Origin of the sequence: Streptomyces sp. NPDC005775 (genome assembly GCF_042871565.1) — a bacterium.
Taxonomy (GTDB): domain Bacteria; phylum Actinomycetota; class Actinomycetes; order Streptomycetales; family Streptomycetaceae; genus Streptomyces.
On sequence record NZ_JBIAIU010000007.1, the window covers coordinates 113,785 to 171,455 of the forward strand.

45 protein-coding genes and 1 pseudogene (2 of these 46 only partly in view) are annotated in these 57,671 nt (G+C 72.2%); 21 read left to right on the forward strand and 25 right to left on the reverse strand.

The annotated features are described in order from the left end of the window. From asnB to ACFYPA_RS18210, 9 genes are all read right to left on the reverse strand, one after another. Positions 1–76, reverse strand: partial view of an asparagine synthase (glutamine-hydrolyzing) gene (gene asnB / locus ACFYPA_RS18170; RefSeq protein WP_359316587.1) — the 5' end (the start) only. Its footprint begins 1,838 nt before the window's first position; 76 of the gene's 1,914 nt are visible here — the first part of the coding sequence; the start codon lies at positions 74–76; its stop codon lies beyond the left edge, outside the window. A gap of 2 nt (positions 77–78) precedes the next feature. Next, positions 79–1,623, reverse strand: coding sequence for a Wzz/FepE/Etk N-terminal domain-containing protein (locus ACFYPA_RS18175; protein WP_389132790.1), 1,545 nt, complete (start codon positions 1,621–1,623; stop codon positions 79–81). Then, the gene (locus ACFYPA_RS18180) at positions 1,620–2,987 is read right to left on the reverse strand and encodes a Wzz/FepE/Etk N-terminal domain-containing protein (protein ID WP_389132792.1); all 1,368 of its coding nucleotides are present in this window, start codon (positions 2,985–2,987) and stop codon (positions 1,620–1,622) included. The genes ACFYPA_RS18175 and ACFYPA_RS18180 overlap by 4 nt, the downstream gene beginning before the upstream one ends. After that, complete coding sequence (locus ACFYPA_RS18185; protein ID WP_389132795.1) at positions 2,984–4,282, reverse strand: glycosyltransferase family 4 protein; 1,299 nt, start codon at positions 4,280–4,282, stop codon at positions 2,984–2,986. The genes ACFYPA_RS18180 and ACFYPA_RS18185 overlap by 4 nt, the downstream gene beginning before the upstream one ends. Then, positions 4,239–5,555 carry a nucleotide sugar dehydrogenase gene (locus ACFYPA_RS18190; RefSeq protein WP_359079155.1) on the reverse strand — a complete coding sequence of 439 codons (1,317 nt, stop codon included), beginning with the start codon at positions 5,553–5,555 and terminating at the stop codon, positions 4,239–4,241. Before ACFYPA_RS18190 ends, ACFYPA_RS18185 begins: the two co-directional genes overlap by 44 nt. Before the next feature lie 73 nt (positions 5,556–5,628). After that, on the reverse strand, positions 5,629–7,107 hold the full coding sequence (locus ACFYPA_RS18195; RefSeq protein ID WP_389132798.1) for a sugar transferase: 1,479 nt from the start codon (positions 7,105–7,107) through the stop codon (positions 5,629–5,631). A gap of 602 nt (positions 7,108–7,709) precedes the next feature. Beyond that, on the reverse strand, positions 7,710–8,327 hold the full coding sequence (locus ACFYPA_RS18200; RefSeq protein WP_359079159.1) for a class F sortase: 618 nt from the start codon (positions 8,325–8,327) through the stop codon (positions 7,710–7,712). 55 nt (positions 8,328–8,382) lie between these two features. After that, complete coding sequence (locus ACFYPA_RS18205; protein ID WP_389132801.1) at positions 8,383–9,111, reverse strand: hypothetical protein; 729 nt, start codon at positions 9,109–9,111, stop codon at positions 8,383–8,385. Positions 9,112–9,457: 346 nt separating this feature from the next. Beyond that, entirely contained in the window at positions 9,458–9,649 is a 192-nt protein-coding gene (locus ACFYPA_RS18210) for a hypothetical protein (protein WP_389132804.1), read from the reverse strand. A gap of 101 nt (positions 9,650–9,750) precedes the next feature. Between ACFYPA_RS18210 and ACFYPA_RS18215 the strand changes: the two genes are divergently transcribed. Next, complete coding sequence (locus ACFYPA_RS18215) at positions 9,751–10,803, forward strand: LuxR C-terminal-related transcriptional regulator (RefSeq protein ID WP_359079164.1); 1,053 nt, start codon at positions 9,751–9,753, stop codon at positions 10,801–10,803. A 209-nt stretch (positions 10,804–11,012) separates the two neighbouring features. Here the strand turns inward: ACFYPA_RS18215 and ACFYPA_RS18220 are convergent, their stop codons facing one another. After that, entirely contained in the window at positions 11,013–12,890 is a 1,878-nt protein-coding gene (locus ACFYPA_RS18220; protein ID WP_389132807.1) for a BTAD domain-containing putative transcriptional regulator, read from the reverse strand. 406 nt (positions 12,891–13,296) lie between these two features. Here ACFYPA_RS18220 and ACFYPA_RS18225 point away from each other — a divergent pair, with 406 nt between their 5' ends. The 6 genes from ACFYPA_RS18225 to ACFYPA_RS18250 all read left to right on the forward strand — a co-directional run bounded on the left by ACFYPA_RS18225 (position 13,297) and on the right by ACFYPA_RS18250 (position 19,854). Next, positions 13,297–14,346 (forward strand): radical SAM protein, encoded by a 1,050-nt coding sequence (locus tag ACFYPA_RS18225; protein ID WP_389132809.1) that lies wholly within the window; start codon positions 13,297–13,299, stop codon positions 14,344–14,346. After that, positions 14,343–15,035: an iron-containing redox enzyme family protein gene (locus ACFYPA_RS18230; protein ID WP_389132812.1), complete on the forward strand. Its 693-nt coding sequence runs from the start codon at positions 14,343–14,345 to the stop codon at positions 15,033–15,035. Before ACFYPA_RS18225 ends, ACFYPA_RS18230 begins: the two co-directional genes overlap by 4 nt. Then, positions 15,028–15,237, forward strand: a complete 210-nt coding sequence (locus ACFYPA_RS18235) for an aroma-sacti cluster domain-containing protein (RefSeq protein ID WP_359079172.1) — start codon at positions 15,028–15,030, stop codon at positions 15,235–15,237. The genes ACFYPA_RS18230 and ACFYPA_RS18235 overlap by 8 nt, the downstream gene beginning before the upstream one ends. An 83-nt stretch (positions 15,238–15,320) precedes the next feature. Beyond that, complete coding sequence (locus ACFYPA_RS18240; protein ID WP_389132815.1) at positions 15,321–18,389, forward strand: AAA family ATPase; 3,069 nt, start codon at positions 15,321–15,323, stop codon at positions 18,387–18,389. After that, complete coding sequence (locus ACFYPA_RS18245) at positions 18,386–19,246, forward strand: S8 family serine peptidase (RefSeq protein WP_359316613.1); 861 nt, start codon at positions 18,386–18,388, stop codon at positions 19,244–19,246. The genes ACFYPA_RS18240 and ACFYPA_RS18245 overlap by 4 nt, the downstream gene beginning before the upstream one ends. Further along, the gene (locus ACFYPA_RS18250) at positions 19,243–19,854 is read left to right on the forward strand and encodes a GAF domain-containing protein (RefSeq protein ID WP_359079178.1); all 612 of its coding nucleotides are present in this window, start codon (positions 19,243–19,245) and stop codon (positions 19,852–19,854) included. The genes ACFYPA_RS18245 and ACFYPA_RS18250 overlap by 4 nt, the downstream gene beginning before the upstream one ends. Before the next feature lie 75 nt (positions 19,855–19,929). On the opposite strand, the pseudogene ACFYPA_RS18255 reads toward ACFYPA_RS18250, so the two are convergent. From ACFYPA_RS18255 to ACFYPA_RS18305, 11 genes and pseudogenes are all read right to left on the reverse strand, one after another. Next, positions 19,930–19,995 (reverse strand): annotated as a pseudogene (locus ACFYPA_RS18255) (MerR family transcriptional regulator); the annotation flags it as partial. A 24-nt stretch (positions 19,996–20,019) separates the two neighbouring features. After that, complete coding sequence (locus ACFYPA_RS18260; protein ID WP_359316615.1) at positions 20,020–21,399, reverse strand: MFS transporter; 1,380 nt, start codon at positions 21,397–21,399, stop codon at positions 20,020–20,022. Beyond that, the gene (locus tag ACFYPA_RS18265) at positions 21,396–22,310 is read right to left on the reverse strand and encodes a DUF6895 family protein (RefSeq protein ID WP_359316618.1); all 915 of its coding nucleotides are present in this window, start codon (positions 22,308–22,310) and stop codon (positions 21,396–21,398) included. The genes ACFYPA_RS18260 and ACFYPA_RS18265 overlap by 4 nt, the downstream gene beginning before the upstream one ends. Positions 22,311–22,312: 2 nt before the next feature. Next, positions 22,313–23,500, reverse strand: a complete 1,188-nt coding sequence (locus ACFYPA_RS18270; protein WP_359352412.1) for a radical SAM protein — start codon at positions 23,498–23,500, stop codon at positions 22,313–22,315. Further along, on the reverse strand, positions 23,497–24,477 hold the full coding sequence (locus ACFYPA_RS18275) for a DUF6895 family protein (RefSeq protein ID WP_389132821.1): 981 nt from the start codon (positions 24,475–24,477) through the stop codon (positions 23,497–23,499). The genes ACFYPA_RS18270 and ACFYPA_RS18275 overlap by 4 nt, the downstream gene beginning before the upstream one ends. Continuing rightward, positions 24,452–25,648: a glycosyltransferase gene (locus tag ACFYPA_RS18280; protein ID WP_359079188.1), complete on the reverse strand. Its 1,197-nt coding sequence runs from the start codon at positions 25,646–25,648 to the stop codon at positions 24,452–24,454. Before ACFYPA_RS18280 ends, ACFYPA_RS18275 begins: the two co-directional genes overlap by 26 nt. A 296-nt stretch (positions 25,649–25,944) precedes the next feature. Then, positions 25,945–26,073: a hypothetical protein gene (locus tag ACFYPA_RS18285; RefSeq protein ID WP_350993337.1), complete on the reverse strand. Its 129-nt coding sequence runs from the start codon at positions 26,071–26,073 to the stop codon at positions 25,945–25,947. Positions 26,074–26,358: 285 nt separating this feature from the next. Further along, entirely contained in the window at positions 26,359–27,747 is a 1,389-nt protein-coding gene (locus ACFYPA_RS18290) for an MFS transporter (RefSeq protein WP_389133136.1), read from the reverse strand. Between the two features lie 324 nt (positions 27,748–28,071). Then, the gene (locus tag ACFYPA_RS18295; RefSeq protein WP_359079190.1) at positions 28,072–28,842 is read right to left on the reverse strand and encodes a uracil-DNA glycosylase; all 771 of its coding nucleotides are present in this window, start codon (positions 28,840–28,842) and stop codon (positions 28,072–28,074) included. A gap of 2 nt (positions 28,843–28,844) precedes the next feature. After that, positions 28,845–29,018, reverse strand: coding sequence for a hypothetical protein (locus ACFYPA_RS18300; protein WP_389132826.1), 174 nt, complete (start codon positions 29,016–29,018; stop codon positions 28,845–28,847). Positions 29,019–29,090: 72 nt separating this feature from the next. After that, positions 29,091–29,873, reverse strand: coding sequence for a VOC family protein (locus tag ACFYPA_RS18305; RefSeq protein WP_389132829.1), 783 nt, complete (start codon positions 29,871–29,873; stop codon positions 29,091–29,093). A 429-nt stretch (positions 29,874–30,302) separates the two neighbouring features. Here ACFYPA_RS18305 and ACFYPA_RS18310 point away from each other — a divergent pair, with 429 nt between their 5' ends. Both ACFYPA_RS18310 and ACFYPA_RS18315 read left to right on the forward strand, forming a co-directional pair. Beyond that, the gene (locus tag ACFYPA_RS18310; RefSeq protein ID WP_359079194.1) at positions 30,303–30,833 is read left to right on the forward strand and encodes a DUF5133 domain-containing protein; all 531 of its coding nucleotides are present in this window, start codon (positions 30,303–30,305) and stop codon (positions 30,831–30,833) included. A 158-nt stretch (positions 30,834–30,991) separates the two neighbouring features. After that, complete coding sequence (locus ACFYPA_RS18315; protein WP_389132832.1) at positions 30,992–31,831, forward strand: class II glutamine amidotransferase; 840 nt, start codon at positions 30,992–30,994, stop codon at positions 31,829–31,831. Positions 31,832–31,873: 42 nt separating this feature from the next. Here ACFYPA_RS18315 and ACFYPA_RS18320 read toward each other — a convergent pair whose 3' ends face one another. After that, positions 31,874–32,452 (reverse strand): type 1 glutamine amidotransferase domain-containing protein, encoded by a 579-nt coding sequence (locus tag ACFYPA_RS18320; RefSeq protein ID WP_389132835.1) that lies wholly within the window; start codon positions 32,450–32,452, stop codon positions 31,874–31,876. Between the two features lie 444 nt (positions 32,453–32,896). Here ACFYPA_RS18320 and ACFYPA_RS18325 point away from each other — a divergent pair, with 444 nt between their 5' ends. The 3 genes from ACFYPA_RS18325 (at position 32,897) to ACFYPA_RS18335 (ending at position 35,772) form a co-directional block, all read left to right on the forward strand. Then, on the forward strand, positions 32,897–33,877 hold the full coding sequence (locus tag ACFYPA_RS18325) for an iron-containing redox enzyme family protein (protein ID WP_359079199.1): 981 nt from the start codon (positions 32,897–32,899) through the stop codon (positions 33,875–33,877). A gap of 200 nt (positions 33,878–34,077) precedes the next feature. Continuing rightward, positions 34,078–35,169: a glutamate--cysteine ligase gene (locus tag ACFYPA_RS18330; RefSeq protein ID WP_389132838.1), complete on the forward strand. Its 1,092-nt coding sequence runs from the start codon at positions 34,078–34,080 to the stop codon at positions 35,167–35,169. Positions 35,170–35,235: 66 nt separating this feature from the next. Further along, positions 35,236–35,772 (forward strand): cysteine hydrolase family protein, encoded by a 537-nt coding sequence (locus tag ACFYPA_RS18335; protein ID WP_389132841.1) that lies wholly within the window; start codon positions 35,236–35,238, stop codon positions 35,770–35,772. 44 nt (positions 35,773–35,816) lie between these two features. On the opposite strand, the gene ACFYPA_RS18340 is transcribed toward ACFYPA_RS18335, so the two are convergent. Next, entirely contained in the window at positions 35,817–36,188 is a 372-nt protein-coding gene (locus tag ACFYPA_RS18340; protein WP_389132843.1) for a VOC family protein, read from the reverse strand. A 75-nt stretch (positions 36,189–36,263) separates the two neighbouring features. Next, entirely contained in the window at positions 36,264–36,590 is a 327-nt protein-coding gene (locus ACFYPA_RS18345) for a plasmid stabilization protein (protein WP_359079205.1), read from the reverse strand. 296 nt (positions 36,591–36,886) lie between these two features. On the opposite strand from ACFYPA_RS18345, the gene ACFYPA_RS18350 reads away from it, so the two are divergent. Both ACFYPA_RS18350 and ACFYPA_RS18355 read left to right on the forward strand, forming a co-directional pair. Further along, the gene (locus tag ACFYPA_RS18350; protein WP_389132846.1) at positions 36,887–37,498 is read left to right on the forward strand and encodes an endonuclease; all 612 of its coding nucleotides are present in this window, start codon (positions 36,887–36,889) and stop codon (positions 37,496–37,498) included. Between the two features lie 39 nt (positions 37,499–37,537). Further along, positions 37,538–38,467, forward strand: a complete 930-nt coding sequence (locus ACFYPA_RS18355; RefSeq protein WP_389132849.1) for an aminoglycoside phosphotransferase family protein — start codon at positions 37,538–37,540, stop codon at positions 38,465–38,467. 73 nt (positions 38,468–38,540) lie between these two features. On the opposite strand, the gene ACFYPA_RS18360 is transcribed toward ACFYPA_RS18355, so the two are convergent. Then, on the reverse strand, positions 38,541–39,488 hold the full coding sequence (locus ACFYPA_RS18360) for a methionyl-tRNA formyltransferase (RefSeq protein ID WP_359316633.1): 948 nt from the start codon (positions 39,486–39,488) through the stop codon (positions 38,541–38,543). A gap of 246 nt (positions 39,489–39,734) precedes the next feature. On the opposite strand from ACFYPA_RS18360, the gene ACFYPA_RS18365 reads away from it, so the two are divergent. The 7 genes from ACFYPA_RS18365 to ACFYPA_RS18395 form a co-directional block, all read left to right on the forward strand. Then, positions 39,735–41,069, forward strand: coding sequence for a lysine N(6)-hydroxylase/L-ornithine N(5)-oxygenase family protein (locus ACFYPA_RS18365; RefSeq protein ID WP_359079211.1), 1,335 nt, complete (start codon positions 39,735–39,737; stop codon positions 41,067–41,069). Between the two features lie 65 nt (positions 41,070–41,134). Next, complete coding sequence (locus ACFYPA_RS18370) at positions 41,135–42,193, forward strand: iron ABC transporter permease (protein ID WP_359079213.1); 1,059 nt, start codon at positions 41,135–41,137, stop codon at positions 42,191–42,193. After that, positions 42,190–43,251, forward strand: a complete 1,062-nt coding sequence (locus tag ACFYPA_RS18375; protein ID WP_389132854.1) for a FecCD family ABC transporter permease — start codon at positions 42,190–42,192, stop codon at positions 43,249–43,251. The genes ACFYPA_RS18370 and ACFYPA_RS18375 overlap by 4 nt, the downstream gene beginning before the upstream one ends. Then, positions 43,252–44,133, forward strand: a complete 882-nt coding sequence (locus ACFYPA_RS18380) for an ABC transporter ATP-binding protein (protein ID WP_389132857.1) — start codon at positions 43,252–43,254, stop codon at positions 44,131–44,133. Between the two features lie 114 nt (positions 44,134–44,247). Next, complete coding sequence (locus ACFYPA_RS18385; RefSeq protein ID WP_389132860.1) at positions 44,248–45,309, forward strand: iron-siderophore ABC transporter substrate-binding protein; 1,062 nt, start codon at positions 44,248–44,250, stop codon at positions 45,307–45,309. 40 nt (positions 45,310–45,349) lie between these two features. Beyond that, positions 45,350–47,140 carry an ABC transporter ATP-binding protein gene (locus tag ACFYPA_RS18390; protein ID WP_389132863.1) on the forward strand — a complete coding sequence of 597 codons (1,791 nt, stop codon included), beginning with the start codon at positions 45,350–45,352 and terminating at the stop codon, positions 47,138–47,140. 58 nt (positions 47,141–47,198) lie between these two features. Continuing rightward, positions 47,199–57,671, forward strand: partial view of an amino acid adenylation domain-containing protein gene (locus ACFYPA_RS18395; RefSeq protein ID WP_389132866.1) — the 5' portion only. It continues 411 nt past the right edge of the window; the window shows 10,473 of its 10,884 coding nt (coding positions 1–10,473); it begins with the start codon at positions 47,199–47,201; the stop codon falls past the right edge of the window.

The window sequence follows — 57,671 nt, forward strand, 5'->3', positions numbered from 1 at the left end:
GGACGAGGGCGTCGGTGAGCCGGTCGGTCACGACCTTCCCGTCCGGCCATCGGTAAGTGCCTGCGATGCCACACATGTCTACCGCGCCTCCTGGTCGCTGTCCGGGATCCGTGCGGCCCACGTCGGCAGCCGCTCCGTTCCCGCCTGGGCGGCGTGGGAGGTACCCCCACCGTTCTGCAGGGCCGGCCGCTCGTTGGGGCCGCGCGGCGTGGTGTGCGGCCTGTCCCACAGCGTGCCGTCGGTCCGGTCACGCGGATCGGGGTCGACCAACACGACGCCGAGCACCGGAATGCGCTGGTCCGCGAGCTGCCGCGCCACGGTGTGCAGCCATGCGGCGCTGCCGCGCCCGGCGCGCACGACGAGCACGGTCCGGGTGCCGAGGTACTGGAGGTCGGTCCACGCCGTGCCGGGCGCCACCGAGCCGACGCCGAGCCGGCGCTCCTGATGCGGCAGGTCGCCGGCACGCTCGACACCGACGACCGTGGGATCTCCCGGCTTCCGGCGGCGATCGGCGAGCCGCAGGCCGGGCAGATGATCGACGATCACCACCGGCCCGTCCTCCGCCAGTGCGCCGGCGAGGTCCAGGGCGATGACGCCTGTCCCGCGCGAACAGCCCAGTTCCAGCAGCGACACCGGTTCCGCCGAGCCGCGGACGATGCGGGCCAGGGTCGCGGTGAGCCTGGCCCGTGCCGCCCGGGTCCGTCGGCGCTGCCACGGTCCGGCCGACCGGCGGGGCGTGCGGCGCAGTTCCGCGATGACCGAGGCGCCCAGGTTCGCCGCGATCTCCCGGCGCAGCACCGGGCGGTCCGCCACCACCGCGCCGATCGCGGCCAGCGCGAGTCCTAGGGCGAGTCCGAGGGCGAGACCGATCGCGGCGTCGGTGGCCGTGGCCCTGGGCAGGGAGTGCCGCACGGTGCGCGGGCCGTCCACGATCTGCGTGCCGGCGACGAGCGGGGGAGTGCCGGTACGCGCATCCGCGGCGCGCTGATCGAAGTCGGCTATCCGCGAGGTGAGTTCGGCCCGTCGGGCGAAGAGCGACTCGAGGTTCGCCGAGGCTTCCGGGCCGCTCCCCGTCGCGCCCTCTCCGATCGTCTTGTTGACCCGGGCCAGTTCGTCGCGCATCCGGTCGCGCTGATCGAGGAGAGCCTTGGCCTCGGCGTTCGCGCCTTCCTGTATCCGCTTCACATGGTCCGCGACGAACGCGTCGGCCAGCGCCCCGGCCCGGGCCACGGCTTCCGCGTCGCTGTCACCCGTCACATCGATCTGCAGCAGGTTGTTGGTCAGGCCGAGACCCCCGTACTCCCGCATGAAGTCCTCCGGCCTCTCCGAAGACCCGAGGGACCGCAGGGCATTACTGGCGATCCGCGTGGTCCGCAGCAGCGCGACGTCGGTACGGATGAGCGTTCCGGGATCGTTCGGCTGGTCCGCCTGATGCGCGACCAGCACCTTGGTCACCGCGGTCGGCGGCGGCGGCATGAGGACCGCCACCGCCGCGCCGACCAGCAGCCCCAGCAGCGCCATGGAAGACCACAGACGGCGGCGCCGGCGCACAGCGACCACCAGCGCCTGCAGGTCGAGGAGCGGAGCGGCGGCCGACGGCTCCGAAGCCGTGCTCGTCGTCACGCCGAACCTCCCCGTGCGTCGACGCCGACCGTGACCGCGGGCATGACGGCCTGCGGAGGATGGCCGGCAGCCCGCGTCGGACGAGCCCGGACCGCGTCGGCGACGACAACGCCGACGATCTCGTGCGTGGCGTCCGCACACGCCTCGGCGATGCCGGCGAGCTCCACGGCGGTCCAGTTGCCCGCACCGAGTACGACCAGTGCGCCGGACTCGTCGTCGCGTTCCGGCACCGTCGGCCGGGACACCGAGACCCCTACCACCCGCAGCACCGGATCGCCCCCGGCCTCGGCGACGAGCTGCCCGGCGGCCCTGCGGGCGATCTCGTCGCCGTCCGGGACGACGACCAGCAGCCGCCGGGGGGCCGGCAGCCGGTCCCGGACGCGGGCGCACACCCGCCGGTAGCGGATCCGGCTGCCGGTCTCGTCGCCGGACGTCCGCGGGGTCGGTATGTCCCACCGGACGTCGACGCCCAGCAGCCGACGGATCCGGGCCCGCGCGCCGCGGCCTTCCGGCCGGTGCGCCGGCCTCTCGCCAGGTACGTCGACGGTGCCCAGCAGCGTCGAGCCCAGCGCCGCGGCGATCTCCGGTTCCGTACGCAGCCGGCGACTTGCCCGTGCGGCGGTGAGATGGCCGATGACCGCGAGCAGGACGAACAGCAGCGCCCCGCCGACGACGAGCTGGGTCCGCGTCGGCGGTGCCTCGCCGGACGGCCGGGCCGCCGGGCCCATGACGACCGTGTGGGCCTTGCCGGCAGCCGGGCCGGCCTCGTCAAGCTTGTTGACGGCCTCCTGCAGCGCGGACCGCAGTTTCGCGAGTTCGGTGCGGGTCTGCACGCTCTCCACGCTCTGCCCCTGCCCGGCCGCGGTGGCCAGGTCGGTGATGCGCAGGCTGGTCCGCTCCACCATCTTCCGCAGCGCCTCGGGCCCCGCCGCCGCTTCGGGGTCGGTGTTGTCCCCTGAGATCCGCGCGGCGAACGTCACGTACTGCTGGGCCACCTGGTCGGCGAGCCGCTGTGCACGCTCCGGTGTTCCGGCCGTCCCCGAGATCTTGATGATGTTCCCGTCGGCGGCCTCGGCGCTCACCCGGTCCCGCAGCTCGCTGCCGCTGACCCCGGCCCAGCCGAGCGTGGCGGCCGTGCGGTCGATCACCACCGAACTGGTCGCGATCTGCGCCTGGGTCAGCAGCTCACGCTCCTCCCACGCTCCCGGCAGCAGCACCGATGCCGAGGCCGCGTAGCGAGGCGGAAACAGCAGCGAGGTCCCGAAGCCGACGAGTGCACCCACCAGGGCGAGGACGGTGAGGAGCCGCCGGCGCCGACGGACGATCCGGCCGATGGTGACCAGGCGTATCGTGTCATCGCTCAACGGTGCGGCCTCTTCCGTGCCCGGTCCTGGTCGCCCGTCGACACCGGAGTGCGGTGACGGCAGGCCGCGGCGTAGGCATCGAGCAGCGATCGCTGGGAATGCCGCCAGGCGAGCGGCCCGCTGATCCGTTCCTGGCCGATCCTGCCCATCCGGGCGCGCTCCTGCGGATCGTCCAGCAGCAGTGCGATGAGCCCGGCGAACCCGGCCTCGTCGTTGGCGGGCGCGTAGACGGCGGCGTCTCCGGCGGAGACGCGCGCCTCCCGCAGGTCGAACGAGACAATCGGCCGGCCCATCACCATGTACTCCAGGACCTTGTTCATGGTCGACACGTCGTTGAGCGGATTACGCGGGTCGGGGGAGAGGCACACGTCCGCGGTGGACAGGTAGCGCACCAGGTCGGCGTCGGGGATGCGTCCGGTGAACTGCACCTGCTCCGAGAGCCCGAGCCGCCGGGACAGTTCCACCATCGCGTCGAAGGCGTCGCCGGAGCCCACGAACACCGCGTGCCAGTCGGTCCGCCCGAGCTCGTCGCGCAGCTTCGCGAGGGCGCGCAGGGCGTAGTCGACGCCGTCCTGGGGGCCCATGACGCCGAGGTAGCACAGCAGATGAGGTTTGCCGCGTTTCAGCTCCGGCTCGGGCGGCACCGGATGGAATCGGCTGGTGTCGGGCGCACTGCGCACCACGAAGACGTCCGCTGGAGCTCGGCCCCCACGGCGCAGTGCGACGTCCCGGTAGCTCTCGTTCGTGGCAAGGACGACGTCCGCGGCCCGGTAGGTCCGCCGCTCCAGCGCGCACACGGCGCGGTAGAGCAGATCTTCGCCGCGGCCGAACCGCGAGAGGTACAGCTCGGGCACCAGGTCGTGCTGATCGAAGACGAACCGCGCGCCCCGCCGCTTCAGCCACAGGGCCGGCAGGAACAGGAGGTCGGGCGGATTGCAGGCGTGGACCACGTCGACCGGGCCGACCTTGCGGGCCAGCCGGACCGTGTGCCACAACGCCGACCCGTACTCCCGCAGGTAGCCGGCCGGCCCTCCGGTGGCCGCACGCAACGGGTAGCGGTGGATCCGCACTCCGTCGATCTCCGCCTCCGGCTCCGTGTCCCGCTTCTCCCCCCGGGGACAGATGACGTGTACGTCCCAGCCCGCGTCGCGCAGCGTCGTGCACTCCTGCCACACCCGCCGGTCGAACGGCACCGACAGGTTCTCCACCAGAATCAGCGCACGCCGGCTCCGCCGGTCGCCGCCGGTCGCGTCACCAGGCAAGGCCCACGTACCCCGGTTCGGCCCGGCGCGCATCGGCGTCGGGAAGGTGGATGAGGTCGACGATCATCGGGCCGTCACCATGCGGCAGCGCCGACAGGACGGCCGGGTCCCCGGTCCCGACCAGGCACACCTCGGCGTGTTCGAGTACCTCGGTGACGGACTCCGCGAGCAGTTGCGCGAGGTGCGGCAGCCGGGTCTCGATGTACTCGCGGTTGGCGCCGAGCAGCCGGGACAGGTTCACGTTGGGGTCGTAGATCCGCAGGTCGTAACCCTTGCCGAAGAGTCTCTCCGCCAGCTCGACGAGCGGGCTCTCGCGGAGGTCGTCGGTGCCGGGTTTGAAGGACAGTCCGAACAGGCCCACCCGACGCTTGCCGGTGCGCTCCACCAACTCCACCGCGCGCTGCAGATGTGCGGAGTTGGAGGGCAGCACGTGGGCGAGGATGGGCACCGCGACGTCGGCCCGCCGCGCCGCGTGGACCAGGCTGCGCAGGTCCTTGGGCAGGCACGAGCCACCGAAGGCGAAGCCGGGCCTCAGGTAGGCGGGGCTGATGTTGAGTTTGCGGTCGGCCAGGAACACGTCCATCACCTGGTGCGAGTCCACCCCGAGTGCCTGGCACACCGCGCCCAGTTCGTTCGCGAAGCCGATCTTGAGGCCGTGGAACGCGTTGTCCGCGTACTTGATCGCCTCGGCCGTCGGGACGGGGACCCGGAACACCTCGCCGGGCACTCCGTCGTACAGCGCCATCACCGCGTCGCCACTTGCCGGGTCGAGCTCGCCGATGACGGTCTTGGGCGGGTCGAAGAAGTCCCGCACGCTCGTTCCCTCGCGCAGGAACTCCGGGTTGACCGCGACCCCGACGTCCACCCCGACCGTGCCGCCGACGTACTTCTCCAGGATCGGAACCAGAACGTTCAGACAGGTGCCCGGCAGCATGGTGCTGCGGAACACGACGCTGTGCCGTCCACCCCGCGCGGCCAGCGCGGCGCCGATCTGTTCGGTGACCCTCTCCAAGTACGTGGTGCAGAGGCTGCCGTTGGGCTCCGACGGCGTGCCCACGCAGACCAGCGACACCTCACTGCCCATGATCGCCTCGTGGACGTCGCCGGTGGCGCGTAACGCTCCGGTCCGCACGACCTCGGCGATGAGCTCGCCGATCCGTTCCTCGACCAGCGGTGCCTTGCCGTCGTTGACCAGGTCGACCTTCACCTGGTTCACGTCGACCCCGATGACCTCGTGCCCCATGCTGGCCAGGCACGCGGCCGACACACAGCCCACGTAGCCGAGCCCGAAAACGCTGACCCTCATGACGTGTTCCTCCCCCCAGGCAGGCCCTCTCGGCCTGCGGTCCGCACAACGGCCGGACGGATGCTCCCGCGCATCAGTAGGCCCCCTGCCCGTGAAGCACCGCCCGCAGGGTCTTCCACAAGATCACTGTGTCCAGGGCGAGCGACCAGTCCTCCACGTACCGCAAGTCCAGCCGGACGGCCTCCTCCCACGACAGGTCGCTGCGTCCGCTGATCTGCCACAGGCCGGTGAGTCCGGGCTTGACCAGCAGCCGCCGCCGGATGTCCGGGCCGTATGCGGCGGACTCCTTCGGCAGCGGTGGCCGCGGGCCGACGAGCGACATCGATCCTGCGAGGACGTTGAGGAGCTGTGGGAGCTCGTCGATCGAGTACCGGCGCAGTACCGCCCCCACCCGGGTCACCCGCGGATCCCGGCGGAGCTTGAACAGCAGGCCCGCCCCCTCGTTCCGGTCGGCCAGGCCGGCAAGTGCCGCGTCCGCCCCGGCGACCATGGTGCGGAACTTGAGAATGGTGAACTCGCGGCCGTCCTTGCCGACCCTGCGTTGGCGGTAGAACGCCCCACCCCGGCTGTCCACCAGTACGAGCAGCCCGACGCACACCATCAGCGGCGCGAACAGCATCAGCAGGATCGCCGCGCCCGTCCGGTCGACGACCCCTTTGACCGACCGGCGGGCCCCGGTGAAGGTCGGCATACTGACCCGCAGCAGCGGGATCCCGAGCACCGCGTCGATGTGCAGCCGCGGGCCGGCCACCTCCATCAGTACGGGGGCCACGACCATCTCGGTATCGCTGCCTTCGAGGTTCCAGGCCAGCCGCTGCAGCCGGTCCGGTGACCAGTGCGGGTCCGGTGTCACCGCGACGACCCGGTAGCCGTCGCAGTGGACGTGGGTGGCGACGTCCGTCAGCCGGCCGACGACCGGCACTCCGTCCAGCAGGTCACCACCGAAGCCGAGGCCGTCCGGCGTGCACACCGCCTCCACGCGCCAGCCGAGATGCGGGAGCTTGCGGGTCCGGGTGATCAGGTCGCGCACGGTGGCCGGGCTCCCGGCGGCGAGCACCGGGCGCAGACACTGTCCTTCCTTCCGCTGTTTGTGCAGCCACAGGCGCAGCAGATACCGCTCGGTCATGGTGATGAGAGCGATCGCGGGGACAGCGACGAAGATCCAGAGCTTGATGTTGCGCGAGGTGAGGGCGATTCCGCCGAACGCCAGCACGACGGTCGCCATGAACAGTGAGCGTCCGAGCCTGCGGAATTCCTCGGCGCCCTGGCCGAGCACGGCCGGAGCCCACGACCGGCTCGCCGCAAGTGAGCCCAGCACCAGCAGTTCGGTGCCGCATGCGAGAATTCCCCATTTCTCGTGCCAGTTGGCCGCGTCCCGGGCTCCGAAGAAGTTGCCGATGGCCGTCACCACGAAGGCGGTGGCCAACGTGTCGCTCGTGATCACGGTGCGGTGGTAGCGCTGTTCCCAGTCGATCACGGGCCGGCTGACCGACCCGTCCGCCAGACGCTCGCGCGCCGACGGAAAAGGGCTGACTAATCCCCCTTGCCGCACAGAACCCCCCAGGTTCCAGTGGTTCGACGTGTTCGCCTCGCACTGTTTCTCCCACGGGAGGCCCCCGCCCCCCGCCTGCTTCTCCCCCCGGGGGCCCCCGCCCCCCGTGTCGCGTGCACGGCATCCCGTACTTCGGAGTCACTCGACCGGCTCACTGCCGTGGCGCATGGCCTGCCGGACTGTCGAGGTGTGTGGGAACCCGTCGAAGTCCCGGGTGCTCTTCTCGCACCCGAGGTCCCCTCCCGGGCTCCAAGGTCTGGTCATCCCCCGGGTCCGGCGTCGGGACGCGACTGCTGGCATTCCGTAGCGCCGGACCTATAGATCATTACTGGTCGCCTCGTACCCGAACAGCCGAAGCACGGTCAATCTAGACCATCAGGGCCGGTATGTAGAGGGGGTGTGTGTGATTTGTGTTCAAGCTTTGCGGCTGAACTCGCGGCCACCTGGGCTTGGTTGGCGATGCTGATGATCGAAGTGGCTTCCGGACGGGTTCCTGTCCGCAGGACACTCCTGGCCGCCGCTTCGTCCGGGCGGGGCGAAAACGCGGGCGGCCGGTACCTCGCCCCCGAGGTACCGGCCGGTTCCTGTATCGCTGACAGCCCTCAGACCGTCTGTGTCTTCAGTGACGTCAGGTGGGCGAAGACGACGACGTTGGCCGAGTAGCCGTTCTTCTTGTTGAAGCGTCCGCCGCACGTCATGAGTCTGAGCTCCGGACGGCCGGTGTCCCCGTACACCTTGTCATCCGGGAACTTGTCCTTCGTGTAGGTCTTGACCTCGTCGACGGTGAAGACGGCGGTACGCCGGTCGGCCCGGGTGACCTTCACCGTGTCGCCCCGGTGCAGGGCGTTGAGGTTCAGGAAGATCGCCGGCCCTGTCTCGGTGTCGCGGTGACCGACGATCAGAGCCGTTCCCGCGTCACCGGGTGACGGGCCGTTCCGGTACCAGCCCACCTCTTTCGGCTTGCTCATCGGCGGAGCGCCCAGGCGCCCCTTCTTGTCGAGCTCGAGACCGGTGACCGGGGCCTGGATGAAGATGGCCGGCACCGTGATCTTCACCGGTCGCGAGCGTGACAGGGGCGCGAGGGAGACGCGCTGGGCCGGCAGATCGCCGCCGCCCGCGGCATCACCGCCGTGGGCGGCGGTGACCGACGGACCGTCCGGCGAGTCGGAGCTCGCCCGGACGATGCCGGTCACCACCACGGAGAGCACGCACAGTGTCATCGTGAGACGGCACGCGCGACTCGGCCCACGTCGTCGTCGCCGTCGGGTGCGGGCGTTATGCCTCGTTGCGGGCACGACGGCGTGCGGCTCGGCGGACCATGATCAGCCCTGCGGCTCCGGCCGCGCCGGCGGCCAGCGCGGCGGTGGTCCCGACGTTCCAGTCGCTCTCGGAGCTGAGGTTCTCCACGTCCGGGACGCCACCGCCGCCGGCGGGCACACCACCCGACGGCTTCTCGTAGCCCGTCTCGGCACCCGACGACTTCTCGGAGCCCGACTCGGCACCCGACGACTTCTCGTAGCCCGACTCGGCACCCGACGCGGACGAGTTCTGGTTGTTGCCCTCCGCGCGGCCGCCCTTGTCGGCGGGCTTGGAGCAGTCGACCCGGAAGCTCTTCTGCTTCGGGCCCGCCGGGACGATCCACACCAGCTGGTACGTGCCCTGCGGGAGCAGGTACTCCTGGCTGCGCGCCGAGCCGTTCACGAGCGGCAGCGTGCTCTGCAGGGTGTCGCCGGCGGGACCGCTCGGGGGCTGCGCGGTGATCGTCCAGGGAACGGCAGGCAGGGACTCGAAGTTGCTGGCGGAGAGGACGAACTTGCAGACCTCGACCCCGTCGCCGCCGTGGGAGTTCCAGCCGCCCGAGCGAATGTCGATGTCGCCGCTGTCGCCAGGGAGGGCGTAGGCGGTGGATGCCCCGGCGAGCGTGACTCCGGCCATGGCGACCGCGGCGGCTGCAGCGGCACCGGCACGGACACTGCGCGAACGGACGGAAGCGGAAATGCGCATGCTGAACTCCTTCGAACCGGGATGATTGTCGTACTGATCAAGCGATCGCCTAAGGAATGGCATGGATTGCCGAGAAAACGTGGCGTAACGCTTCGAAACGCCGACAAGTACCCTGAGTAGCCGATAGCGGGCCGCGGCGGGGGGCCGGACGGGTGCGTCCGGGATCGGCCGGGGCGGCTGCCGGTCTCACTGAATGCTCTGTCTCACCGCCGACGCCGGTGAGCGGGGTGTCGGTCCGCTCCTATGCACAGCGCGTACGGAGCGTTACCGGTCGTCGGTGGGAGTGGCTGTGTACGGCGTGTCGCCGGCCGTCGGTGGGCCGCGGATGCGCAGGGCCTGTCGCCGGTCACCAGTGGGGCGTGCGTACGTTCGGCGTGTCGCCGTCGTCGCCCCGGACCGGCCGCGGAGGTTGGTTCAGCACCTCGCGGGCCGGGCCCCCGTCGCCACCGGCAGGGTGCTGCCGGGCGCCGGCCCGGCCGCCGAGGAGGAGCGCGGCGAGTTCGAGGAGCAGGGTGAGTGCTCCTTTGATCCGTTCCACGGTGATTCCTTCCAGGGGGTCTGGTGAATATCCACCGCGCGTCTGAACAATAGACATCAGTACGGGCCGGAGCCGGGTCTTCCGGCTGATGAGGGGGTTGGGTGGGCGGCATCGGTGAGGACGGCCAGTTACCGGATCTTCGCAAGGCGGCTGACGGGACGGCGCCCTACACGCAGTTGTCCGAGGACGCCGTCCGGGTGTTCCGGTGGGTGAGCGACCAGGGATCATGCGACGGGAGGACGCTGGGCGCGGCGCTGGGGATGCCGGAGAGCTGCGCGGCCTCGGCCGTGGCGACCCTGACCGAACTGCTGCTGCTGCGGCACCTGCCCGAGGACCCCGACCGGCTGGTGCCGGTCGCGCCGGACGCGGCCATTGCCGCGCTGGTCGCGCCGAAGGAGGCGGGGCTGCGCCGGCAGCTCGCCGAGATCGACCAACTGCGCGGCGAGATGGCCCTTTTGACGCCGCTCTACGCGGAGGGGCGGCGCCGGTGGCAGGGGCGGACGCCGCTGACGGAGGTCACGGACCTGAAGACGGTCGTCGGCATGATCACCGAGGCGACCATGCGGTGCCGGCAGGAGGTGCGCACCTGTCACCCCGGCGGAGGCCGCTCCCCGACGCTGCTGGAGCAGGCGTTCATCCAGGACCGGGACATGCTGCGCCGGGGCGTGCGGATGCGCACGCTCTACCAGCACACCGCCCGCTACCACCTGCCCACGCAGGAGTACGCCCGGCGGATGACCGGCGAGGGCGCCGAGATCAGGACGCTGAGCGAACTGTTCGGCCGCATGGTCGCCTTCGACGGCGACACGGTGTTCATCCCGCACCAGGACGACCTGGACGCGGCCATCGTCATCCACGAGCCGTCGACGGTGGCCTACTTGTGCGCGACCTTCGACCACGCCTGGTCGCTGGCAGAGCCCTATCACCCTGCCTGGACGGAGAGTTCGGCGCGGGACGAGGTGAAGCAGGCCATCGTGCGGCTGCTGGCGGAAGGCATGAAGGACGAGATGGTGGCCAGGCGGCTGGGCATGTCCCTGCGCACCTGCCGAAAGCACATCGCGGAGATCATGGAGCAGCTGGGCGCGGCCAGCCGCTTCCAGGCCGGTTACCTGGCCCGGGTGCAGTCCTCCGCCCCGGCCCCGGGCAGCGCCTGAACGCCTCACGGGGACCGCCGTCCGCGTCCGGTCGGACGCGGACGGTCCGGGCCCCCTTCGGTACGGGGCCGGAGGCGGCCGGGAGGCGTTTTCGGGCGGGGCCTTCCCGGCCCGGGAATGCTCCCCGGGTGCGCTCACGGGAGGGCCCGCACGGCTCGGCTGACGCGGCCCCGGGCGTCGCCGGACAGGCGGGACCTCCGAAATACGCCCTAGCACCGTGTGCCCGCGCCGGCCGCCTGTTCCCGCGCGAACAACAGGGTCAGCCACGGCAGTTCATAGCGCACGCGCTCCGCGTCCGCCGCTCTGTGCGCGGTCACCTCCGGACAGGACGGCGGCGCCAGGACGCCGACGTCGATCAGACCCTCCAGGGCGCGCTGCGCACCCTGTCCGTCCATGCCCAGGACCCGGGCGGCGGTGCGGAGGGAGAAGGCGGGGCCCGGCAGCGCGGCCAGGGAGTTGAGGGTGACGCGGGCGGGACCGGGGAGCCGGGCCCAGGCGCCGGCGAGACGGGCGCGGACGCCGAGGCCGCCGGACGAGAGTTCGTCCAGGGCCTCCAGCGGGTGTTCGAGGCGGTCCGCGTACTGTCCGAGCGGCATGTGGCGCAGTACGGAAAGACGGTTCCCGCCGGCCCGCAGCGCGAGCGGGAGGAGCCCGGTGGCGGTGGCGATGCGTTCGGCGGCGGCGTACTCGGCCTGCAGCCGGGTCCGGCCGATGATGCCGCCGAGCAGGTGCAGGGCCTCCTCGGCGGACAGCGGCGGAAGTTCGGTCCGGTGCGCGGATTCGAGGCAAGGAAGGCGGCTCCGGGAAGTGACCAGTGCGGCGCTGGGGCCCGACGGCGGCAGCAGCGGGCCGAGGGCGGTGGCGTCGGGCGCGTCGTCCAGGAGCAGCAGGACGCGCCGCACGGACAGCCAGGACCGCCAGGTGGTGGCGGCCTCCTCCCGGTCGGTGGGCAGCCGTTCGGTGCAGCCCAGGGCCCGGGCCAGCTCCGACAGCACCGACCTCCACGGGCGGGCGGAGCCGTCCTCGGAGCACAGCCGGGTCGCGACCACGCCGTCGGGGTAACGCGCGGCGAGGCGGTGCGCGACATGCACGGCAAGCGTCGTCTTGCCGACGCCGGCCGGTCCGGTGAGGAGCACCGGAGGCCCGCCCTCGCGCTCCAACTGCGCGGTGACGGCCCACCGTTCCCGCCTGCGCCCGGTGAAGTCGGCGAGTTCCGGCGGGAGCAGCCGTGACCCGGCGGCGCCCCCGCGCGCCCGGGGCCGGGGCACATCGTCCAGCAGCGAACGGTAGGCGGACTGCAGCGCCGCACCGGGTTCCAGACCCAGTTCCCGGGAGAGCTGCTGGCGGCAGTCGTCGTAGGCGGCCAGCGCCTCCGTTCGGCGGCCGACCCGGTGCAGCGCGGTGAGCTGGGCGGCGCGCAGCCGTTCCCGCAGGGGATGGCGGCTCACCATCTCGTCCACGGTGTCGGCGACCGGCGCCGGCTCGCCGGTCTCCAACTGCGCCTCCGCCCACGCCTCGTACACCGCCAGCCGGCGGACGCGGTGCCGCTCCACGGCGGCGCGCAGCACATCGGCACGGGCCGCGAGGTCGCTGAAGGGGTCATGGCGCCACAGGTCCAGTGCCCGCCGGTACAGCGGGGCCGCGCGGTCCGGGGCGCCCGCGCGGACCTCGGCGTCGCCGCGCCGGGCGAGTTCGTCGAAGCGCAGGCTGTCGCACTCGGCCGCGGTGAGCTGCAGGACGTAGCCGCCGGGGCCGTGGTGCAGCCGGCCGAGGTCATCGGGGTCCAGGACGCGGCGCAGCGTCGAGACGTACACCTGGAGGTTCTTGCGGGCTGTGCGGGGCGGATCGTCCGGCCAGACGGCGTCGGTCAGCTCTTCCAGCGACACCGGTGCGTTCGGGCGGGTGAGGAGGACCGCCAGGACGAGGCGCTGTTTCAGCGGACCGAGCGGCAGGGGGTGACCGTCGCGGGAGGCGCGCAGCGGACCGAGGAGGGCGATACGCAGCGGGGCGCCGGTGTCGCCGGCGCGCTCCCAGGGAATGCCGGTATCCGCCTCCCTGCTGCGGCTCCCGGTGAAAGTGTCGGTCATTTCCCTCAACCCCTTCCCCAGCCGGTGTCGTCGGAATTCCGGGAGAAGAGAACAATTCCTTGCACGAAAGCCTCCGGGGAGCGGTCGGGGGGGTGAGCGAATCCGCGAGGAGCCGTGAATGCGTCGGGAATTCGATGGAATTCCCGTCCGTTCTTCACAGCATGGTCACAAGTCGGAGGCGGGGCCATGGGGCCGAGGATGGCTCAAGGTGCATGCAGCAACGCACCCGCCGGGACGAAGCGGCAACGGGCGTACAGAACATGGCGAAACGGCCACCCGCGTCCGGTCACCCGCACACCCCGCCGGCCCTGCGCCGCGTACCGGCCCCGAACCCGGCACCAACCGCGACCGAACCGGTGGCACGCACGCTGGGGTCCCAGGTCCGCTGACCGACGGAGGTGACGCGATGCGACTGGCGGAGATCATCGAACTGCGTCCGGTTCCGGCCGCGGGGCTGCTCGCCACCCTCACCAGACGTTGCCCGCTGAGCTGTGCCCACTGCTCCACTTCGTCGGGGCCGCGCGGAGAGGACACTCCGGCCGACGCGCTGCGCCGCTTCGTCGGCGGCTTCACCGCCGAGGACCGTCCGGCTGTCCTCATGCTGACGGGCGGTGAGCCCCTGCTGCGGCCCGCGCTCGTGGACGAACTCGCGGCCCTCGCCGCGTCGGCCGGGACGCGGACGGCGGTGCTCAGTGGCATGTTCTTCGCGGCCGACGGGCGCACACCCGCCCGCATCCTGCGAGCCCTGAGGCATGTCGACCATTTCTCGGCGAGCATCGACGTATTCCACGAACGCGAAGTACCGCGTGCCGCGGCTTTCCGTGCGGTGCACCACATCATGGAAAGCGGAATCGACGTGAGTTTTCATGTGGTGGGTCATTCGGCGGACGATCCGTATCTCGCGGACATCACCGCTTCGATACGCACCGAGTTCCACGACCGGGCGGCGGTACTGGTCAACCACGTCCGGCCGGCCGGCCGGGCGGCGGGCTGGACGGCCGCGCGACCGGTCCCGGCCGGAGACGGCGCGGGGCCGCCGGCCCCCTGTGCGATGGCGGCCTGGCCGGTGGTGGCCTTCGACGGGACGGTGACGGCCTGCTGCAACCAGCGCGTGGTGGACGCCCGCCCCGTGCCGGCACACCTGCGCCTGGGAGACATCGCCATGGACGACTGGCCGCACATACGGCGCCGCTGCCAGGAGTCACCCGTCCTGCGGAGCCTGCGTACCGCGGGCGTCGCGTCCTGTACCGACTGCCGCGGTCTGACGCGGCGGCCCGCCGCGCTGGCCGCCGCCGAGCGGGCGGGGTCCAGTCCGGCGGCCGGCGCGATGGACATGCTCGGTGCCCGGCTCCAGCGCGACGCGGGGGCCGAGGTGCTGGTGCGGCGGTACGGAAGCGAGCGGTACGCGCCGCTCGTGCTGCTCGGCGGCCCGGCGGACGAGGAGGCTCCCGCATGAGCCTGTCCGCGGCCGGGAGCCTGCGACTCGAACTCTCCCTCGTGAACCCGGTACTGCGCGCCGCCGCCGCCCGCGTGTGGCGCTCCGACGCGGGGCTCCCCGGCCGCTACCGGCACTACCTGCGCGCCATGCACCAGGTGATCCGCGCCTCCGTTCCTCTGATGGAGCGGGCCGCCACGCGGTGCGAGACGCTCGGGCCCGACCCGCTGGCACCGCCTCTGGCGCGGTACCTGCGGACGCACACCGAACAGGAGAGGGGCCACGACGACTGGCTCCTCACCGACGCCGCGGCATCCGGGACGCCGCCGGGCGAGTTGACCGCCGCCGTCCCGCCGGCCCATGTCGCCGCCCTGGTGGGAGCGCAGTACTACTGGATCGAGCACGGCCACCCGGTGGCCCTGCTCGGCTACATCGCGGTACTGGAGGGCAACGCCCCGGCGCCGGGCCTGGCCGGCAGGCTGGCTCGTGCGACCGGACTGCCGCAGACCGCCTTCGAGACCGTACGCCTCCACGCCGACCTCGACGACGGGCACAGCGCGGACCTGGACCGGCTGCTGGACACGCTGCCGCTGAAGCCCGCGCAGCGCTCCCTGGTCGCCGTCAGCGCACTGCACACGGTCACCGCCCTCGCCGAGCTGTTCGACCGCATCGCCACGGCACCTCACGTATCGGAGAGCGCCCATGTCTGATCACGCGCACGATCGCGACCGCCTCCGCGCGCTGGAGGACGCCGGGTTCCCGCTCCACAGCCTCTCGGCCGAGCAGCGGGAGGTGCTCCATGAACTCAGCACGGAGGAACTGACCCTGCTGCTGGCCCTGAAGGAGCGGCTGGACGCCGCCGAGCCCGAGGTGCAGGCGCACAGCGAGATCGCCGGCGGGGCGCTGTTCTGATGACCGTTCGGCTGAAATGTCCCCACTGCCCCGAACCGCCGCCGGACGGCGCGGCCTTCTGTCCCCGGTGCGGAGCCGCCTGCGTGGCCGCGACCGGTTCCGGCGCCGCCGAGGAGCGCCGGGTGGTGACCGTGATCTTCTGCGACCTCGTCGGCTCCACCGCCCTGTCCGGACGGCTCGACCCGGAGACGCTGCGCACGGTGACCCTCCGGTACTTCGCGCTGATGCGGGCCAGGATCGAGGAACACGGCGGCACGGTGGAGAAGTTCATCGGCGATGCCGTGATGGCGGTCTTCGGTGTCCCCGCGCGCCACGAGGACGACGCCCGCCGGGCGCTGGCCGCCGCCCGCGGGATGGTCACCGGCCTCGACGGACTCAACACCGAGCTGGAGCGCGAGCACGGCGTCCGGCTCGCCGTCCGCATCGGCGTGAACACCGGCGAGGTCGTCGTGAGCGTCGACCCCGCCGCACGGCAGGCCCTCGTCTCCGGCGAGGTGGTCAACATCGGCGCCAGGCTCGAACAGCACGCCGGTCCGGGCGAGATCCTGATCGGCCCGGCCACGCTGCGCGCCGCCGGGCCCTCGGCGGTCACCGAGTCCGCCGGATCGCTCTCCCTCAAGGGCGTCGACGCCCCCGTCCCGGCACGCCGCCTGGTCGCACTGCACGAGGACGACCCGGAACGGGTCCGCCGTTTCGACACCCCGTTCATCGGCCGTGAGCAGGAACTGGCCGAACTCCGCCTGCTGCTCCGCAAACTGGCGACGGACCCCCGTTCGCACCTGGTGACCGTCTACGGCGAGGCGGGCCTCGGCAAGACGCGTCTGCTGCGCGAATGGCTCAGGGACTGCCCGGCGTACGGCGAGGGCCGGTGCCGTCCGTACGGCGAGACCGGCACGCTCTCGCCGCTCGCCGAAGCCGTACGCCAGGTGCTCGCCGCCGTAGGAGAGGACGCCGGGCTCGCCCGGCTGCCGGTGCACGAACGCAGGGAGGCCGAGCAGGCGCTGCGCCTGCTGCGGGCCGGTCTGCTGGCCGACGGCACGCCCAGCCCCTCGTCCGACGACACCCTCATGGCCCTGGCCTGCCTGCTGGACGGGCTGTCCCGTGAACGGCCCGTGGTGCTGGTGCTGGACGACTGCCACTGGGCCTCCGCACCGCTGCTCGACATGGCGGACCGGCTGCTGGACGAACTCGACCGCTCGGCCGTCGCCCTGGTGTGCGCCGCGCGTCCCGAGCTGCTGGAGACCCACCCCGGGTGGGGCAGCGGCCGGATGCGCTCCGGGTCGCTGATGCTCACGCCGCTCACGCCCGAGGAGGCGGCCGCGCTCGCCGGTGAACTGGTCGAGGTGGCGGCCCACCGGCAGGGCGTACTGGAAGGTGCCCTCGACCGCGCCGAGGGCAATCCGCTGTACCTGGAGCACCTGACCGCCATGGCGGCCGAATGCGACGACCTGCCGCTCACCGTGCACGCCCTGCTCGGGGCCCGCATCGACGCGCTGCCTCCCGACGAACGGACCCTGCTGCAGCTGGCCGCCGTCCTGGGACGCGAGTTCCGCCGGGGCGAGCTGACCGAACTGGCCACCGCCGAGCACTCCGCACCCGCGGAATCGGCCATCGGTCTGCTGCGCGGCCTCATGCGGCGCAGGCTCATCGAACCGGGCGGCCGCACGACGGCCGCGAGCCCGGTGCTCCGGTTCGGCAGCGGCCTGGTGCAGGAGACCGCCTACCGCGGGATGGCCAAGAAGGTACGGGCCCGGCGCCACGAGCACGCCGCCCGCGTCCTCGTCGAGCACGAGGCGGGGGACGCGGCCGTCGGCAGCCATCTGGCCCGCGCCCACCGGCTGCTCACCGAACTGGGGATACGCGACGACGGCACCGACGCGCTCGGGGCGCGCGCCGCCGGCCTGCTCACCCGCGCCGGAACGGCCGCCCTGGCCCGCTCCGACCTGCCGTGGGCCGACGACCTCCTCACCCAGGCCCTGGACCTTGCCGCCGCAGGCGGGCCCGCCGCCGAGACCGCCCGCCGGCTCGGCGAGACGAAGGTCGCCCGCGGTGAACCGGTGCGCGGCCGGGAACTGCTGGCAGGCGCCCTCGACACGGCGGAACACACGGGTGACCGACTGGGCGCCGCCCACGCCCGGCTCGCGCTGACCGCCCTCGACCCCCGGCACGGGTCCGCCGCCCACGTGGCCGAGGCCGCGCTCGAACTGTTCACGGCGGCGGGCGACGACCAGGGCATCGCCCGCGCCTGCGTCCGCATCGCCCAGGACTGCCAGCGGCGCGGCCGGCACGCCGAGGCCGAGGCATTGCTGAGCCGGGCCCTGGAGCACGCCGGCCGCGCGGACGCCGAACCCGAACGGGCCCTGGCCCTCGGCGCGGTCGGCATCTCCCTGTGGCGGGGCCCCACCCCGGTCGCCCGCGCCGTCGCACGCTGCGAGGAACTGCTGACGGTCCACGGCGCCGGCAGACCGACCGTCCGGGCCACCCTGGCCTGCCCGCTGGCCGTGCTCCTGGCCCTGCAGGGACGCCCCGACGAGGGACGCGAGCTGCTGGCCGAGGCGGCACGGCTCGCCGACGGCCTCGGCTACGCCGAAAGCGCGCTGTTCGTCCCCCTGTTCGCCGCCGAGGTCGAAGCCCTGACGGGGACGCCCGAGCGCAGGCTCGCCCTGCTGGACGAGGCGGCCCGCGCCGGCGCCGAGCTCGGCGCGACGGGGGCGCTGCCCGGCATCGACCGCGAGCGGGCCCGGATCCTCCTGGACCGGGGTGACCCGGCACAGGCGCTGGGCCTGCCGGACCCCCAGGAGGCGGGCCTGCCCCCGGCGGAGTCCGCCGACGCGGACGGGCTGCGGGCCCGCGCCCTCGCCCTCACCGGGGAGCCGGGCGCCGCACGCGCCTGCGCGGACCGGGCGACCGCCGCGGCCTGCGACACGGACTCCCCGGTCGTCCGCGGCACCGCCGCCCTCGACAGCGCGCACACGCTGCGCACGCTGGCCCGGCACGGCGAGGCGGCACGGCAGGCGCGCACGGCCCAACGGCACTTCGCCGCCAAGGGACACCGGCTCGGCGCGGACCGCGCGGCCGCGTTCGCCGACGACAGCGCGGCCGCGGCCCGGAGCACGGACCGCCCGGCCGGGCGCGAAGGGGAGACCGTATGACCACCGGGACGGCAGGAGGGCTCACCTGGAGCCTGCGCGACCGTAGCCCCGAGGACCTCACGATGCGCGCCGACACGGTGCCGGCGCTGTCCGCCGACCCGTCGGCGTGGTCCGACGGGGCAGGGGTGCGCGTCTGCGTGGTCGACACCGGCGTGGAGTGCGGCCATCCCTCGGTCGGCGCCGTCCAGGGCTCCTACGAGGTGGCCCCCGCACCCGACGGGAGCCTGCGCGTCGTCGACAGCGGTCCGCTGCCCGACGGCACCGGCGACGGCTGCGGACACGGAACGGCGTGCGCCGGAATCATCCGGCGGGTGGCACCGGGCTGCTCGCTGTACAGCGTCCGGGTGCTGGGTGAGGGTTTCACGGGAAGCGGCGACGCCCTGCTCACCGGTCTGCGCTGGGCCGTCGACCAGGGCTTCGACGTGGTAAACCTGAGCCTGTCCACGACCCGGCCGAAGTTCCTCGAGACCCTGCGGGCCCTGGCCGACCAGGCGTTCTTCTCCGGGACCACGCTGGTGGCATCGGCCCACAACACCCCGGTGGAGAGCTTCCCCTGGCGGTTCTCCTCGGTCATCTCGGTCGGTACGCACCGCGAGGACGACGCCGGACTCTTCCTCTACAACCCCGCGCCCCCGGTGGAGTTCTTCGCCCCCGGCCAGAACGTGCAGGTGGCCTGGACGGGCGGCAGGACCATCCGCACCACGGGAAACAGCTTCGCCACCCCGTTCATCAGCGGGATGTGCGCACGGCTGCTCGGCAGCCGGCCGAAGCTGACGCCGTTCCAGATCAAGCACGCGCTCTACCTCTCCGCCGCGAACGTACGCATCGGCGAACCAGGAACCCGAGGTGAATCATGAGTCAGTCCCACGGCCTCGTCCCCGCCACCGGCGTGGGCCCCGCGACACGGGCCGGCAGCGCCGAGCGCGATCTGTTGCAGTCCGTTGTCGACACCGCGCGGGCCATCTTCGGCGCCGCGGCCAGCTCCGTCCTGCTGCACGACGAGGAGGCCGACGAGTTGGTCTTCCAGGCGGTGGCGGGGGAGGGCGAGGAATCGCTCGTGGGTTCCCGCTTCCCGGCCGGCCGCGGGCTGGCGGGCTGGGTGCTCGTCTCGGGCGAGCCGATGGTCGCGGACGACCTGAGAAAGCAGGGCATGTTCGCCCGGGACGTCGCGCAGTCGACGGGGTATGTGCCGGACGCGCTGATGGCGGCGCCGCTCGCGCACGGCGACCGGGTGCTCGGGGTACTCGAAGTGCTCGATCCCGCCGAGCAGTCACGGTCCAGCCTCTCCGAACTCGACCTGCTCGCCCTCTTCGCCCGCCAGGCCGCGGCGGCGCTCGCGGTCGTCGCCGAACGGCGGCGCGACGAGACGGCGTCGGCGGTCCGCGCGCGGAGCCTGGAGCTCGTGGACGCGCTGCGGGACGTACTGCTCGACGGGCTGCCGCCGCAGGCCCCGCACGGCGGTTGAGCCGTCGGCGGTCAGCGTGCCGCCGATGCTACGGCGTCGGCGGTACGCGACCCGGCACGCCAGAGCCGGAGAGCCACCACCCTGCGAGCGGGCGGAAGGAACGACGAGCCCCGTCTCCTCGTCAGGACGGATGGTGCGCAGGCCGGTGCGGTCCGCGCCTCCCGGTCACTGGGCGCTCCCTCTAGGTGCGGCGGGCAGCGACTCGCCCGGTGCGGAGGCCGGCTCGGGGCCGGTCTCCCCGGGGGTTTCCCCGCGCGGGAGAGCGGTCCAGGCGTAGACGCCGGACAGGACGACGAGCGCGCCGGACATCGCGAAGACCGTGTCGACGGGGCCGAAGCGGATACCGGCGACAGAGCCCCCGACGTCCCGCAACGCGGAGCTGGCGAGCCAGCCGGACAGCACGGCGGAGAGCATCGACGCCAGCCGCGTCACCGGGTAGAACACGGAAACCACGCGGCCCCGGTATTCGGCAGGCGCGGCGTCGAGCAGGAGCGGTGCCATCGCCGTGTTCAGCATGGTGAGAGGAACGGTGAAGAGGAAGAGCAGGACGACGCCTCCGACGAAGCCGGTCTGCCGGGAGTAGACGAACAGCAGGAGGCCGCTCACGAGAAGGCCCGCCCAGGTGGTGCGGCTCGCCCCGATCCACTGCACCACACGCCCGGCGCACAGCGCGCCGACGATGCCGCCCAGCCCCATGGCCGTACCGATGTAGCCGTAGAGGTGGACGGGCATATGGAGGTTGTCGGTCGCGAAGAAGATGTTGAGGGTGCTCAGGGCGCCGGTCCCGAACTGGCCGATGACGGCGAGCACGGTCAGCGCGACCAGGAACCTGCTGCGCCGGAAGAAGCGGATACCTGCCGCGAACTCCCGTAGCAGGCTGCCGGGTTGAGCGGTGGACGCGCTGGCGGGCTTCTCGGTTCCGGCCGCTCTGCGGTCCGCCCCGACCGAGCGGATCACGACGTAGGACGCCGCGTACGACAGCGCGTTCAGGAGCAGCGCCCACTGGAGGCCGGCGGTGAAAAGCAGCGGCGCGGCGAGGGGCGGCCCGATGATCCACGCGGTCTGGCCGGTGGCCTGCGCGATGCCGGCCGCCCGGGCGCGGTCGGCCTCCCCGGTCACCAGATCACCGATGACCGAGAAGCGTGCCGGGGTGAAGAACTGGCTCGCCGCGTTGAGCGTCAGGACGGTCGCGTAGACGATCGCCAGCCAGACCCCGACCGGAAGGGCGTCGAGCGGCAGTAAGGACAGGGCGGTCAGCACGGCCACCAGCCCGCCGCGGACCACCTCGGTGCGGAGCATCGTGCGGCGCTTGTCCCAGCGGTCGACGAACACGCCCGCGAGCGGGCCGATGACCAGGACGGAGATGCCCGTCGCCAGCAGGACGCCGCTGACCGCCATCGGTGCCCAGCTCTGGTCCTTCGCCAGCACGGTGGCCACCCACAGCACCAGGGTGGTGCTGAAGACGGCGTCCCCGACGGACGAGACCGCCTGCCCGAACCAGAGCCGGGTGTAGTCCTGGTTGATGAGTATCAGACGTGGTCTCATGACGCCCTCTCCGACGAGACGATCAGGGCCATCAGGGCAGTTACCAGGGTCGTGTGGTAAGCCTTGTCGAAGAATTCCCCCGCCGTGTCCGCCCCCGTCGCCCTGAGCGCGGCCGACCGGCCGGGTATCGAGCCGTCGGGCGATTGGGCCCGCGCCAGGCACTCCACGGCCGCGGCCCCCGAGGGTGTACGCAGCGGATCGCCGCCCAGGATGAACTCCGTGAGGAGGAGTTCCGCGGCCAGGTCCCACCGGTCGTGCGCGACGCAGTGGTTCAGCAGGCGGCGGACCAGGTCCCGCGCGTGCGCCGTGACGTCGCCGGGCAGCCCGGGGTCGGTCCGGCCGAAGTCACCGAGATAGAAGGCGGTGTGCGTCAGGGCGTACGCCTGCGGGGCCGCGAGCGGCTCCGTGCCCCCGGGTTGCGCGGTCTCCGGCTCCGCGGCCGGGCTCGCGACGAGCGGGCTGAGCGGGACGAGGTCGGCGTACGGCTCGATCCCGTGGCGGACACCGGCCTTGTCCGCGTAGTAGCGGATCTCGATGCGCTGGTACGCGGACTTCCCGTGCGGCGAGAGGAAGCCGGGGCTCAGCCGCATCGGCGTGCCGTCGATCCCGGCGGGGGCGAGTGCCGTGTAGATCAGCCAGTACGAGGACGCGTGCCCGGGGTGGACGTCGAAGAGGTCCGGGAAGTCCGGGCGCCGCCAGAGTGCCCGGACCAGGTCGGCAGCCCCCGTCAGCGAGCCGGGGGCGTTGTCCAGGCGCGCGGCGCAGTGGCAGAGCAGCGCCAGTTCCAGTGCCGCCTTCGCCTTCGTGTGCGTGGCCGACGGGGCGCTCGACGAGTACGGGTCGAAGTGGTCCAGACTCTTCCCCAGCCAGTCGAGCGCGCCGTCGGAGAGCTGGTCGAGTGGGGAGGTCATGGTTACAGGCGCCCCGTCTCGTCCAGGTGGTCGAGGAGTGCCGTGTCGACGGTGTCACGGAACTCCGCGAGCGCCCGTGCGCCCTCGTCGTAGCGGTAGAGATCCTCACAGGCGATCCAGCGGTCGTCGGCCTTCGCGCCGGACACGTATCCGTCGGCGACCGTGCCGACTTCCCAGTCGGACTTGCCCGCCGTCTCCCAGCAGCTGGAGAGTGTCCCGTCCGCACTCACCACCGCCCCGTAGCGTCCGCCGGAGTGACCGCAGGTGGTGCAGGGCCGACGGGCACCGGGGCGGGTCACGGTGAAGCCGAGGCCGAGAGCGCGGCGCTGCCACCGGACGAAGGCGGCCGAGAGCTCACCCGTCTGCAGTTCGTTGGCGTATCCGATGCCGACATCGCCGACCCGGGCGAAGTACAGCGTGCACCGTGCGGGGTCGAGCGCGGCGGCGAGACGGTCGATCAGGCCGTCGATCCCGTGGATGTTCTCCTGGGAGACGTTGACCCGCAGGGTCCACCGGACCGGTGCGGCCTCCGAGGCCCCGACGATGTTGCCGATGATCGTGTCGAAGGTGCCGCCGCCGTCCGCCCTGCCGATCCGGATCCGGTCGTGGTCGGGGCGGTCGCCGTCGAAGGTGACCTGGACGGAGTCGAGTCCGAGTTCGCCCAGCTGCCGTGCCAGCCGCGGCGTGAGCAGTGTGGCGTTGGAGATCATCCAGGCCGACGTCTGCCCGAGGTCCGCGGCCCGCTCCAGCAGTTCGAGACAGCCGCGCGGATTGAGCAGGGGTTCTCCGCCGAAGAGGAGGATCCTCAGCCTCTCCAGATCGGCGGCGGCCATCTGCCGTCGGGTGAAGTCGAGGACCGAGGTGATCGTCCGCGAGGTGAGCCGGCTCCGGGCGATCCGGGGCGGGCGCCCGCCGCCCGCCGGGTCCTGGGCGGTGTTCTGGAAGCAGTATCCGCAGCCCAGGTTGCAATGGGTGCTGGTGAGGACGGTCAGCGCGTAGGAACGGACCGGACTGGTGGTGAACAGGCCCTTCTCATCCAGCCAGCGCTCCGTCTCGGGCAGCAGCGCCCCGTCGGCGTCGAGGTGTTTGGAGCCGAGGCGGGCGATCCCGCCGGCCCCGAGGAACCACCAGTTCCGCTTGCCTCGCAGGAGGCGTTCGCCCCCGGTACGGGTTATTTGGTCAAGGCTCATCGCACACTCCCCATCGCTGATGCGCCGGACATCGCTGATGCGTCGGCTGGCGGAAGCCCGCCGGACCGGCCACCGGTGACGATCAGCATCGCCAGGGCCGTTCCGAGGGTCGACTGGTAGGCACTCCGGAAGAACGCCACGGGTGTCGCGCTCGGCGCGGCCCGCTCGGTCACGGATCTACCCGGTATCGCACCGTCGGGCGACAGCGCGTCCGCCAGCATCCGGATGCCGGCCGCCCCCGAAGGCGTCCTCAGCGGATCGGCACCCAGGCAGTACTGGGCGAGCACGAGCTTCGCGGTGAAGTCCCACGCCCCCTGCCGTACGCAGTGCTCCGTGAGGCTCTCCACGACGCGCACCGCCCGCTTCCGTTCGTCATCGGTCAGCCCGGGATCACGGAACCCGAACTCGCTGAGGTGGAAGACGGTGTGCGTGATCTCGCAGACGTCCAGCTCCGCCACCCGCAGCGTGGAGGCCCGAGCCAGCAGGCTGCACGCGTACAGCTCCCGGTAGGAGGCCAACCGGTGCCCGACGCCCGCCAGATCGGCGTAGAACCGGGTTTCCAGGTGGAGGTACGGAGACTTCCGGCGCGGTGCCAGGAAACCGTCGGCCTCCAGCCGGGCCGGCGCGCCGTGGTGCGCGTCCGGAACGGTCCCGGCCGGTGCCAGCGCCGCGTACATCAGCTGGAACTGCCGCGCGTACCTCGGGTCGGCGATGAGCAGACGGGGGAAGTCGGCACGCCTCCAGGTGCGATCCACCACCGCGGCCGGCGCGAGGAGGTCGACGTCCGCCGGCGCGACCCTGCCCCAGAAGCGGCAGAGCAGCGCGAGTTGCAGCAGCGCCTTCACACGCGGGGTCGTCGGCAGCTCGGCGTGGGCGGCCGGGGAACCGAGGTAGTCGGCGTGCCGCCCCACCCATCGCCGTGTGCCCGAGGACAGACGTTTCGCGGCCTCCTCAAGGCCGGCTGATCGCGTACCCATGGTCCTCCTTCGGTGTGGCGGAGGCCCGGGCCGTCCGCTCGACGATGTCGGCCGCGCGGGCCGCGCTGTCCATCGCGGCCAGCCGGCTGCCGAGGGCGCGCGCACGGGTCCGCAGGCCCTCGTCCTCCCACACCGACTCCAGCGGCGCGGACGGCTCCTCGGACGGGGCGTTCGGGATGTGCGCGGCCACACCGGCCCGCAGGCAGGCGCCCGCCAGCAGCGGTTGCTCGGCACCGTTGGGTGAGACCGCGAGGGGCCGTCCGCGCAGCAGGGCGCCCAGGACCGGGGCGGAGGTGCAGTTGGTCAGCACCAGGCCGGCCAGGTCGATGAGCGGACCCATCCACGGCTTGCGCACGAGGACGAGGTCGGCGTCCGGCGCGGGCTGCGGGTCCGTGGACCGGCCCTGCTCGACCACCGCCTGGAACCGGCCGCCGGTGAAGGCCGCGTTGAGCAGGGGCCACAGGCTCCGGCCCCCGAAGAAGCGGCCCATGTGGACGTAGACCACGGGTTTGCCGGACCGTTCCAGGTGGTCCTCGACCCTCGCGACCTCGGCCGGGTCGGCGGCCGGCTCCCAGGCCAGCGGCCCCACGTGGCTCACCGACTCGGGCAGTTCGGCTCCCGGGTGCTCCAGCGCCGGGTCGCCGCGGAGCAGTAACGCGTCGCCGAGCAGCGGGCTGCCCTCCCAGCGACAGGCGCGTGCGGCCTCACCCGCCTGCTCCCGCACCTCGGCGTACAGCCGCAGCCCTTCGTCGGTGCGGCTCTTCCGGGTCCTGCCCAGCTGCGGTTCCCCGTTCCCACCTGACCGGTAGTCCCACAGATGGGCCGAGAGGCCGACCACCACCACGGGAATGTCCAGCACCTCGGCGGCGAGCAGGGCCCCGTTGCACAGGACGGAGGTGACCAGCAGATCGGCTCGCGCCTCGCGGGCGGCACGCACGGTCGCCAGGTACTGCGCCTGACCGGTCGTTCCCCACCAGGCTGCCGAGAACGCCCGCAGGCCGCCGTAGTCCTCCGCCGTCATGAAGGGCAGTCCGGCCTCGGCGGCGACGGGCGCGGCCGTCGACCGGCCCAGGACACTGACGCGATGGCCCCGGCGCGTCAGCTCACGCCCGGCAGCGATCACCGGGTAGAGGTAGCCGCCGTCGCTGAGCGGGCAGAGCAGTATCCTCACGGCGTCACCCGGCCGGGACGGCCACGGTCAGGTGCTGTGAGGCCCGGCCGTCCGGTCAGGAGGGCGAGGCACGGGGGGAGTTCGCGTACGCGGTCCTGCCGGACCGTGCGGGGGTGCCGGCGCTGCGCCGGAGTACGGGCGACGGAAGTCATTCGGCGCTCTCTCATGGCCTGGCCGGAGACGGGCGGGCCCCGGTGCCGTGGCCTCGGGGCGGACGCAGGCGCGGGCTGCCCGGTTCGCGGCACGAAGCCGGGAGCCGAGTAGCCCGCCCAGCGCTCAGGACTCGGTGGACCGGGTCAGAGTGCGCTGCTGCCGTTGACGATGCAGCCCGGTACCTCCGGCTCGAAACCGTCGTTCTCGCTGTGCGCGACGACCTCGGCCTCGGTGTCGTCCTGCTCCTGCTCCGGGTTCGTGTTCTCGGGCATCCGGGTCCTCCTTGATGGACGGCGACTGCTGCGCCGGCTGAGAGAGAACGTACGAGCCCCCGGTATGGGAACGCCTGGACACAGGTTCGACGCCGGTACACGCTGGGGCCTGTTGAGCGCCCTGCGACCGGGCGGCCGGCTCCACCCCGATCAGGTCGAACGATCCCCGGCCGCCGGCACCGGCGCTGCCGCCGCACGAACCGACCTGGGGGCGGCGGCTGCCCGCACCGCCGCCCGGCCGCCGGCACCGGCGGGGGCGTCTGTCCGTACAACGCGTCGCGCCGCCTACGGGGCCGTGCCCTCGCCGGCCTTCTCCGTCTGGGAGAGCGGCCGTGCGATGTCCTCCAGGGAGCGCTGCTCGGCGTTGACCGCGAGGAAGGCGGCGACGATGCCAGCCGCGCACATCAGCCCGGCACCGATGGAGAAGGCGAGAGCGGTGTCGCCGGGGATGCCCGACTCGGTGAGGTCGGCGAAGATGAGCGGGCCGCTGATCCCGCCGACCGCCGTACCGACCGCGTAGAAGAAGGCGATGGCCATGGCCCTGGTCTCCATCGGGAAGACCTCGGAGACGGTCAGGTAGGCGCTGCTCGCCCCGGCCGAGGCGAAGAACAGCACCACGCACCAGCACGCGGTCAGGGTGGTGGCGTCGAGGGAGCCCCGGTTGAAGAGCCAGGCCGTGATGAACAGCAGGATGCCCGGCACGATGTACGTGGCGGCGATCATGATGCGCCGCCCGACGGTGTCGAACAGCTTGCCGAGTACGAGCGGTCCGACGAAGTTGCCGGCCGCGATGACCGCGAAGTAGTAGCCGGTCTGACCGCTCTCGACGTCGTAGAACGTGGTGAGGATCGTGCCGAAGCCGAAGGTGATGGCGTTGTACAGGAACGCCTGCCCGATGAAGAGGGACAGCCCGAGCACCGCGCGCTTGGGATAGCTCCGGAAGACCGTCTTCGCGATGAGGCCGAAGCCGATGCTCTTGCGCTCGTGGATCGTGATCTCACCGGCCGGCGGCGGCAGCTTCTCGTGACGCTGCTCCTCGACCTCCCGCTCGACCTGACCGACGAGCTTGTCGGCCTCCTCGCCGTGCCCGTGGATGAACTGCCACCTGGGACTCTCCGGTACATGCCGGCGTACGAGCAGGATCACGAGGCCCAGGACGACGCCCAGGGCGAAGGTGAGCCGCCAGCCCAGGTCCTTCGGGAAGTAGTCCGTGTTCAGCATGACGATCGACAGCAGCGCCCCGCCGACCGCGCCCAGCCAGTAACTGCCGTTGATGATGAGATCGACGCGGCCCCGGTACTTCGAGGGGATCAGTTCGTCGATCGCCGAGTTGATGGCCGCGTACTCCCCGCCGATGCCGAAACCGGTGAGGAAGCGGAAGAGGAAGAACCACCACGCGCTGAAGGACAGGGCGGTCATCGCGGTGGCGGCGAGATAGACCGCGAGCGTCACCATGAACAGCTTCTTGCGGCCGTACCGGTCGGTGAGCCAGCCGAAGAACAGCGCTCCCACGCAGGCCCCCGCCACGTACAGTGCCGCGGCCAGGCCGGTGACCTGGGCGGCCGTGATGTCCAGGCCGGAGCCCTCCTCGGACAGCCGGCTCGCGATGTTGCCGACCGTCGTCACTTCCAGCCCGTCGAGGATCCACACCGTGCCGAGGCCGATGACGATCATCCAGTGCCATCGTGACCACGGCAGCCGGTCCAGCCGCGCCGGAACGGCCGTGGTGACCACTCCGACTCCGGAGTCACCCGGCGCCGCTCCTTCCCGGTCTCCGGGCTCCTCCGATGCGGCCGGGCTTGTCGTCACGGCTGTCTCCTCGTCCGGGCGGCGGATGCGCGCACTGCGCGACCGCAGTGCATCCAATATCGGCCAGGTGCCCGGGCATCGCCCCCGCACACGTGTTGGGGCTCGGCCACTCGGGGGCGTGCGTGCGGCGGCCGTGCTTCCACCGGTGCGGCAGCCGGGCCTCACCAGGGCGTCGTCACCCGGCCACGGTCACTCCGGCTTCGGCAGTACGACGGGAAGTCCGGCCGCGAGCGCGGCCTCGGCGAGCACCTCGCGCAGCATGGCCGGGGTGAGGCGACGGGTGGACACGTTGCGCCGGCTCACGTGGTAGCAGCCGAACACGGTCAACGGGGCGCCGGCTCCGTCCGTGGGCGCCAGGGTCGTCCGTACGCCGTGTCCGAACGGCGGGCGGGGGCGGGGCAGGTCCCAGCCCGCCTGCCGCAGGACCGGCAGGGTGGCCTGCCAGCCGAAGCCGCCCAGCACGACGACGGCGCGCGCCGTCGGCCGGAGCAGCCCCAACTCGCGGGCCAGCCAGGGGCGGCAGGTGTCGCGCTCGCCGGTGGTGGGGAGGTTGGCCGGCGGTGCGCAGTGCACGGGCGCGGTGACCCTCACCCCGTACAGCTCCAGTCCGTCGTCCCGGTGTGTCGCCGTGGGCCCGGAAGCCAGTCCGAGTTCGTGCAGCGTCGCGAACAACAGATCGCCGGAGGGATCACCGGTGAACATCCGGCCGGTCCGGTTGGCGCCGTGCGCGGCGGGCGCCAGACCCGCGATCACCAGCGAGGCGTCGTGGGGACCGAATCCCGGGACCGGGCGCCCCCAGTAGTCCCAGTCACGGAACGCCGCACGTTTGACGAGAGCGGTCTCCTCGCGCCAGGCGACGAGACGCGGGCAGGCGCCGCATGACACCAACCGTGCGTCGAGGTCGGTCAACGTGCGGCTCTCGGCGGCGGCCGATTCCGGGTAATCCTCGGAGCTGTACACGATCAACCCGTTTCGGATCGGTAGGTGAGGAACTGCCTGACCGCCCACTCCTTCCCCGCACCGGGACGATTCTTCCCCGCGGAGAAGGCCAGGTCGTACGCGCCGCCCAGGGCCCGGCCCGAAGCGCCCGGTCCGCCGGTGGCCCTGATCAGCCCCTCGTCGCGCGGTCCGCGCACCGCTGGGCGCCGGGGGAGGGGCGCGGCGGTGCGCCGGCCGATGACGTCACGGGAAGCCGGCGGACGACCGCGTCAGGCCGCGCCCGGACCCGAGACGGTGAACAGCGCGCCGCTCGGATCACAGATGATGTAGGCGTCCTTCGAGCAGCCGAGCGGGGGAGTGGCCGGTGAGGACTCACCGCCCGCCTCACCGGCCGCCACCGCGGTCGCCCGGCTGTCCGCCACGTGGAAGTCCACCACCCACCTCGGCCGCATCCTCGGATCCGGGGCGGATTCGATCCCGCCGCCGCGCAGGGTGGCCACGGTGTGACCGGCCACCTGGACCACCACATGGTCCTGTGCGTACTCCACCGTGCACCCTCTGTCGGGCTTCGCCCAGTCGAAGATCTCGGCGTAGAAGATGGCCGCCTCGAATGCGTGACGCGTCATGAGGTCCAGCCGGGCGGGCGCGCTGCCCCGCCCCACCGTCCAGGCCGGCGCCGGCCCCTCCCAGAAGCCGAAGGCGGCCCCGTCGCGGTCCGCTGCGAGGGCGGCACGCCCCGCGCCCAGCCGCGCGGGCCCGACGGCGAGCGTGGCCCCCCGCTCCCTGACCCGGTCCGCGGTCTCGTCGGCGTCCGCCACGGCGAAGTACGGAGTCCAGCGGGCGGCCGAGCCGCGACCGCGGCAGCACCCCATGCCGGCCACGGGTGCGTCGTCCGCCACGGCGACCGAGAAGTCGCGTCCCAGGGAACTGCCGCGGAACCCCCACCCCATCACCTGCGAGTAGAACGACCGGGCCGCGTGCGGATCGGGCGTCACCAGGCTCACCCAGCAGGGCGCGCCGGTCACCGGCATCGTCGTTCCGAGGGCCGGCATCGAAGACTCCTGTCGTGGTGCGGGAAGCGGACCCTTCGGGTCGCGACCGCGACCCGTCGTCCGCTCGGCGCTGCCGGAAGAGGGTCCTCCCCGGCGCGCACGCCGCACGCGGAGCGTGCGGACCGAGCCAACCAGCCAGGCCCCGGCCCGACGACCTGAGCGCCGACTCTCCACGTCAACTGTGCGCACGGCCGCGAGACCCCCGCACCCGCACCGCACCCGGTGCACCGCGCATCCTCATGCCGTACGAGGGAATTGTGCCGTCGTCGCGCGGCTCAGGGACGGTCACCCGAGCGGCTTGGTCCACGGGCGCACTTCTGTTCCGGATGTCATGTTTCGGGAATGAGCACACGGGGGCGGGCGAAGGCCGGCATGTTTCCCCTCGGTCATCGCGGAACTCCTCCGTCGCCTCGTCGAGAAATGGCCCTGATGATGTCTGCCCGCATTCCCCGCACCCCCGAGCCCGGCGGCAGAAGCCCCTCGCCGGAAACGGCGGCCTCCGCCGCACAGGCCCCCGTGGACGAGCCCAGGGCCGCGTGGGCGGTCGGCATGGTCATGGCAGTGACCCCGTGTTCGGCACGGGACGCCAGGCGGGTGCTGGACGCGGCGGCGAAGGCCGCGGGCATCACGCCGGCCGAGGTGGCTGCCGCCATGGCCGCCGGTGCACGCGGCGGCGCGGTGCCGGCGCGGGTGGAGCGGGCGCTGCACCGGGCCGTGGCGGCGGCCCGCTCCGTGTCGCCCCGGGGCGCGTGCGTCGTACTGATGCCGAGCCGTTCCAGGACCGCGGAGGTTCTGGCGGAGTTCCGCGACTGCCAGGCGCGCCTGACCGCCGCTCCGTCCGACCTCCGGGCCCGGCAGGCACTGGACGATGCCGCATACACCTTGTGCGTGCTGCTGGGCAGGACCGGTGCGCACGATGCTGTGCTGGCGGCGGAACAGCACCTCACCACCGGCTCGTAACACGCGCCCGTGAACGACGCCCCGGGTCTCTCCTGCGGGCTGCCGCCGCACCGCAGGCGGGCGACCGCTTCACCGAGTCGGTAGCGTGGACAGGACAGCGACATCCGGACGCGCCGGGACCGTTTCTGCACGTCCACCCTCGGGAAGGGGCGCCTCTCATGTGCAGATGGCTGGCCTACTCCGGCACGAGTGTCGTGCTCAGCGATCTCCTCTACAAACCGGAGCATTCGCTCATCGACCAGAGCCTGCACTCGCGTCTCGGTGTCGAGACGACCAACGGAGACGGATTCGGTGTCGGATGGTACGGACCCGGAAGGGACACCCCCGCCGTCATCCGGGACACGGGACCGGCGTGGAACAACCGCAATCTGCGGGAGCTCGCGGACCACGTACGGTCGCCGCTGTTCTTCGCGCATGTCCGGGCGTCCACGGGAACGGCCATCCAGCAGACGAACTGCCACCCGTTCCGGCGCGGCCGCTGGATGTGGATGCACAACGGAGCCGTCGCCGACTTCCACCGCCTGCGGCGGGACCTCTCCCTGGCCGTGGACCCGGCGTTGTTCTCCGCTCTGGAAGGGTCCACCGACTCGGAGGTGATGTTCTACCTGGCCATCACCTTCGGCCTCGACCAGGACGTGCCGGGCGCCGTCGCGCGCATGGCCGGACTGATCGAACGGCTGGGGCGCGAGCACGGGGTGGACCATCCGCTCCAGATGACGGTCGCGGTGTCCGACGGTGAACAGCTCTGGGCGTTCCGCTACTCGAGCATGCGCGCGTCCAGGTCGCTGTTCTGCAGCACGGGCAAGGCCACCGTGCGGGCACTCCAGCCGGACCTGAACGCCCTGACGGAGGTGTCCGACAGCACTCGCATGGTGGTCTCGGAGCCCTTGAGCGGCCTGCCCGGCGAGTGGTACCAGGTGCCGGAGAGCAGCTACGGAGTCGTCCGGCCGGGCGGCGCCGACGACGCGTTCCTCCCCTTCGTGCCCGAACCCGCGTAGCGCCCGGTCGGCACGGCGGGCGGTCCCACCGGGCGTCGCGCCTCAGGAGCCGGACAGGCCCGGGACGGACAGCGCCGCGTCGATCTCCCGCACGAACGGCTCCAGATCGCCCGGGTTCCGTGAGGTGATCAGCGTCCATCCGCCCGCATCGTCGGTGACGACCGGTTGATCGGTCCATTCCCCGCCCGCGTTGCGGATGTCGGTCTGCAACGAGGGGTAGGAGGTGAGCCGCTTTCCCGCGACGGCTTCGGCGTCCACCAGAACCCACGGCCCGTGGCAGATGGCCGCGACGGGGCGCCCGGATTCGGAGAAGGCACGCACGATCCGGCGGGCGGAGTCCTGCGTGCGCAGCGTGTCGGCGTTCAACGTCCCGCCCGGTACGAGAAGCAGGTCGTAACCGGCCGGATCGACATCGTCCAGGGCGAGGTCGGGGTGCAGGGTCCTGCCGGGTTCCTTGTCACCGACGAGGGTCTCGACGGCTTCCTTCGTCACGGCTGCGACATCGACCTGGGCGCCCCACCCACGCAGGTGGTCGAGCGGGACGACCAGCTCGTCCTGCTCCACGCCGTAATTGGTGACGATGGCCAGTACCTTTCGCTTGCTCACCTCGTGGTCACTCATCGCCTGTCGTCCTTCCTCGGCTACGCGCGGTCACGGCTTCTCCGGAACCCGCGGCCTCTGGGTTCCCCATGAGGCGGCGGTCATTCCTTCGTCCGTCCGCCCCCGGCAGCCTGCGGCCGTCCCCGGGTCCCCGCAACCGCGCGTCACTCGAACGGTGTACCGGCGCCGCGGGGCGGTACGAGGGCCCGCGCACGGAGCGCGTCCCCGCACCGTCGGCGCCGCGCGGTCGGACCCCGCGCCGGCCCCTGTGGCCCGACGTGCTGCGGGGCCGGCGGCGGCATGCGCACATGGTCGAGGTGGGCGGTCCACGCCGGAGCGGGCGCAGACTGATTGTTGTGGTGAGCCAGGGGTACCCGGGAGGCCGGAAGCGAAGCGAAGGCGGACCACCTGCCGGCCGTGGTCCCCCGCACCCAGCGCCGCCGCGACGCTTCCGAGGAGGGAACCATGACTGGCCCGACGGACGGACCCCGGCTTCCGCGGGGGCGAGGTGAACTCTCGGAGGCGGTCCTCGCCTACCTGCGGGGGAGTGGCGAAGCGCCCGCCCCCGCCATGGCGGACGAGGCCGACCCCTACGGAGAGGACCTGCACCTCGCGCTGTACAGCTGCTACGAACTCCACTACCGCGGGTTCGCGGGTGTGGACCCGGCGCGCGAATGGGATCCGCCCCTGCTGGAGTTCCGCGGCGCTCTGGAACGCCGTTTCGAGACGGCCCTGCGCCAGGACGCCCCGCCCGGCGCGGGCCTGACCGAAACCCTCGACTCGCTGCTCGTCGAGCCCGTCCGGGGGACGGGGCTCTCGCACGTCCTCGAGGAGAGCGGCACGCTGGACCAGCTCCGCGCCTACGCCGTGCAGCGCTCCCTCTACCACCTGAAGGAAGCGGATCCGCACGCCTGGGTGCTTCCCCGCCTCAGCGGGCGCGCCAAGGCGGGCATGGCCGCGATCGAGTACGACGAGTTCGGCGCCGGCCGGGCGGAACGGGTGCACGCGCGGCTGTTCGCGGACCTCATGGCCGATCTGGGACTGGAGACGTCGTACGGCCACTACGTGGACGAGGGCCATGCCGAGATGCTGGCCCTGGTCAACCTCATGTCGCTCTTCGGCCTGCACCGCCGGCTGCGTGGTGCCCTGGTCGGACACTTCGGGGCGGTGGAGATCACCTCGTCGCCCTCGTCGCGCCGCCTGGCCCTTGCCATGAAGCGGGCGGAGGCGGGTCCGGCGGCGGAGCACTTCTACACCGAGCACGTCGAGGCGGACGCGGTCCACGAACAGATCGTGCGGCACGACGTCATCCGAGGGCTCCTGGACGACGAACCGGAACTGGAGGCCGACGTCGTGTTCGGGATCGAGGCGACGGGCCGACTGGAGGACCGGCTCGCCGCACGGCTGCTCTCCGACTGGAGCTGCGCCCCGCCCGCCGGCAGCTGACGAGCGGCGAGGCCCGCCCGGCAGCCGGCCCGCAGGCCCGGGAGGTGTCCGACGGCATTGTGCGGGAAGCTTGGAGCGCCCGCGGGCGACGAGACGCGGCCTGAGGGCCTCAGGGCCGAACAACACCGCAGGCGGGCGTGCGACGCCGACGCGTGGCGCATGACAGGGCGCGCCCGACGGCGTCCGGCTGGGAGAACGCGATGGTGCGGACGGTGGGTGTCGAGGAGGAGCTGCTGCTCGTCGATGGAGAGAGCGGCGAGCCCCGGGCGCTGTCGACGGCAGTGCTCGCCCTCGCGGAGGGCCGCGCGGACGGTGAATCGGCCTTCGAACCGGAGCTCCATCGTCAGCAGCTGGAGTTCGCCACCCGGCCACGCGGCGACATGCGCGAACTGGCGGACGAGATCCTGCGCCGGCGTGCCGAAGCGGCGGAGAGTGCCGCGCGGGCCGGGGCCGACGTCGTGGCCCTCGCGACTGCCCCGCTTCCGGTCACACCCACGATCGGTGAGGGCGAGCGCTACCGCTGGCTGGCGGAGAGGTTCGGCCTGACCACCCAGGAGCAGCTGACCTGCGGATGCCACATACACGTGTCCGTGGAGTCGGACGAGGAGGGCATCGGGGTGCTGGACCGGCTGCGCCCGTGGCTTCCGGTTCTGCTCGCGCTGAGCGCCAACTCACCCTTCTGGCAGGGGCAGGACACCGCTTACGCCAGTTACCGGAGCAGGGTCTGGGGGCGCTGGCCCACGGCCGGGCCGGTCGAGACCTTCGGCTCCGCGCGCCGCTACCACGAGCAGGCACAGGCGCTCGTCGACACGGGTGTCCTGCGCGACAAGGGAATGATCTACTTCGACGCCAGGCTCTCGGACCGCTACCCGACCGTCGAGGTCAGGGTCGCGGACGTGTGCCTGGACCCGGCCGACGCCGCACTGCTCGCCTCGCTGGTGCGCGGCCTGGTCGAGACGGCGGCACGCAGCTGGCGTGCGGAGGAACCGCCCGACCCCGTCGGCGTGAGTCTCCTTCGCATGGCCGCCTGGCAAGCCGGCCGTTCGGGCCTGGAGGGCCACCTGCTCCACCCCGCGACCATGCGTCCCGAGCCGGCGTCCGATGTGGTGGGCGCGCTGCTCGCGTACGTCCGCGAAGCCTTGGAGGACAGCGGTGACTTCGCCGCGGCCGAGGGCGCGGTCGGTCGTGTGAGGAAGCGGGGGACAGGGGCGCGGGCTCAGCGGGATGTGCTCGCACGCACAGGCAGCCTGCGTGCCGTGGTGGCCGAGTGCGTGTCCAGAACACGTGGCTGACACCGCGACAGCGGCGGTGTCCCGCGCAGGCCGCCTGGGGCGGTCACTGCCACGACGGGAGGAACCATGGGAACCAAGGCGCTGCTCATCATCGACATGATCAACCCCTACGATCACGAGGACGCCGAACAGCTCGTGACCTCGGCGGAGCGGACGGTCCCCGTCATCGCGGGGCTGCTGCGCTCGGCCCGGGCGACGGGGGCACCGGTGATCTATGCGAACGACAACTTCGGAAACTGGCGGTCCCACCACGGGGAGATCGTCGAAGCGGCGATGGCGGGCGCACGTCCGGACCTCGTCGAACCGCTGAGGCCCGACGAGGAGTCACTCTTCGTGGTCAAGGCCCGGCACTCCATCTTCTACGAGACACCTCTCCCGTACCTGCTGCGGACGCTGGGAGCCGATCACCTCGTCCTGAGCGGCCAGGTGACGGAGCAGTGTGTCCTCTACTCGGCTCTGGACGCCCACATCCGCCATATGGGCCTGACCATCCCGCACGACGCCGTGGCCCACATCCACCCCGACCTCGCTCAGGCCGCACTCCGGATGATGGAACGCAACATGGGCGCCCAGGTACGTGCGGCCGAGGACGTCGCGTTCTGATCGCGGGCCAGCTGGGCCGCCGCGGTCCGGGCGAGGCGTTCCGCTCACTGCCGGCAGAGGCAGAACGGGTGCCCGGCCGGGTCCGCGAAGACCCGGAAGCCACGCTCCCCGCCCCGGTCGTCCAGATCCAGCGGTGTCGCCCCCAGCGCGAGCGCCTCACGCTGGGCACGCTCCATGTCCGTGACGTGGAAGTCGAGGTGTTCCTGCTGGGAGTTCAGGTCCTCCCGGGGCCACTCGGGCGGGCGGTGGCCGGGGGCGAGCTGGAAGGCGATGCGCGCCCCGCCCGGGACGTACAGGTCGTACCAGTTGTCGGCCCCCCGCTTCACCTCACCGCCCAGGATCCCCTGGTAGAACGTGGCCAGCGCCTCAGGATCCGGGCAGTCGACGGCGACCAGACAGTATGTTGCGACAGGCATGTTGCTCCTCGATTCTCGTCCGGACGGCCGCAGGGCCCATCACGGCCCCGCGGCCGACGGGCGGGACCCGGTGGTTCAGCCGCTGACCGCCTTGCGGAGCTGCTCCTTGTTCATCGTGGAGCGGCCCTCGACGTTCTTCTTCTTGGCCTCTTCGTACAACTGGTCCTTGGTGCGGCCCTGCGCGCCCTGGTGGGAGCGCTCCCCGCCGCGCTGCGAGGCCGACTTCGGGTCGCGCGTGGACGTCTTGCTCGCCGTCTTCGACTCGCCCGAGCGCGCGCGCTCCTTGTTGACGGTGCGGGCGGCGATCTCCTTCGCGCGCTTCTCCGACTCACCGCGGTTCTCGGCGCTCTCCTTGACGTGCTCGTACTGACGCTCTCGCTTGCGGCTGGATCCTGCCGGCATGGCGATCTCCTCCTGGTACTCGTCGGGGCCTCTGCCCAGGGCACACGGTCCGCACCGGCCCCACTGACGCGGCGTCGCCGTTCAGTCGGATTACCACTGGGCCACGTCCGAAACATGGCACCGACGCCAGGCGTACGCCCATCGGGCCGTGCGCTCGGGTGACCCGGCCCCACAGTGCCGGCGGGGCGGGCCGTGGGACGGGCCGCACAAGGCGGCGGCCTCACCTGGACGAGTAGAATCAGGGGCGGTCCGCGGCACCGGGCACACGGCACGGCACGCTTCACGGGAGGTGCACCATGTCCCGCCCGACGACAGCGAAAGACCTGCTCGACGAGTACGGGCGCACGTACGCCGAGGAAGCCGGGATCCGGCTCCGCGACACCCCCTCACCGCTGTACCGGTTGCTGACGCTCTGCGTGCTGCTGTCGGTCCGGATCAGAGCCGACATCGCCGTGGCCGCCGCCAGGGAACTGTCCGCGGCGGGGATGCGCACGCCGCAGGCGATGGCGAAAGCCTCCTGGCAGTCCCGGGTGGACGCGCTGGGCCGCGCGCACTACCGCCGGTACGACGAGAGCACGGCCACCGCGCTCGGCGACGGGGCGGACCTGGTCATCGACCGGTATGGCGGGGACCTGCGCCGACTGCGCGAGGAAGCCGGCGGGGATCCGGAACGGATCCGCGGGCTGCTGCGGGAGTTCCCCCGGATCGGACCCGTGGGGGCGGACATCTTCAGCCGTGAGGCACAGGGCGTGTGGCCCGAGCTGCGCCCGGCGTTCGACCGGCGGGCCCGTGACGCCGCCGATGGGCTGGGGCTCCCGAAGACGCCCGAAGGGCTGGCCCGCCTCGTCTCCGGCGACGATCTGCCGAGGCTGGCGGCCGCGCTGGTCCGGGTCGACCTGGCCAAGTGAGGGGCCCGGCACCCCTCGGCCCCGCTACGGTGGGTCCGCATGACGCTTTCCGACGACACCACCACGATCGAGATGACGGCGGAGCTGGTACGGGAACTGCTGCGCGACCAGCACCCCGATCTGGCCGGTCTGCCGGTGCGGCTCGGTGCGCGCGGCTGGGACAACCAGCTGTGGCGGCTCGGCGACGACCTCGCCGTCCGGCTGCCCTGGGCCACGCGGTCCGCGGACGAGCTGCTGCGTGAGGAGCACACCTGGCTGCCGGTCCTCGCCCCGGAGCTTCCGCTGGAGGTCCCCGTCCCGCAGCGCCTCGGTGAGCCCTCCGAGCGGTTTCCACGGCCCTGGATCGTGACCACCTGGGTGCCGGGCGAGCCCGCTGACCGAGCCCCCGTGACCAGAGCCACGGAGGGGGCCGACGCCCTGGCAGGCTTCCTGACGGCACTGCACCGACCGGCCTCCGCCGCGGCGCCCGTCGGCCGTTTCGGCCGCGGCGGCTCGCTGTCCGGTCTTTCCGAGGACCTCATCGAGGCACTCGCCTCGGCCGAGGGCCGAGGCCTGATCGCCGACCCGGACGCCGTGCGCGCGGTGTGGGAGGACGCCGTCGCGGCGCCCGAGTGGACCGGGCCGCCGCTCTGGCTCCACGGCGACCTGCATCCGGCCAACGTCCTCACCGAGGACGGCACCATCCGCGGAGTGATCGATTTCGGTGATCTCTGCTCCGGAGACCCGGCCTGCGACCTCGCCGCAGCCTGGGTGCTGCTGCCGGACGAGGCGGTGGACCGCTTCCACGACAGCTACCGGCCGCCCGCGGACGCCGCGACCCTGCGCCGCGCCCGCGGCTGGGCCGTACGGCAGGCCCTCGGCGGCATCTTCGTCGGAGACGCCGGTGTCCACGGCCGTCCCGGCGGGAAGCCCACCTGGGGCCCGCCCGCCCGGGCCGCCCTGCGACGCCTCGTCGCGACAGCCCGCTGAAAGACCGGCTCTCCTCCTCCCGCCGCGAGGCGCGCGGGAGGAGCGCGGTCCGGGGGCCGCGGAGACCCGGGGGTCAGGGGCGGCTCGTCAGGTAGCCGCCCATCGAGGTGAAGTACTCCGTCGCGGGCATCTCCCGGCCGTCCTCGGTGCGCACGCGGGTGAGGGCGAGGCCGTGGTTGCGGCCGGTGCGGGCGTCCGCGCCGGCGACGATCACCACGCCGTCTCCCTCCCGGTAGAAGACGCGGCCGGGGGTTCCGCCGTAGCGGCCCTGGGACACCACGGCGCCGAGCACCTCCAGGCGCTTGCCCCGGTGGAAGGCGAAGGCGCTGGGGTACGGCTCGGACTGGGCGCGCACCAGGCGTTCCAGGTCCTCGGCCGGCCAGGTCCAGTCGATGCGGATGTCCTCGGCGGATCGCTTGTGGAAGAAGCTGGCCCGGGACCGGTCCTGCCGGGTGAACTCCGTCTGCCCGCCGGCGATGAGGTCGAGCGCGCCGGTGGTGACCGGGGCGATGAGGTCGACGGTCTTGTGGAAGAGGTCGGTGGCGGTGTCGGCCGGTCCTACCGGGACGGCCTCCTGCCGCACGATGTCGCCGGCGTCGAGCTCGTCGTTCATCATGTGGGCGGTGACGCCCACTTCACGCTCGCCGTTGATCAGGGCCCAGATCAGTGGCGAGAAGCCGGCGTACTTCGGCAGCAGCGAATCGTGGATGTTCAGCGTGCCGCGGCGGGGGAGGGCGAAGACGCGCGGGGGGATCCAGGTCCGCCAGTTGTTGGCCACGATGATGTCCGGGTCGGCCTCCGTGAGGCGTTCGAACAGCTCCTCGTCGTCGGGGCGGTTGCGGATCAGGACCGGAACGCCGTGCTCTTCGGCGAGGTCGGCGACGGAGTCGCTCCAGATCTTCTCGTACGCGTGGTCGCTCCTGGGGTGGGTCACGACCAGCACCACGTCGTGCTCGGAGTCCAGGAGGGCTTGCAGGGTGCGGTGCCCCCAGGTCTGGTAACCGAACATGACGACCCGCATAGGGGTTCCTCCTCAGCGTAGGGATGGAGCGAAGTCAGTAAAGCAAGCCTTACCTAATGTCGCAACGGGCCGACTCGGTGCTCCAGTTGAAGGCCCCGACCCTCCGGTTGGCGGTTCTCGTCTATCGACAGCGCCCCAGGATTAGCTTAGGCTCACCTAAGTTTCATCGGGTCGCTCCATCGGCGTGCCCGTCTCGCGCACGTTCTCCGCACCTGACAGGCGGATTCCCCGCACGATGGGAGTGACATGGCACAGGTTCGTCCTGGCGACGCACCACCGGTCCACGACCTCATTGGCATCGGCTTCGGGCCGTCCAACGTGGCCATGGCGATCGCGATCAGCGAGCACAACGCACGCGGCGGAGCCCAGGAGGCGGTCAGCGCCCACTTCTTCGAGCAGCAGCCGCGGTTCGGGTGGCACCGCGGCATGCTCATCGACGACGCGACCATGCAGGTCTCCTTCCTCAAGGACCTGGTGACGCTCCGCAATCCCTCCAGCGAGTTCAGCTTCCTCTGCTATCTGCAGAGCAAGGGACGGCTGATCGACTTCATCAACCACAAGAACCTCTTCCCGCTGCGGGTGGAGTTCCACGACTACTTCGAGTGGGCCGCGGCGCAGGTCGACAGCATGGTCTCCTACGACCAGGAGGTCGTCGGTGTCACGCCCGTCGTCCACGACGATGCCGTGGAGTACGTGGACGTGACGGTCAGATCGGGGCAGGGGCTCACCGTCCACCGCGCCCGCAACCTCGTCATCGGCACCGGGCTGCGCCCCCTCATGCCGCCGGGGGTGGAGCGGGGCGACCGCGTCTGGCACAACTCCGAGCTGCTGGCGAAGGTAGACGCGTTGGAGGGCACATCCCCCACGCGGTTCGTGGTCGTGGGCGCCGGACAGAGCGCCGCCGAGAACGTCGCCTACCTGCACCGCCGCTTCCCGGAGGCCGAGGTCTGCGCGGTCTTCTCGCGCTACGGATACAGCCCCGCCGACGACAGCGGCTTCGCCAACAAGATCTTCGACCCCGGCGCGGTCGACGAGTACTTCGCCGCACCCGAGGGCGTCAAGCGCCGGCTCATGGACTACCACGGCAACACCAACTACTCCGTGGTGGACATCGACCTGATCGACGACCTCTACCGCCAGATGTACCAGGAGAAGGTGCTCGGCGCCGAACGGCTGCGCTTCCTCAACGTATCGCGGCTCGAGGAGGTCAAGGAGACACCGGACAACGTCCGCGCCACCGTGAGGTCCCTCGTCACGGGCGAGGAGACGATCCTGGACGCCGACGTGGTGGTGCTTGCCACCGGATACAGCCCCGCCGACCCGTTCGGCCTGCTGGGCGATGTCGCCGACCGCTGCCTGCGGGACGAGCAGGGCCGTGTCCGTGTGGAGCGCGACTACCGGATCGCGACCGACTCCGGCCTGCGCTGCGGCATCTACCTCCAGGGGGGCACCGAGCACACGCACGGCATCACGTCGGCGCTGCTGTCCAACACCGCGATCCGGGTCGGAGAGATCCTGGACTCGCTGCTCGCCCGGGGTGCCGAACCCGCCGTAGGCGGGACAGCCGGCGTACCGCGCTAGCAGCGTCATCACGGGCCGGACCGCCGCGCCTTTCCGAGTGGATCAAAGGGATAACGTACGCCGACATGAGCGCGACTGCAGTGGAGCGCCCCGCGCCCGGGGGCACAACGACGGCTCGCCGAAAGCGGGTTGTAGGTCTCGGCGCGCTCGCGGCGGTCCTGGTGATCGCGGGAGCGGTGTCGCTGGCCGTGGGTGCGCGGGCGTTGAGCCCGGCCGAGGTGTGGCACGGGCTCTTCGCCGCTCCGGAATCCGATCAGCGGCTCACCGAGATCCGTCTCATCGTGCAGACCGTGCGCGTGCCCCGGACGGTGCTCGCCGTCGTGGCCGGCGTCGCCCTGGGTGTCGGCGGCTCGCTGATCCAGGGCTACACGCGCAACCCGATCGCGGACACCGGCCTGTTGGGGGTGAACGCGGGCGCCTCGTTCGCCGTCGTGTCGGTGATCGCCGTGTTCGGGTTCACCGACCCGTTCCAGTACGTCTGGTTCGCCTTCGTCGGGGCGGCGGTGGCGGGTGTCGTCGTGTTCGGGCTGGCCAGCCTCGGCAGGGGCGCGGGCAATCCGCTGACGCTCGCCCTGGCCGGCCAGGGGATCACCGTGTTCCTCGCGGCCATGACCACCGCGGTCGCGCTCTCGGACCAGAAGTCGCTGAACGCGCTGCGGTTCTGGAACGCGGGGTCCGTGGCGGGCGTCGGCTTCGAGGTCATCTGGCCGGTGACCGGGTTCGTTGCGCTCGGGCTGGTCCTGGCGCTCGTCATGCTGCCCTCCCTCAACCTGCTGAACCTCGGTGACGACGTGGCCCGGGGGCTGGGCGTCAACATCGCGCTGAGCCGGACGGTCGGCATCCTCGCCATCACCCTGCTGGCGGGGGCCGCGACGGCGGCGTGCGGCCCGATCGCGTTCCTCGGGCTCATGGTCGCTCACGTGGCCCGCCATCTGACTGGCCCGGACTACCGCTGGCTGGTGCCGTACGCCGGGCTGCTCGGCGCCCTCGTCCTCCTGGTCTGCGACATCGTGGGCCGGCTGGTGGTGCGGCCGGGAGAGCTGGCCGCGGGTGTCGTCGTCGCCCTCCTCGGCGCCCCGTTCTTCGCGGCCCTGGTGTGGCGCGGAAAGTTCAGGAGCGCATGAACGTGACAGAGACGAAGCCCTCGTTGGCGCCGGGCGTGCGGTTCGGCCAGGTGTCCTTCGTATGGCGGCCCTGGCTCGTACTGGTCACGCTGGTGCTGGCGGCCGCCGCCTTCCTGGTGTTCTGCTTGTCCATCGGCGTCGGGGACTTCCCCATCGGCCTGTCCCGGGTGATCGCCACGATCGTCGGCCGGGGCGAGCAGGTCGACGAGTTCGTGATCATGGATCTGCGGATGCCTCGGGCCCTGGCCGGCCTCGTCGTGGGGATCGCGCTCGGGGTGTCCGGTGCCATCACGCAGTCCGTCGCGCGCAACCCCCTGGCCAGCCCGGACATCCTGGGGATCACCGGGGGCGCGAGCATGGTCGCGGTGTTCCTGGTGACGGTGTCGGGCGGCACCGCGGCGGCGGTCGTCAGCTCCGTGGGCCTGTCGGCGGCGGCGCTCGCCGGCGGGCTCGGGGCGGGGCTGCTGGTGTACTTCCTGGCCTGGCGGCGGGGGATCGACGGCTTCCGGCTCATCCTCATCGGCATTTCGGTGAGTGCTGTGACGCAGGCGATCACGACGTGGCTGCTGGTCTCGGCGGACATCAGGGATGTGGCGCGGGCCCAGGCGTGGCTGGTCGGTTCGCTCGACAACCGCTCGTGGGACGAGGTGCGGGTGGCGCTGTGGTGCTCGCTCGTCCTGCTGGCCGTCGTGGCCTGCGTCGCGTTCCAGTTCAAGCCGCTGCACCTCGGTGACGAGGTCGCCGCGGGCCTCGGTGTCCGGTACACGCGGGTGCGGGCGGTGCTGCTGCTGTGCGCGGTCCTGCTGGCCGCGGTGGCGGTGAGCGCGGCGGGGCCGGTCCCGTTCGTCGCGCTGGTCGCCCCGCAGGTGGCGATGCGTCTGGCGAGGTGCCCGACGCCGCCGATGGTGGCCTCCGGACTGACCGGCGCCCTGCTGCTGACCGGTTCCGACCTGTTGGCGCGCTCGGCGCTGCCGGTCGGGCTCCCGGTCGGGGTGGTCACCGCCGGGGTCGGAGGCCCCTTCCTGGTGTACCTGCTGGTGCGGGCGAACCTCAGATAGATGACGGACGAGATGGAACACCTGGACGAAGGAGGCCCCGTGGCCGTGCGACACACCACCACCGAGGTCGAGCCGGTGGGCAGGGACGCTCCGCGGCTGGCGGCCAGGGGCATCACCGTCGGGTACGGCGGCCGGACCGTCATCGACGAGCTGGACGTCGCGATCCCGCCAGGAGTGATCACCACGATCATCGGCCCCAACGGCTGTGGCAAGTCCACCCTGTTGCGTACGCTGACGCGCCTGCTCAAGCCCGTCAGCGGCGCCGTCGTGCTGGACGGCGAGGACATCGCCGCCCTCAGGACCCGGGAGGTGGCGAAGAAGCTCGGCCTGCTTCCCCAGGCCCCCGTCGCGCCGGAGGGGCTGACGGTGGCCGATCTGGTGGCCAGAGGGCGCCATCCGCATCAGAGCTGGCTGCGGCAGTGGTCGTCGGACGACGCCGACGTCGTGGCGGCGGCCCTGGCCATGACCGGGGTCTCCGAACTGGCGGACCGCCCCGTCGACTCGCTGTCCGGCGGGCAGCGCCAGCGTGTCTGGATATCGATGACGCTGGCCCAGGGCACCGATCTGCTGCTGCTGGACGAGCCGACCACCTACCTGGACCTGGCGCACGCGATCGACGTGCTCGACCTGGTTGACGACCTGCACGAGTCGGGATGCACCGTGGTCATGGTGCTGCACGACCTCAATCTGGCCACCCGGTACAGCGACAACCTCGTGGTGATGCGGGAGGGGGCGATCCTGGCGCAGGGGCACCCGCGCGACGTGATCACCGCCGAGCTGCTGGACGAGGCGTTCGGGCTGCGCGCCATGGTGATCGACGATCCGGTCGGCGACCGGCCGCTCATCGTTCCCATCGGTCGGACCCACGTACAGCTCAACTAGGTCTCGATCAAAGGATTTACGCCAGTTAGGCTAGGCTACCCTCATTAAGTCGGGGTAAGGTTTGGCTGCCCTTATGCGGGGGTCAGTGGACAGTGCGAAAGCAAGGGATTCCGGATGCTCCTCCATAGAACGATGCTCACGAAGCCCTGGCAGCGGATCGCGGCGACGGTGTCCGCCGCGACCCTGGGCATCGGCCTCCTGGCGGGATGCGGTTCCGACTCGGCGGACGACGCGGACAAGGCGGGCGACAAGGCACCCGCCGCTGCCGCCGGTGCGTTCCCGGTCACCGTGGAGCACGCGTTCGGATCCACGAAGATCACCAAGGCGCCCGAGCGCGTCGTCTCGGTCGGCTACACGGACGACCAGACCATCCTGGCGTTCGGCATCAAGCCGGTCGGCATGGTCGACCAGTACCCGAACCCTGCCGGCAAGTCCCCGGACATCAACACCCAGTGGCCCTGGGTGAAGGACAAGTGGGGCGACGCCCGCCCCGAGGTCATCATGAAGAACGGTGACGCGGGCCCCAACTACGAGAAGATCGCCGCCCTTCGGCCGGACCTGATCATCGCGGTCTACTCGGAGGTCGACCGGGCCGCGTACGACAAGCTCTCGAAGATCGCCCCGACGGTGGGCCGCACCAAGGCGGAGAAGGAGCCCTTCAGCGCGCCGTGGCAGGACAACGCGCTCCACATCGCCAAGGCGCTCGGCAAGGAGACCGAGGGCGCCGCGATGGTGAAGGGCGTCCAGGCGCGGCTCGACGCCGCCGCCGAGGCCCACCCGGAGTTCGCGACGCAGACCGGTGTCGCGCTGTCCTGGTACGAGAGGTCGGTGGCGCCGTTCACCACCACCGACGTACGCGGACGCCTGGTGACGGGCATCGGCTACAAGGGTGCGACGGAGATCGACAAGATCGCGGGCGGCAAGTTCTACACCGTGCTCTCGCCCGAGCGTATGGACCTCGTCGATGTCGACCGCATCTTCGTCATCAACGACAAGGCCGACCAGGAAGCCCTGAAGAAGTCCGAGCTGTTCGGCAACCTGAAGGCGGTCAAGGACGGCCGGGTGTCGTACCTGCTCGACAGTGAGGGGCCGGCAGTCGGCGCGGCCATTTCCCAGGGCACGCTGCTGTCGATGCCGTACGCCATCGACGAGCTCGTCAAGTCGGCCGGCCAGTGACATCGCACGTCCGCTGCGACCGGCCCGCCCCGGTCCGCGTGTGAGTACCACCGGCTCCCGGGCGACCGCCCCGGCGACCCTGCGCACGGCCACCGGGGGCGAGGCCACCCGGTGGATCAGGGCGCACTGCCGCGAGGTGCCGTGGCTGACGGCCGCCACCGTGCTCACCACGGTGGCCGGCGCGGCGCTCCAGGTCCTCCCCGTGCTGCTGCTCGGCCAGGTCGTCGACGGGGTGGTCGAGGGTGAATCGCGTGGGCTCCTCGTCAGGATCGGGGTGCTGATGGTGGCCGCCGCGCTCCTCGGGGCGGCGGCCGCCGCGGGATCGACGTATCTGATCGGGCGGCTGGGCGCGGATCTGCTCGCCCGGTTGCGCGAAGCCGCCGTCCGCGCGGTGCTCGGCATGCCCAGCGAGCGGATCGAACAGGTCGGCCGGGGAGACGTGCTCTCCCGGGTGGGCGACGACGTGGCGGTGCTCTCCCGGGGAATCCGGTCGGCCATTCCCACGGTGTTCACCGCGGGGGTGCTCGTCGCCATCGCCACGGCCGGCATGTTCGGGCTGGACTGGCGGCTCGGCCTCGCCGGCGCCGGCGCGCTCCCCGCCTACGCGCTGGCCCTGCGCTGGTACCTTCCCCGGTCCGCGCCGCTCTACCGGAAGCAGCGGGCGGCGCAGGCCGACCGGGCCCAGGCGTTGATCAGCGGTCTGAACGGGATCGACACGGTCCGGGCCTACCGTCTGGAGGGCGCCTTCCGGGAGAAGGTCGGATACGAGTCGTGGCGGGTGCGTGAGCTCGGCATCGAGGTGTTCCGGTTCTTCGGCCGTTTCGTCGGCCGGGAGAACCGCGCCGAGTTCATCGGACTGGTCCTGATCCTCCTGGTCGGGTACGCCCTGCTGGAGGGCGACGCGGCCACCCTCGGCGAGGTGTCGGCCGCCCCGCTGATGTTCCACCGGCTGTTCACGCCGCTCGGCGCCATCATGTTCACGTTCGACGAGGCGCAGAAGTCGGGCGCGAGCCTGACCCGGCTGGTCGGGGTGGTGGGGGAGGACGCCGAGGACCGCCTGGTGGGGGACGGCGCCGTGGCGCCCGCGGCGGCGGTCCCGTACCGAGTGGCGGTGGAGGGGCTGACGTTCAGCTATCCCGATGCCGAGGACCCGGTCCTGAGGGACGTCAGCCTGACGATCCCGGCCGGTGGCTCGCTCGCTCTCGTGGGGGCGACGGGCGCGGGCAAGTCGACTCTCGCCGCTCTGATCGCGGGCATCGGGACGCCGCAGTCCGGCGCGGTGCGGATCGGACCGCACGATCTCGCGGATCTCGACGAGGCCGGGGCGCGGGCCCTGGTGAGCATCCTGACGCAGGAGACCCACGTGTTCTCCGGCCCGCTCGCCGACGATCTGCGGCTGGCCGCGCCGGAGGCGACCGACGCCGAGTTGGCGGACGCGCTGCGGACGGTCGGTGCGGGAGGGTGGGCCGGCGCCCTGCCGGACGGGCTGCGGACCGCGGTCGGCGAGGGCGGCGAGCGCCTGGACGTCACCAAGGTCGCCCAGATCGCCCTGGCCCGGCTGGTGCTGGCCCGGTCGCCGGTGGTGGTCCTCGACGAGTCGACGGCGGAAGCCGGCAGCGAGGGCGCGGCCGAGCTGGAGCGGGGCGTGCTCGCCGCGTGTGCCGGCCGGACCACGCTGTTCGTGGCGCACCGGCTGACCCAGGCGACGGCCGCGGACCGGATCGCCGTGCTGGATGCGGGCCGGGTCGTGGAGCAGGGGACGCACGAGGAGCTGGTGGCTCTGGGGGGCCGGTACGCACGGCTGTGGCGGGCCTGGCGAGAAAGTAGTTAGGTGAACCTTAGTTAGGCTAGGCTAAGTTGGACACCTCGGATGGGATGCGGAGTCTTCGATGATGGAACCGGGCGCTCGTCTCGTAATGCTTTCCGCATCGGGTCTGGCCGGCCTGCGCCGGCGAACCGGTGATCACAGTGACCGGGCTCTCGCCACCGCGTGCGCCATCGGCCTGGCCTACTGGGCGACGAGGCGGAGCCCTGACGGCATGGACCTCGGCCCCGGCACCCTGTTCGCGGACGTCCTCGGATGGGCCGCCCACGGCGGGGCCGGGCCCACCGGATGGGAGGTCGGCGCGGACGGCCGCAGCATCGGCGTCCCCGAAGGCGTCTGCCCGGCGGACGCCCAACTCGCCCTGGACGACCTCGCCGACTTCCCCGACCGGCCCCTCGGGACCATCGGCCCCGGGAGCGCCGCGGCAAGGATGGAGGCCCTCGCCCGCTGGAACGACACCGACGCGAGCCGCGTCCGCCCGACCATCGTGGAGATGTTCCACGAGCAGGCACGGGCGCGCCCCGACGCGGTCGCGGTCGTGGACGGGCGTCGCTCCCTGACGTACGGCCAAGTCGCCGCGTACGCGAGTCAGCTGGCCCATCACCTGATCGAGTGCGGACTGACGGCCGAGCAGGTCGTGGGCGTCTCCCTGGGGCGCGGTGCCGACATGGTCGTGGGGCTGCTCGGAGTGCTCCAGGCGGGATGCGCTTTCGTCCCGCTCGATCCGCTGTGGCCCGCCGCGCGCCGGGCCGTCGTCATCGAGGACGCCCGCGTCGTCCTCCAGCTCAACAGCTCGGGCGACCACGCCCCCGGTGAGCCGGAAGCCGTGGCCGTCGACCTCGACGACTGGCGGTTCGCCTCGTACCCCGCCGAGGGGCCCGAGATCGCCGTCCCCGGCCCCGCCCTGGCCTACGTGATCTTCACCTCCGGCTCGACCGGCCGCCCCAAGGGCGCGATGATCCGTCACGAAGCCATCAGCGAGCGGCTGTTGTGGCAGGCCGGTGAGATCCTGCACTTCGGCCGGGACGACGCGTCCCTGTTCAAGGCGCCGCTGTCCTTCGACATCTCCATCAACGAGATCTTCCTGCCGCTGGTGCGCGGCGGCCGGCTGGTGGTGCTGCGGCCCGGCGGCGAACGCGACCCGCACCACCTGCTGAGCGTGATCGCCGAGCAGCGCGTGACCTTCACCTACCTGGTGTCGTCCATGCTGGACGTCCTGCTGGACATGGCGGGTGACTCCGGACGGCTGGACAGCCTGCGCCATGTGTGGTGCGGCGGAGAGGTGCTGACCCCCGAACTCTACGAGCGCTTCCGTACCCGCCTCGACATTCCCTTGTACCACGGCTACGGCCCCGCCGAGACGACCATCGGCGTCTCGCACGTCATCTACCGCGGCGCGGCCGAACGCCTGTCGACGTCGATCGGCCGGGCCAACCCCAACACCCAGTTGTACGTACTGGACGACGAACTGCGCCCGGTCCCGGTCGGGGTCGGCGGCGAGCTGTACGCGGGCGGCTTCCTCCTGGGACGCGGATACGTCAACGCGCCCGGCCTCACGGCGTCACGCTTCGTGGCGAACCCGTTCGCGGCCGACGGATCGCGGCTGTACCGGACCGGCGACCTCGCCCGGTTCGCCCCGGACGGCTCCCTGGACTTCCTCGGCCGTGCCGACAACCAGGTCAAGATCCGGGGGATGCGTCTGGAGATCGAGGACGTCGAGGCCGGTCTCGCCGAACACCCCGGGGTGCGGCACAGCTGCGTCGTCGCCAGGAAGAACACCGCGGGCGGCACCTACCTCGTCGGCTACGTCATCCCGGCCGCCGGGCACGAGGACCTGAACGCCGACGAGGTCAGGGACTGGGCCGGCCGCCACCTGGTGGAGTACATGGTGCCCGCCCACACCGTCGTGATGGAGGAGTTCCCGCTCACCGCCAACGGCAAGCTCGACCGGACCGCGCTGCCGGAACCCGTGACATCGGCCGGGCCGGTCGCCCAGCCCACCACCGAGAACGAGCGCGTGGTCTGCGCGGCCGTCGCGGCGGTGCTGCGGCTGGAGGAGGTCGGCGTCGACCAGGACTTCTTCCGGCTCGGTGGGGACAGCATTCTGGCGATCTCCCTGCTGAGCGCGCTGCGCGACGCCGGTCTCCACGTCACGGCCCGGCAGATCTTCACCCACGGCGTCGTCGGCGCACTCGCCGCCGTCGCGAGCCGCGAGGACGTGTCCACGGTGCGGGACGACGACGTGGCGACCGGCCTCGTCGTGGGACCGCCCATCGTCCAGTGGCTCGGCGAGACCACGGACGCGGTCGACGGCTTCGTACAGTCGGTGGTGCTCAACACCCCACCGGAGCTGACCGCGGACGCCCTGGACGAGATCCTCACCGCCGTGGCCCGACGGCACGACATGCTGCGGGCCCGGCTGGTGCGCGGGGAGCGCTGGAGCTTCGACGTCCCGGAGGCGGGCGGGGCGGCCGCCGCGTGGCAGGAGAGCGATCGGCCGCTCGACGCCTGCGTCGGGTCGGCCACCGACGGGCTCGACCCGGACAACGGCGTCATGCTGCGCGCCGTCTGGCGCCGCGATGCACGGCAACTGGTCGTGGCCGTCCACCACGTGGTGATCGACGGCGTCTCCTGGCGGGTCCTGATGGACGACCTGGCCACGGCATGGCGGCAGTACCAGGCAGGTGCGCCAATCCAACTGCCGCCGGTGGGCACGTCGTTCCGACGCTGGACCGAATTGCTCGGACGCACCCCGTTCGACGCGGACCTCGCCCACTTCCGGCGCCCGCTGCCGGGCGCGGACGGACTTCTGGGCAGGCGCGCGCTGTCCGGGGCCGACACCGTGGCCCACGAGCGGGAGCACACCGTATCGGTGGGAGCCTCCGTCACGTCGGCACTGCTCGGCGAGATCCCCGCGAAATTCCACGCGGGCGTCAACGACGTGCTGCTGACCGCGCTCGCCGTCGCCCTCGCCCGGTGGCGCCGCGACCTCGGCCAGGACCAGACGTTCGCGCACATCGAACTGGAGGGCCACGGCCGCGAGGGACGGGTCGTCGCGGACACCGCCGGCTTCGAGCCGGAGCTCTCCCGGACTGTGGGCTGGTTCACCACGCTCTTCCCGGTGACCGTCGACCCCGGCGTCGCGGCCTCCTTCACCTCACCCGCGTACCTGGCCGCCGCGCTGAAGGCGGTCAAGGAGGACCTCGCCCGCGTACCGAGCAACGGCGTCTCCTACGGGGCCCTGCGCCATCTGGCCGGCCATCGGTTCGACCTGCCCGCACCCCAGGTGCTCTTCAACTACCTGGGCCGTTTCGACTCGGACACGTCCGGCGACTGGCACCTCGCGGGGACCACGGGGCAGCTGGGCGAGAAGCGTGACCCGAGGATGCGTCTGCCGCGCGCCCTGGAGTTCAACCTGATCGCCGAACCGGCCGCGACCGGCGGGTACGAGCTGGTCACCACCCTTTCCTGGCCCGACGGCGTGTTCACCGAGACCGACATCACCGTCATGGGCGAGTACCTCCGCGAGGCCCTGGCCGGGCTCGCCGCGCTCGAACGGGGCGGCCACTCGCCCAGCGACTTCGGGCCGCTGCCGCTCACCCAGTCGGACGTCGACGCCCTGGACGGGCCCGCGCTGTACGACATCCTGCCGTTGACCCCGTTGCAGGAGGGCCTGTACTTCCACTCGGTCTTCGACGACGACTCGGCCGGCAGTTACGTGGAGCAGCAACTGCTGACGCTGGACGGCGAGGTGGACGCCGGCCGGCTCGCGGCGGCGGCCACCCGGCTGCTGACGTTGTACCCGAACCTGGCCGCACGATTCGTGGCCCTGGCCGACGGCCGCGTGGTCTCCGTACTGGAGAGCGGCGCCGAGGCACCCTTCACGGTGCTGGACCGCCCCGGCATCACCGACACCGAGATCCGCGCGTACGCCGAGCGGGACCGGCGCGCCGGGTTCGACCTGGCCACCGGCCCGCTGACGCGTTACACGCTCGTGCGCGGCGGGCCCGGCGGAGACGTGCTGGTGCAGACCGTGCACCACATCATCGCCGACGGCTGGTCGGTGCCGCCGATGCTCCGCACGCTGCTGGCCGAGTACCACCGTCCGGGGGCCGCGTACCGCACCGGGGGGTTCCCCGACTACGTGCGCCGGCTCGCCGGCCGTGACGACGACGAGAGCGACCGTGTCTGGCGCGAGCAGCTCGCGGGGCTGCCGGGCCCGTCGCTGGTCGCCGAGGGGCACACCCCGTCCGACCGGTTCGCCGACGCGGTCGTGGAGCCGTCGGACGACATCGACGCGGCCGCCCGGGCGGCCGGCGTGCCCCTGAGCGTGGCCGTGCACAGCGCCTGGGCGGTGACGCTCGGTGGCCTCCTGCACGGCACGGACGTGGTGTTCGGCTCCACCGTGTCCGGGCGCGACGCGGAGGTGCCCGGCATCACCGACATGGTGGGCCTGTTCATCAACACGATCCCCGTACGTGCGCGCTGGACCGAGGCCACGACGGCCTCGGGCCTGCTCGCCTCGGTGCGGGAGCACCAGAGTGCCGTGCTGCCGCACCAGCACGTCTCACTGGCGAGGATCGGCCGGCTGACCGGAGCCGGTGCCCGCTTCGACACCCTGGTCGTGTTCGACGTCGCGACCGACGTGGCCGCTCTGCGCGGGCCCGACGACGAACTGGTCATCTCCGGCATCGTGAACGAAGGAGCGCCGCACTACCCGCTGACGCTGGTCGTGGAACGCACAGCCGACGGCCGGCCGCGCTTCAACCTGATCCACGACGGCGCGCTGCTCCGGGAAGCGAGCGCCGCGGCGATCCTGCGTACGTTCCTGCGCACGCTGACCGGCCTGCTCACCAGGCCGGACGCACGGGTCGAGGAGCTGGCGGCCGAGGACGACCGGCGCCCCGCCCCGGTCACGCCGACGACCCTGGACGCGCTGTTCGACGCCTCGGCACTCCGCGACCCGGCCGCCGTCGCCGTCACCCAGTGCTCCCTGGACGGCAGTACCAGGTCACTCACGTACGGCGAACTGGCAACGGCGAAGGATGAGTTGGCCGCAGCACTGAGGGCGGCCGGTGTCGGGCCGGGCGGACGCGTCGCCGTCGCCGTACCCCGTTCTCCGGAACAGATCACCGCCCTGATCGCGATCGTCACCGCGGGCGGCGCCTACGTACCGCTGGACCTGGCGTACCCGGACGAACGGCTGGAGTACCTGCTCGCCGACGCCGCGCCGCAGGCGGTCCTCGTGGACCGCGAACAGCGTGAGCGCTTCACGGAACTGCTGGCCCGGGCGGGCGTACCCGCCCGTGTGCTCGTGCTCGGCGACGAACTGCCGCAAGCGGCCGGGCCGGTGAGGGAGGCCGCCGGGCCCGGCCCGGACGATCCCGCGTACGTGATCTACACGTCCGGGTCGACCGGCCGCCCCAAGGGCGTCGTCGTCCCGCACGCCTCAGTGGTGGCGCTGCTCGCGAACACCCGGTCCGACATGAACTTCGGCCCGTACGACGTATGGGTGCAGTTCCACTCGTACTCCTTCGACTTCGCCGTCTGGGAGTTGTGGGGCGCGCTGGCGCACGGCGGTGAGCTGCTCGTACCCGACTACGCGCTGACGCGCTCCCCGGTGGACTTCCACCGGCTGGTGCGCGAGCGCGGCGTCACCGTGCTCAACCAGACCCCGTCGGCGTTCTACCGCTTCATCGAGGCCGACCGGCACGCCGGTGAACGGGCCACCGCACTGCGGCGGATCATCTTCGGGGGCGAGGCGCTGGATCCCGCGCGGCTGCGCGACTGGGCCGAGCGGTACGGCACCGGCTCGCCCGAACTGGTCAACATGTACGGCATCACCGAGACCACCGTCCACGTCACCCACCGGGTGCTCGCCGGCGAGGACTTCGGCGCCGGTGCCAGCCCGATCGGCGGCCCGATCCCCGGGCTGGACACCTATCTGCTCGACGACCGGCTCCGGCCGGTGCCGCCCGGCCGGGTCGGCGCCATCTACGTCGCGGGCGCCCAGGTGGCGCTCGGCTATCTCGGCAAACCGGGACTGACCGCCGGCCGGTTCGTGGCCGACCCCTTCGCGGGGGACGGCTCCCGGATGTACCACACGGGCGACCTCGCACTGCGTACGCTCGACGGGGAGCTGGTGTTCGCCGGCCGCGCCGACGACCAAATCCAGCTCAAGGGGTTCCGGATCGAGCTCGGCGAGGTGGAGTCGGCGATCAGGCGACTCGACGGCGTGAGCGACGTGGCCGTCACCGCGGCGGACAGCGGCGACCACCTGGTCGCCCACGTCGTGGGACGGGTGCCGGGCGACCTCGCCGGCCTCCTGGCCGCGAAGCTGCCCGGGCACATGGTGCCGGGGCGGGTGCGACACGTCGACGCACTGCCGCTGACGGTCAACGGCAAACTGGACCGCAGGGCGCTGACCGAGGAAGCCGGTACGGACGCCCTCCCCGAGGCGCCGACCGGCTCCACGCTCGCCGCACTGGTCGGTGTCTTCGGCGAGACGCTGCCGGGCTCCACCGTGGACGCCGACACCGACTTCTTCGTGGCCGGCGGCGACAGCATCCTCGCCATCACCGTGATCAACCGGGCCCGGGCCCTCGGACTCCTCATCGCGCCACGGGACGTCTTCCTCTTCAAGACCCCGCGGGCACTCGCCGAGCAGCTGGAATCGCGTTCGCCGCAGACCGCGCCCGCCGATCCGGCCCGCCGGGAGGACGGCCCGCTGCCCGCGACACCGATCATCCTGCGCAGGCGGGAACTGGGCGGCTCACTGGCCCGGTTCGCCCAGGCCCGAACGCTGGCGGTTCCCGAGGGTGCGGGGTTCACCGCCCTCGGACGTGCCGCGAACGCCCTCGTGGCCGCGCACCCCGTCCTCCGGTTGCGGCTGGACGTCGGGCACGGCGTGTGGGCCCTGCGCACCGAAGCCCGCCGCGAGGTGACCGTCGTGCGGAGGGAGGCGACGGACGCGACGACTGCCGCGAATGAAGCCGCCGGGCGCCTCGACCCCGAGTCCGGGGACGTCATCGCCTTCTCCTGGCTGCCGGAGAGCCGCACCGTCGTGGTCACCGCGCACCACCTCGCCGTCGACGCGGTGTCCTGGCTCATCCTGCTCGACGACCTGGCCACCGCCCTGAGCGGCGGGGCCCTGCCGCCACCGACCACGTCCTACGCCGAGTACGCCGAAGCCCTGACTGCCCGTTCCGCCCAGGTGGCGGGTCTCGCGGACTGGCTCACCGTGCTCGGGGCGCCCGCGCCGCTGCCCGCCGTCGGGGCCCTGCGCGAGACCACCGTCGTGCTCGCGCCCGACGTGAGCGACCGGGTGACACGTACCGCCCCCGCCGCCTTCGGCATCGGCCTCACCGAATTGCTGTGCGGCGCACTGCGCACCGCACTGACCCGCATCCAGCCCGCGCCCACCGACCTCGCGATCGACCTGGAGCGCCACGGCCGGGCCCCCGTCATGGGCCACCACGACTACACCCGTACGGTCGGCTGGTTCACCGCCATCGCTCCCGTCCGGCTCACGGCGCACACCGATCCCGTCGAGGCGGCGCGCGAAGTCGCCGCACGCCAGCCGGACGAGGACGGACACGTCGCCTACGGCCGGCTCAGGTACCTCAACCCGCAGACGGCCCCCCTGCTGACCGCACGCCCGCAGGTGCTGTTCAACTACCTCGGCCGGGGCAGCGAGTCCCGGGCACTGACCGTCACCGGCGCGGACGCGGACAGCCCGTACGCCGTCGAGGTCAACGCGTGGACCGATGACACCACCGGACGTCTGCACGCGGCCTTCACCCTCGCCGAGGGCATCCCCGACGAGATCACCGGGCACTGGCGGACCGCACTGGAGCGCATCGCGGACACCTCCACCACGGCCGAGCGCACCGCACCGGTCACGCCCCTCCAGCGCGGGCTGTACTTCCAGGCCCAGATGGCGGGGACGGCCGGACACTACGTCGCCCAGAGCTACTTCACCTTCGACCGGCGCCTGGACGCCGACGCGCTCGCCGAGGCGATGGCGTACGTGATCACCCGGCACCCGGTCGTCGGCGCCGGCTTCACCACCGACGAGCGCGGAAACCCGGTCCAGGTCCTCGGGGCCGGCCGGCGCGTCGACGTCCGTACGGTCACCGTCGCGACGGAGGCCGAGGCCGACGCCCTGCGCGCAAGGGACCGCGACACCGGATTCGACCCGGGTGAGCCGCCGCTGGTCCGGCTGACCGTGGTGCGCCTGCCCGGTGACCGCGACGGACTGCTGCTGAGCTACCACCTCCTGCTGTGGGACGGCTGGTCCCGCGAGATCCTGCTGCGGGACCTGTTCGACGCCTACCGGGCCGTCCTGGCCGGCGAACCACTGGACGCGGCCCCGCTCCTGCCGGGCTTCGAGGACTACGCCCGCGCACTCGACGCCAGGGACCGGGGCGCGGCGGAGCGCTTCTGGGCGGACCACCTCGACGGCCTCAGCGGGCCCACCCTGCTCGCCGGGCCGCGGCCGGCCCTCACGGACGCACTGCCGCGCGCGCTCGTGCACACGATGTCGGCCGAGCTGTCGGCCCTGCTGCGTGACGCGGCCAGGGCACACGGCGTCACCCTGAACTCGGTGCTGACCGGGGCGTTCGGCCTGCTGCTCGGCGCGCACACCGGCCGCGGCGACGCGGTGTTCGGTGTGACCGTCTCCGGCCGCGAGGGCGAAGGCCTGTCGGGCGTCGTCGGCGTACTGCTCAACACCGTGCCCATGTGGACGCGGGCCCGGCCGGACGACACGGTCGGCGCGTACCTGACGGCCGTCCAGGCGGCCAGGGTCGAGGCGATGGAGCATGAGCACCTGGGCCTCGGCGAGATCCAGCGGGCCGGTGGCCACGACACGCTGTTCGACAACCTGTTCGTGCTCCAGAACTTCCTGGACCTGGACGCTCTGGCCGACATGAACGCCAGGCACGGCATCAGCTCGGTGCGGGCCGACGACTCGACCCACTACCCGTTCACCTGGGTCGTCACGCCCGGCGACCGGCTCACCGTCAAGCTGGAGCACCGCGACGACGACCCGGCAGGCGCCCGCCGTCTCCTCGACGACTACCTGCGCGTGCTGGAGGAGCTGGCGAGGTCGACCGGGCCGGTCGGAGCCCTGCGCGGGGCGGGCGCGCTGCCCGAGGCCGCCGGCCGTACGGACGTCGGCACGGACACCGTCGTCGACCGGTTCGACCGGGCGGCTGACCGCGACCCCCGGCGTGTCGCGCTCGTCGCCGGGGGAGCGGCCCTGACGTTCGCCCAACTCCGTGACCGCAGCCGCGCGGTGGCGGGTGTGCTGGCCGCTCGTGGCATCGGTCCGGAGCGGACCGTGGCCCTCGCGGTCCCGCGCTCCCTCGACTCGATCGTGGCGCTGTTCGCCGTACTGCGCGTCGGCGCCGCCTACGTGCCGCTGGAGCTCGACCACCCCGACGAGCGGATCGCCGCGATCGTCGACGCCGCCCGCCCGGACGTGATCCTCACGGTCAGCGCGGTGTCGCCCCGGCTGACCGGTGAGCTGATCGAGCTCGACCGTCCGCTGCCCGGAGCCGCACCGTACCGGACGTTCGCGCCGGACGATCCGGACCGCCTGCGGCATCCCGCGTACACGATCTTCACCTCGGGATCGACCGGGAAGCCCAAGGGAGTGGTGACCGAGTACGCCGGGCTCACCAACATGCTGATCAACCATCAGCGACGCATCTTCGAACCGGTGCTGGCGGAGCACGAGCACCGGGTCTTCAGGATCGCGCACACCGTGTCGTTCGCCTTCGACATGTCGTGGGAGGAGCTGCTGTGGCTCGCCGACGGCCACGAGGTGCACATCTGCGACGAGGAACTGCGCCGCGACGCACCCCGGCTGGTGGCGTACTGCCTGGAGCACGGGATCGACGTCATCAACGTGACCCCGACCTACGCGCAGCAACTGGTGGCCGAGGGACTGCTCGATCAGCCCGAACGGCGGCCCGCACTCGTGCTGTTGGGCGGGGAGGCCGTCACCCCCGCACTGTGGCGGCGGCTGGCGGAGACCGAGGGCACGGTCGGCTACAACCTGTACGGGCCCACCGAATACACCATCAACACCCTCGGCGTCGGCACCTTCGAGTGCGCGGACCCGGTCGTCGGCGTCCCCATCGACAACACGGAGGTGTACGTGCTGGACCCGTGGCTGCGCCCCGTGCCGGACGGCGTGCCCGGCGAGCTGTACGTGTCGGGCGTCGGCACGGCGCGCGGCTACCTCGGGCAGCCCGCACAGACGGCGCACCGGTTCGTCGCCTGTCCCTTCGGCGCACCCGGTGAGCGCATGTACCGCACCGGGGACCTCGCTCTGAGACGGCCCGACGGCCATCTGACGTACCTGGGCCGCACCGACCAGCAGGTCAAGATCCGGGGCCACCGGGTCGAACCGGGCGAGGTCGAGGCCGCGTTCGCCGCGCACCCGGCGGTGCGGTTCGCAGCCGCGGTCGCCCAGCCGGACCCACAGGTCGACGGAGCGTACCGGCTGGCCGCCTACCTGGTGCTCGAC

Bases quoted from the DNA above. Each gene is read 5' to 3' on its own strand.
- ACFYPA_RS18185 (WP_389132795.1), bottom strand. From the start codon at position 4,282: ATGCGCGCCGGGCCGAACCGGGGTACGTGGGCCTTGCCTGGTGACGCG.
- ACFYPA_RS18190 (WP_359079155.1), bottom strand. From the start codon at position 5,555: ATGAGGGTCAGCGTTTTCGGGCTCGGCTACGTGGGCTGTGTGTCGGCC.
- ACFYPA_RS18200 (WP_359079159.1), bottom strand. From the start codon at position 8,327: ATGACACTGTGCGTGCTCTCCGTGGTGGTGACCGGCATCGTCCGGGCG.
- ACFYPA_RS18205 (WP_389132801.1), bottom strand. From the start codon at position 9,111: ATGCGCATTTCCGCTTCCGTCCGTTCGCGCAGTGTCCGTGCCGGTGCC.
- ACFYPA_RS18220 (WP_389132807.1), bottom strand. From the start codon at position 12,890: ATGACCGACACTTTCACCGGGAGCCGCAGCAGGGAGGCGGATACCGGC.
- ACFYPA_RS18225 (WP_389132809.1), top strand. From the start codon at position 13,297: ATGCGACTGGCGGAGATCATCGAACTGCGTCCGGTTCCGGCCGCGGGG.
- ACFYPA_RS18230 (WP_389132812.1), top strand. From the start codon at position 14,343: ATGAGCCTGTCCGCGGCCGGGAGCCTGCGACTCGAACTCTCCCTCGTG.
- ACFYPA_RS18235 (WP_359079172.1), top strand. From the start codon at position 15,028: ATGTCTGATCACGCGCACGATCGCGACCGCCTCCGCGCGCTGGAGGAC.
- ACFYPA_RS18245 (WP_359316613.1), top strand. From the start codon at position 18,386: ATGACCACCGGGACGGCAGGAGGGCTCACCTGGAGCCTGCGCGACCGT.
- ACFYPA_RS18250 (WP_359079178.1), top strand. From the start codon at position 19,243: ATGAGTCAGTCCCACGGCCTCGTCCCCGCCACCGGCGTGGGCCCCGCG.
- ACFYPA_RS18260 (WP_359316615.1), bottom strand. From the start codon at position 21,399: ATGAGACCACGTCTGATACTCATCAACCAGGACTACACCCGGCTCTGG.
- ACFYPA_RS18265 (WP_359316618.1), bottom strand. From the start codon at position 22,310: ATGACCTCCCCACTCGACCAGCTCTCCGACGGCGCGCTCGACTGGCTG.
- ACFYPA_RS18270 (WP_359352412.1), bottom strand. From the start codon at position 23,500: ATGAGCCTTGACCAAATAACCCGTACCGGGGGCGAACGCCTCCTGCGA.
- ACFYPA_RS18275 (WP_389132821.1), bottom strand. From the start codon at position 24,477: ATGGGTACGCGATCAGCCGGCCTTGAGGAGGCCGCGAAACGTCTGTCC.
- ACFYPA_RS18285 (WP_350993337.1), bottom strand. From the start codon at position 26,073: ATGCCCGAGAACACGAACCCGGAGCAGGAGCAGGACGACACCGAGGCC.
- ACFYPA_RS18290 (WP_389133136.1), bottom strand. From the start codon at position 27,747: ATGATCGTCATCGGCCTCGGCACGGTGTGGATCCTCGACGGGCTGGAA.
- ACFYPA_RS18305 (WP_389132829.1), bottom strand. From the start codon at position 29,873: ATGCCGGCCCTCGGAACGACGATGCCGGTGACCGGCGCGCCCTGCTGG.
- ACFYPA_RS18310 (WP_359079194.1), top strand. From the start codon at position 30,303: ATGATGTCTGCCCGCATTCCCCGCACCCCCGAGCCCGGCGGCAGAAGC.
- ACFYPA_RS18315 (WP_389132832.1), top strand. From the start codon at position 30,992: ATGTGCAGATGGCTGGCCTACTCCGGCACGAGTGTCGTGCTCAGCGAT.
- ACFYPA_RS18320 (WP_389132835.1), bottom strand. From the start codon at position 32,452: ATGAGTGACCACGAGGTGAGCAAGCGAAAGGTACTGGCCATCGTCACC.
- ACFYPA_RS18325 (WP_359079199.1), top strand. From the start codon at position 32,897: ATGACTGGCCCGACGGACGGACCCCGGCTTCCGCGGGGGCGAGGTGAA.
- ACFYPA_RS18330 (WP_389132838.1), top strand. From the start codon at position 34,078: ATGGTGCGGACGGTGGGTGTCGAGGAGGAGCTGCTGCTCGTCGATGGA.
- ACFYPA_RS18335 (WP_389132841.1), top strand. From the start codon at position 35,236: ATGGGAACCAAGGCGCTGCTCATCATCGACATGATCAACCCCTACGAT.
- ACFYPA_RS18340 (WP_389132843.1), bottom strand. From the start codon at position 36,188: ATGCCTGTCGCAACATACTGTCTGGTCGCCGTCGACTGCCCGGATCCT.
- ACFYPA_RS18345 (WP_359079205.1), bottom strand. From the start codon at position 36,590: ATGCCGGCAGGATCCAGCCGCAAGCGAGAGCGTCAGTACGAGCACGTC.
- ACFYPA_RS18350 (WP_389132846.1), top strand. From the start codon at position 36,887: ATGTCCCGCCCGACGACAGCGAAAGACCTGCTCGACGAGTACGGGCGC.
- ACFYPA_RS18355 (WP_389132849.1), top strand. From the start codon at position 37,538: ATGACGCTTTCCGACGACACCACCACGATCGAGATGACGGCGGAGCTG.
- ACFYPA_RS18360 (WP_359316633.1), bottom strand. From the start codon at position 39,488: ATGCGGGTCGTCATGTTCGGTTACCAGACCTGGGGGCACCGCACCCTG.
- ACFYPA_RS18365 (WP_359079211.1), top strand. From the start codon at position 39,735: ATGGCACAGGTTCGTCCTGGCGACGCACCACCGGTCCACGACCTCATT.
- ACFYPA_RS18370 (WP_359079213.1), top strand. From the start codon at position 41,135: ATGAGCGCGACTGCAGTGGAGCGCCCCGCGCCCGGGGGCACAACGACG.
- ACFYPA_RS18375 (WP_389132854.1), top strand. From the start codon at position 42,190: ATGAACGTGACAGAGACGAAGCCCTCGTTGGCGCCGGGCGTGCGGTTC.
- ACFYPA_RS18380 (WP_389132857.1), top strand. From the start codon at position 43,252: ATGACGGACGAGATGGAACACCTGGACGAAGGAGGCCCCGTGGCCGTG.
- ACFYPA_RS18385 (WP_389132860.1), top strand. From the start codon at position 44,248: ATGCTCCTCCATAGAACGATGCTCACGAAGCCCTGGCAGCGGATCGCG.